The sequence below is a fragment of the Pseudomonas sp. VI4.1 genome (assembly GCF_002029345.1).
GTDB lineage: Bacteria > Pseudomonadota > Gammaproteobacteria > Pseudomonadales > Pseudomonadaceae > Aquipseudomonas.
Genome location: NZ_MULM01000182.1, coordinates 1 through 57,671 on the forward strand (window position 1 = coordinate 1; position 57,671 = coordinate 57,671).

The 57,671-nt window shown below is 59.6% G+C and carries 49 protein-coding genes and 1 pseudogene (1 of these 50 running past the window's edge); 27 read left to right on the top strand and 23 right to left on the bottom strand.

The annotated features are described in order from the left end of the window. Window positions 1-605: 605 nt before the first annotated feature. Window positions 606-1,805, bottom strand: a complete 1,200-nt coding sequence (gene tyrS, locus BZ163_RS29985) for a tyrosine--tRNA ligase (RefSeq protein WP_128873938.1) — start codon at window positions 1,803-1,805, stop codon at window positions 606-608. Between the two features lie 213 nt (window positions 1,806-2,018). Here tyrS and BZ163_RS29995 point away from each other — a divergent pair, with 213 nt between their 5' ends. Both BZ163_RS29995 and BZ163_RS30000 read left to right on the top strand, forming a co-directional pair. Continuing rightward, on the top strand, window positions 2,019-3,464 hold the full coding sequence (locus tag BZ163_RS29995; RefSeq protein ID WP_128873939.1) for a peptidoglycan DD-metalloendopeptidase family protein: 1,446 nt from the start codon (window positions 2,019-2,021) through the stop codon (window positions 3,462-3,464). 3 nt (window positions 3,465-3,467) lie between these two features. Then, the gene (locus BZ163_RS30000; protein ID WP_128873940.1) at window positions 3,468-4,559 is read left to right on the top strand and encodes an anhydro-N-acetylmuramic acid kinase; all 1,092 of its coding nucleotides are present in this window, start codon (window positions 3,468-3,470) and stop codon (window positions 4,557-4,559) included. A 70-nt stretch (window positions 4,560-4,629) separates the two neighbouring features. Here BZ163_RS30000 and erpA read toward each other — a convergent pair whose 3' ends face one another. Both erpA and argC read right to left on the bottom strand, forming a co-directional pair. Beyond that, window positions 4,630-4,980: an iron-sulfur cluster insertion protein ErpA gene (gene erpA, locus BZ163_RS30005; RefSeq protein WP_007947969.1), complete on the bottom strand. Its 351-nt coding sequence runs from the start codon at window positions 4,978-4,980 to the stop codon at window positions 4,630-4,632. 166 nt (window positions 4,981-5,146) lie between these two features. After that, window positions 5,147-6,181: an N-acetyl-gamma-glutamyl-phosphate reductase gene (gene argC, locus BZ163_RS30010; protein ID WP_128873941.1), complete on the bottom strand. Its 1,035-nt coding sequence runs from the start codon at window positions 6,179-6,181 to the stop codon at window positions 5,147-5,149. 135 nt (window positions 6,182-6,316) lie between these two features. On the opposite strand from argC, the gene hemJ reads away from it, so the two are divergent. From hemJ to coq7, 6 genes and pseudogenes are all read left to right on the top strand, one after another. Further along, the gene (gene hemJ / locus BZ163_RS30015; RefSeq protein ID WP_128873942.1) at window positions 6,317-6,745 is read left to right on the top strand and encodes a protoporphyrinogen oxidase HemJ; all 429 of its coding nucleotides are present in this window, start codon (window positions 6,317-6,319) and stop codon (window positions 6,743-6,745) included. Window positions 6,746-6,775: 30 nt separating this feature from the next. Next, window positions 6,776-7,743: pseudogene (locus BZ163_RS30020) on the top strand (NAD(P)H-dependent flavin oxidoreductase). Between the two features lie 90 nt (window positions 7,744-7,833). After that, a complete protein-coding gene (locus BZ163_RS30025; RefSeq protein ID WP_128873943.1) occupies window positions 7,834-8,808 on the top strand; it encodes a DUF805 domain-containing protein in 975 nt (324 codons plus the stop codon). 62 nt (window positions 8,809-8,870) lie between these two features. Beyond that, complete coding sequence (locus BZ163_RS30030; protein WP_128873944.1) at window positions 8,871-9,659, top strand: SDR family oxidoreductase; 789 nt, start codon at window positions 8,871-8,873, stop codon at window positions 9,657-9,659. A 79-nt stretch (window positions 9,660-9,738) separates the two neighbouring features. Then, window positions 9,739-10,077: a histidine triad nucleotide-binding protein gene (locus tag BZ163_RS30035; RefSeq protein ID WP_128873945.1), complete on the top strand. Its 339-nt coding sequence runs from the start codon at window positions 9,739-9,741 to the stop codon at window positions 10,075-10,077. A 113-nt stretch (window positions 10,078-10,190) separates the two neighbouring features. After that, window positions 10,191-10,838, top strand: coding sequence for a 2-polyprenyl-3-methyl-6-methoxy-1,4-benzoquinone monooxygenase (coq7, locus tag BZ163_RS30040; protein WP_128873946.1), 648 nt, complete (start codon window positions 10,191-10,193; stop codon window positions 10,836-10,838). A gap of 170 nt (window positions 10,839-11,008) precedes the next feature. Here the strand turns inward: coq7 and BZ163_RS30045 are convergent, their stop codons facing one another. Further along, entirely contained in the window at window positions 11,009-11,431 is a 423-nt protein-coding gene (locus tag BZ163_RS30045) for an OsmC family protein (RefSeq protein WP_060541609.1), read from the bottom strand. 246 nt (window positions 11,432-11,677) lie between these two features. On the opposite strand from BZ163_RS30045, the gene crp reads away from it, so the two are divergent. After that, entirely contained in the window at window positions 11,678-12,322 is a 645-nt protein-coding gene (gene crp, locus BZ163_RS30050; protein ID WP_128873947.1) for a cAMP-activated global transcriptional regulator CRP, read from the top strand. Window positions 12,323-12,346: 24 nt separating this feature from the next. On the opposite strand, the gene BZ163_RS30055 is transcribed toward crp, so the two are convergent. The 4 genes from BZ163_RS30055 to BZ163_RS30070 form a co-directional block, all read right to left on the bottom strand. Further along, a complete protein-coding gene (locus BZ163_RS30055; protein WP_128873948.1) occupies window positions 12,347-13,048 on the bottom strand; it encodes a lipoate--protein ligase family protein in 702 nt (233 codons plus the stop codon). A gap of 98 nt (window positions 13,049-13,146) precedes the next feature. Continuing rightward, window positions 13,147-13,983, bottom strand: coding sequence for an indole-3-glycerol phosphate synthase TrpC (gene trpC, locus BZ163_RS30060; protein ID WP_128873949.1), 837 nt, complete (start codon window positions 13,981-13,983; stop codon window positions 13,147-13,149). Further along, window positions 13,980-15,029 (bottom strand): anthranilate phosphoribosyltransferase, encoded by a 1,050-nt coding sequence (gene trpD / locus BZ163_RS30065; RefSeq protein ID WP_128873950.1) that lies wholly within the window; start codon window positions 15,027-15,029, stop codon window positions 13,980-13,982. The genes trpC and trpD overlap by 4 nt, the downstream gene beginning before the upstream one ends. A 9-nt stretch (window positions 15,030-15,038) precedes the next feature. Then, the gene (locus BZ163_RS30070) at window positions 15,039-15,632 is read right to left on the bottom strand and encodes an aminodeoxychorismate/anthranilate synthase component II (RefSeq protein WP_128873951.1); all 594 of its coding nucleotides are present in this window, start codon (window positions 15,630-15,632) and stop codon (window positions 15,039-15,041) included. Window positions 15,633-16,038: 406 nt separating this feature from the next. On the opposite strand from BZ163_RS30070, the gene estP reads away from it, so the two are divergent. Beyond that, window positions 16,039-17,946, top strand: coding sequence for an esterase EstP (estP, locus tag BZ163_RS30075; protein WP_128873952.1), 1,908 nt, complete (start codon window positions 16,039-16,041; stop codon window positions 17,944-17,946). An 82-nt stretch (window positions 17,947-18,028) separates the two neighbouring features. On the opposite strand, the gene trpE is transcribed toward estP, so the two are convergent. The 9 genes from trpE to BZ163_RS30120 all read right to left on the bottom strand — a co-directional run bounded on the left by trpE (window position 18,029) and on the right by BZ163_RS30120 (window position 29,233). Beyond that, window positions 18,029-19,510: an anthranilate synthase component I gene (trpE, locus tag BZ163_RS30080; RefSeq protein WP_128873953.1), complete on the bottom strand. Its 1,482-nt coding sequence runs from the start codon at window positions 19,508-19,510 to the stop codon at window positions 18,029-18,031. A 71-nt stretch (window positions 19,511-19,581) separates the two neighbouring features. Continuing rightward, window positions 19,582-20,400: a phosphoglycolate phosphatase gene (locus BZ163_RS30085; RefSeq protein ID WP_128873954.1), complete on the bottom strand. Its 819-nt coding sequence runs from the start codon at window positions 20,398-20,400 to the stop codon at window positions 19,582-19,584. Then, the gene (rpe, locus tag BZ163_RS30090) at window positions 20,397-21,071 is read right to left on the bottom strand and encodes a ribulose-phosphate 3-epimerase (RefSeq protein ID WP_028621492.1); all 675 of its coding nucleotides are present in this window, start codon (window positions 21,069-21,071) and stop codon (window positions 20,397-20,399) included. Before rpe ends, BZ163_RS30085 begins: the two co-directional genes overlap by 4 nt. A 260-nt stretch (window positions 21,072-21,331) precedes the next feature. Beyond that, the gene (locus BZ163_RS30095; RefSeq protein ID WP_128873955.1) at window positions 21,332-22,156 is read right to left on the bottom strand and encodes an ABC transporter permease; all 825 of its coding nucleotides are present in this window, start codon (window positions 22,154-22,156) and stop codon (window positions 21,332-21,334) included. A gap of 12 nt (window positions 22,157-22,168) precedes the next feature. Further along, window positions 22,169-23,416: an ABC transporter permease gene (locus tag BZ163_RS30100; protein ID WP_128873956.1), complete on the bottom strand. Its 1,248-nt coding sequence runs from the start codon at window positions 23,414-23,416 to the stop codon at window positions 22,169-22,171. A 193-nt stretch (window positions 23,417-23,609) separates the two neighbouring features. Next, a complete protein-coding gene (locus BZ163_RS30105) occupies window positions 23,610-24,653 on the bottom strand; it encodes an ABC transporter substrate-binding protein (protein WP_128873957.1) in 1,044 nt (347 codons plus the stop codon). 49 nt (window positions 24,654-24,702) lie between these two features. After that, a complete protein-coding gene (locus tag BZ163_RS30110; protein WP_128873958.1) occupies window positions 24,703-25,827 on the bottom strand; it encodes an ABC transporter ATP-binding protein in 1,125 nt (374 codons plus the stop codon). Between the two features lie 339 nt (window positions 25,828-26,166). Further along, a complete protein-coding gene (locus BZ163_RS30115) occupies window positions 26,167-26,808 on the bottom strand; it encodes a response regulator transcription factor (protein WP_174160275.1) in 642 nt (213 codons plus the stop codon). Between the two features lie 22 nt (window positions 26,809-26,830). Next, the gene (locus BZ163_RS30120) at window positions 26,831-29,233 is read right to left on the bottom strand and encodes a PAS domain S-box protein (RefSeq protein ID WP_128873959.1); all 2,403 of its coding nucleotides are present in this window, start codon (window positions 29,231-29,233) and stop codon (window positions 26,831-26,833) included. 72 nt (window positions 29,234-29,305) lie between these two features. Here BZ163_RS30120 and BZ163_RS30125 point away from each other — a divergent pair, with 72 nt between their 5' ends. After that, a complete protein-coding gene (locus BZ163_RS30125; protein ID WP_128873960.1) occupies window positions 29,306-30,298 on the top strand; it encodes an alpha/beta hydrolase family protein in 993 nt (330 codons plus the stop codon). A 139-nt stretch (window positions 30,299-30,437) separates the two neighbouring features. On the opposite strand, the gene BZ163_RS30130 is transcribed toward BZ163_RS30125, so the two are convergent. The 3 genes from BZ163_RS30130 to BZ163_RS30140 are packed head-to-tail and all read right to left on the bottom strand — an operon-like array spanning window position 30,438 to window position 32,894. Beyond that, window positions 30,438-31,205 (bottom strand): DnaJ domain-containing protein, encoded by a 768-nt coding sequence (locus tag BZ163_RS30130; protein WP_128873961.1) that lies wholly within the window; start codon window positions 31,203-31,205, stop codon window positions 30,438-30,440. Window position 31,206: 1 nt separating this feature from the next. Then, window positions 31,207-31,878 carry an N-acetylmuramate alpha-1-phosphate uridylyltransferase MurU gene (murU, locus tag BZ163_RS30135; protein ID WP_128873962.1) on the bottom strand — a complete coding sequence of 224 codons (672 nt, stop codon included), beginning with the start codon at window positions 31,876-31,878 and terminating at the stop codon, window positions 31,207-31,209. Continuing rightward, window positions 31,875-32,894, bottom strand: a complete 1,020-nt coding sequence (locus BZ163_RS30140; protein WP_128873963.1) for an aminoglycoside phosphotransferase family protein — start codon at window positions 32,892-32,894, stop codon at window positions 31,875-31,877. The genes murU and BZ163_RS30140 overlap by 4 nt, the downstream gene beginning before the upstream one ends. 130 nt (window positions 32,895-33,024) lie before the next feature. On the opposite strand from BZ163_RS30140, the gene BZ163_RS30145 reads away from it, so the two are divergent. From BZ163_RS30145 to BZ163_RS30195, 11 genes are all read left to right on the top strand, one after another. Then, window positions 33,025-35,823, top strand: a complete 2,799-nt coding sequence (locus tag BZ163_RS30145) for an LPS-assembly protein LptD (RefSeq protein WP_128873964.1) — start codon at window positions 33,025-33,027, stop codon at window positions 35,821-35,823. Further along, a complete protein-coding gene (gene surA, locus BZ163_RS30150; protein WP_143511039.1) occupies window positions 35,804-37,120 on the top strand; it encodes a peptidylprolyl isomerase SurA in 1,317 nt (438 codons plus the stop codon). Before BZ163_RS30145 ends, surA begins: the two co-directional genes overlap by 20 nt. After that, entirely contained in the window at window positions 37,117-38,106 is a 990-nt protein-coding gene (gene pdxA, locus BZ163_RS30155) for a 4-hydroxythreonine-4-phosphate dehydrogenase PdxA (protein ID WP_128873965.1), read from the top strand. Before surA ends, pdxA begins: the two co-directional genes overlap by 4 nt. Beyond that, a complete protein-coding gene (gene rsmA, locus BZ163_RS30160; protein WP_128873966.1) occupies window positions 38,103-38,921 on the top strand; it encodes a 16S rRNA (adenine(1518)-N(6)/adenine(1519)-N(6))-dimethyltransferase RsmA in 819 nt (272 codons plus the stop codon). Before pdxA ends, rsmA begins: the two co-directional genes overlap by 4 nt. A gap of 123 nt (window positions 38,922-39,044) precedes the next feature. After that, window positions 39,045-39,425, top strand: a complete 381-nt coding sequence (gene apaG / locus BZ163_RS30165) for a Co2+/Mg2+ efflux protein ApaG (RefSeq protein ID WP_128873967.1) — start codon at window positions 39,045-39,047, stop codon at window positions 39,423-39,425. Continuing rightward, window positions 39,425-40,309, top strand: a complete 885-nt coding sequence (locus BZ163_RS30170) for a symmetrical bis(5'-nucleosyl)-tetraphosphatase (RefSeq protein WP_128873968.1) — start codon at window positions 39,425-39,427, stop codon at window positions 40,307-40,309. Before apaG ends, BZ163_RS30170 begins: the two co-directional genes overlap by 1 nt. Window positions 40,310-40,342: 33 nt before the next feature. Further along, the gene (gene glpE, locus BZ163_RS30175) at window positions 40,343-40,672 is read left to right on the top strand and encodes a thiosulfate sulfurtransferase GlpE (RefSeq protein ID WP_128873969.1); all 330 of its coding nucleotides are present in this window, start codon (window positions 40,343-40,345) and stop codon (window positions 40,670-40,672) included. A gap of 297 nt (window positions 40,673-40,969) precedes the next feature. Beyond that, a complete protein-coding gene (locus BZ163_RS30180; protein ID WP_045059965.1) occupies window positions 40,970-42,892 on the top strand; it encodes a PrkA family serine protein kinase in 1,923 nt (640 codons plus the stop codon). A 204-nt stretch (window positions 42,893-43,096) separates the two neighbouring features. After that, window positions 43,097-44,368, top strand: a complete 1,272-nt coding sequence (locus BZ163_RS30185; protein ID WP_128873970.1) for a YeaH/YhbH family protein — start codon at window positions 43,097-43,099, stop codon at window positions 44,366-44,368. After that, the gene (locus BZ163_RS30190) at window positions 44,365-45,927 is read left to right on the top strand and encodes a SpoVR family protein (protein WP_128873971.1); all 1,563 of its coding nucleotides are present in this window, start codon (window positions 44,365-44,367) and stop codon (window positions 45,925-45,927) included. Before BZ163_RS30185 ends, BZ163_RS30190 begins: the two co-directional genes overlap by 4 nt. Window positions 45,928-45,990: 63 nt before the next feature. Continuing rightward, window positions 45,991-47,214 carry a multifunctional CCA addition/repair protein gene (locus tag BZ163_RS30195; RefSeq protein ID WP_128873972.1) on the top strand — a complete coding sequence of 408 codons (1,224 nt, stop codon included), beginning with the start codon at window positions 45,991-45,993 and terminating at the stop codon, window positions 47,212-47,214. 88 nt (window positions 47,215-47,302) lie between these two features. Here the strand turns inward: BZ163_RS30195 and folK are convergent, their stop codons facing one another. Together folK and folB are read right to left on the bottom strand one after the other, a co-directional pair. After that, window positions 47,303-47,821 (bottom strand): 2-amino-4-hydroxy-6-hydroxymethyldihydropteridine diphosphokinase, encoded by a 519-nt coding sequence (folK, locus tag BZ163_RS30200; RefSeq protein ID WP_128873973.1) that lies wholly within the window; start codon window positions 47,819-47,821, stop codon window positions 47,303-47,305. Next, entirely contained in the window at window positions 47,812-48,168 is a 357-nt protein-coding gene (gene folB / locus BZ163_RS30205; protein WP_008027044.1) for a dihydroneopterin aldolase, read from the bottom strand. The genes folK and folB overlap by 10 nt, the downstream gene beginning before the upstream one ends. Window positions 48,169-48,242: 74 nt before the next feature. On the opposite strand from folB, the gene plsY reads away from it, so the two are divergent. Further along, window positions 48,243-48,812 (top strand): glycerol-3-phosphate 1-O-acyltransferase PlsY, encoded by a 570-nt coding sequence (gene plsY / locus BZ163_RS30210; RefSeq protein WP_128873974.1) that lies wholly within the window; start codon window positions 48,243-48,245, stop codon window positions 48,810-48,812. 22 nt (window positions 48,813-48,834) lie between these two features. Here the strand turns inward: plsY and tsaD are convergent, their stop codons facing one another. Further along, window positions 48,835-49,860 carry a tRNA (adenosine(37)-N6)-threonylcarbamoyltransferase complex transferase subunit TsaD gene (gene tsaD, locus BZ163_RS30215; RefSeq protein ID WP_128873975.1) on the bottom strand — a complete coding sequence of 342 codons (1,026 nt, stop codon included), beginning with the start codon at window positions 49,858-49,860 and terminating at the stop codon, window positions 48,835-48,837. A gap of 199 nt (window positions 49,861-50,059) precedes the next feature. Here tsaD and rpsU point away from each other — a divergent pair, with 199 nt between their 5' ends. From rpsU to BZ163_RS30235, 4 genes are all read left to right on the top strand, one after another. Beyond that, window positions 50,060-50,275 (top strand): 30S ribosomal protein S21, encoded by a 216-nt coding sequence (rpsU, locus tag BZ163_RS30220; RefSeq protein WP_002551877.1) that lies wholly within the window; start codon window positions 50,060-50,062, stop codon window positions 50,273-50,275. A gap of 481 nt (window positions 50,276-50,756) precedes the next feature. After that, window positions 50,757-52,736, top strand: coding sequence for a DNA primase (dnaG, locus tag BZ163_RS30225; RefSeq protein WP_128873976.1), 1,980 nt, complete (start codon window positions 50,757-50,759; stop codon window positions 52,734-52,736). Between the two features lie 67 nt (window positions 52,737-52,803). Further along, complete coding sequence (rpoD, locus tag BZ163_RS30230) at window positions 52,804-54,654, top strand: RNA polymerase sigma factor RpoD (protein WP_128873977.1); 1,851 nt, start codon at window positions 52,804-52,806, stop codon at window positions 54,652-54,654. A gap of 150 nt (window positions 54,655-54,804) precedes the next feature. Beyond that, window positions 54,805-57,671, top strand: partial view of a bifunctional diguanylate cyclase/phosphodiesterase gene (locus BZ163_RS30235; protein ID WP_128873978.1) — the 5' portion only. It continues 853 nt past the right edge of the window; 2,867 of the gene's 3,720 nt are visible here — the first part of the coding sequence; the start codon lies at window positions 54,805-54,807; its stop codon lies beyond the right edge, outside the window.

A 57,671-nucleotide genomic window follows, 5' to 3' on the forward strand; every position in this document is an offset into this window, starting at 1 on the left:
GTTAGGCCTGCCGCCAGCGTTCAATCTGAGCCATGATCAAACTCTTCAGTTCAAACATCTTTGGGTTTTTAAGAAACCCTAAACTTGGCTCAGCAATCGTTGGTTACATCTTTGATTTCTCGCGGAGTAACTTGTGATGCTGATAATCTTGTTGACTATCAGTCTGACTCCACAAGCACCCACACGAATTGCTTGATTCAGTTGTTAAAGAGCGGTTGGTTAAGAACTTTCGTCTCAACCGAGGCGCGCATTCTACGCTTTCCTCTGTTGCTGTCAAGCGGTTATTTTCAGAAGTTTTCAAGGTTTCCCTTGCAACTTCAACCACTTGGCGCTTCCGATCTCTCGTCAGCGGGAGGCGAATTCTACAGCGTTACTCGCTGCTGTCAACACCTCTTTTACTCCGCTTTCGACCGAGAAGATCGAACCGTTGACAAGGCGACAACACACTGCCTGATCAACTCCTTCTGGGCCTCGATGAACTGAAGCAACTCACTGTCGAAAACTGCGTAACTCTTTGTTTACCAAGGAGTTTTCCGTTTCGACTGCGCCGGAAGTGGGGCGAATTATAGACTTCCAGAATCTGCCGTCAAGCCCTGATTTCAGCTTTATTCGGATTTAAGCGTAATACGCGCAAATGCCTTCTTTCCGGCCTGGCAAACATGCGTCGCACCCAGTGCATATATAAAGGTGCGATCAACCACCTCGCCATCTATACGCACACCACCAGAACCGAGCAGATCACGCGCCACGGCAGAGTTCTTCACCAGGCCTGCCTTATTAAGGACGGCAGCGATCGGCATATCTTCGGTCGCCGTCAATTCGATCTCCGGCAGATCATCCGGCAGCTCGCCTTCCTTCATACGATTGCCCGCCCCACGATGAGCAGTGGCCGCAGCCTCCTCGCCATGGAAACGCGCAACAATTTCTTCTGCCAGCTTGATCTTGATGTCTCGTGGATTGGCACCCGCCTCGACATCCGCGCGGAATGCGTTGATCTCATCCATGGAGCGGAAGCTGAGCAATTCGAAGTAACGCCACATCAGCACATCAGGGATGGACACCAGCTTGCTGTACATGACCCCCGGCGCTTCCTGAATACCGACGTAGTTGCCCAAGGACTTGGACATCTTCTTCACGCCATCCAGACCCTCGAGCAACGGCATTGTCAGAATGCACTGGGGCTCCTGACCATAACCACGCTGCAGTTCACGCCCCATCAGCAGGTTGAACTTCTGGTCGGTTCCGCCAAGCTCGACGTCCGCGCGCAGCGCGACAGAGTCGTACCCCTGCACCAGCGGATAGAGGAACTCATGAATGGCAATCGGTTGATTGGTCGTATAGCGCTTGTCGAAGTCGTCGCGCTCGAGCATGCGCGCCACGGTGTACTGCGAAGTCAGGCGAATGAAGTCAGCCGGCCCCATCTGATCCATCCAGGTGGAGTTGAACGCCACCTCGGTCCTGGCCGGGTCAAGGATCTTGAATACCTGCGTCTTGTAGGTCTCGGCATTTTCGAGAACCTGCTCGCGGGTGAGCGGAGGACGCGTCGCGCTCTTGCCGCTCGGATCACCGATCATCCCGGTGAAGTCACCTATAAGGAAGATCACCTGGTGACCCAGGTCCTGGAACTGGCGCAGCTTATTGATAAGCACGGTGTGGCCCAGGTGCAAATCCGGCGCGGTCGGATCGAAGCCCGCCTTGATACGCAGCGGCTGGCCACGCTTGAGCTTTTCGATCAGCTCGGACTCGACCAACAGTTCTTCCGCACCACGTTTGATCAGCGCTAGCTGCTCTTCAACCGACTTCATAACAGACCCGCAAGGCTCGAATTCAAAGGGGACCAACCATACAAGATCGCGCGGCAAATACAAAGTTTTGCCCGGCGCACGGACGCCAATCCACCGACAGAGCGTCCGCGGACTTGCTTCAGAGATGATTTGGTTATATTTTATACAGTTATTTCATCTTCATCATGTCATTCATCTTTTCCAATTCATCTTTTTCAAAGTCAAACATTACCTATGACCAAAGAACCGTCTAAAGCGCCACCGCTTTACCCGAAGACCCACCTGCTCGCAGCGAGTGGCATCGCCGCTCTCCTGAGCCTGGCGCTTCTGGTATTCCCTTCCAGTGATGTTGAAGCCAAAAGAACGACCCTGAGTCTTGAACTGGAAAGCCCTGCTGAACAACTGACACAAGATCAAGACGCTGCTGAAGCCGTCCAGGCCACAAACGAGCCGCAAGAGTCCCCTTTCGCGCAGATCGAAAACAGCGCCGAAGAGACCGCGCAAACCGCTGAGGCCGCGCCGGAACCTGCACCCGCGCTGGCAGCAGCAACTGCGCCTGTCATCGAAGAAAAGAAAGCTCCCAGCCACAGGGAAGTGGTCGTCGCCAAGGGTGACACGCTCTCCACTCTGTTCGAGAAAGTCGGCCTCCCCGCCGCTTCGGTGCATGAAGTGCTGGCCAGCGGCAAACAAGCCAAGCTATTCAGCCAACTCAAGCGCGGCCAGAAGCTCGAGTTCGAACTCAACCCGCAAGGCCAACTGATCAACCTGCACAGCAAGGTCAGCGACCTTGAAACCATCAGCCTGACCAGGAACGACAAGGGTTATGCCTTCAACCGCATTACCGCCCAACCGACCGTGCGCTCGGCGTACGTTCACGGTGTGATCAATAGCTCGCTGTCGCAGTCGGCCGCTCGCGCCGGTTTGTCCCATAGAATGACCATGGACATGGCCAGTGTGTTTGGTTACGACGTCGACTTTGCCCAGGACATTCGCCCGGGCGACCAGTTCGACGTGATCTACGAGCAGAAAGTCGTCAATGGCAAAGCCGTTGGCACCGGCCCAATCCTTTCCGCGCGCTTCATCAACCGCGGCAAGACCTACACCGCCGTGCGTTACACCAACAAACAAGGCAACAGCAGCTACTACACTGCTGATGGCAACAGCATGCGCAAGGCGTTCATCCGTACTCCGGTGGATTTCGCGCGCATCAGCTCGAAATTCTCCATGGGCCGCAAGCACCCGATCCTGAACAAGATCCGCGCGCATAAAGGTGTCGATTACGCGGCACCACGTGGCACGCCGATCAAGGCTGCCGGCGACGGCAAAGTATTGTTGGCCGGTCGCCGCGGCGGCTACGGCAATACCGTGATCATCCAGCACGGCAATACTTACCGCACGCTTTACGGCCACATGCAAGGTTTCGCCAAGGGCGTCAAAACCGGCGGCAGCGTCAAGCAGGGCCAGGTGATTGGTTATATCGGCACCACCGGGCTTTCCACCGGCCCGCACCTGCACTATGAGTTCCAGGTCAATGGCGTGCACGTCGACCCGCTGGGCCAGAAGGTGGCGATGGCCGATCCGATCTCCAAGGCCGAACGCGCACGCTTCCTCGCGCAGAGCCAGCCCCTGATGGCGCGCATGGACCAAGAGAAAGCCACCCTGCTGGCTTCGAAGCGCTAAGCCATGACGCTCTATATAGGTGTGATGTCCGGAACCAGCCTTGATGGACTGGACATTGCGCTGATCGAGCAAACCTCGGCGATCAGGTTGATCGCCACGCACTACATCCCGATGCCTGACTCCCTGCGCACCGAGCTGCTTGGCCTGTGCGCCAGTGGCCCGGACGAGATCGCCCGCTCCGCCATCGCCCAGCAGAACTGGGTAAAGCTGGCAGCGCAAGGTATTGCCGCCCTTCTTGATCAACAACACCTGAAACCTGCAGACATTCGCGCGATTGGCAGCCACGGCCAGACCATTCGCCATGAACCGTCGCGCGGATTCACGGTGCAGATCGGCAACCCTGCCCTGCTGACCGAGCTGACCGGCATCACCGTCGTCAGCGACTTCCGCAGCCGCGACGTCGCGGCGGGCGGGCAAGGCGCCCCCTTGGTTCCGGCCTTTCACGAAGCGTTGTTTGAAGAACAGGCCGGTAACCGCGCGGTGTTGAACATTGGCGGCTTCAGCAATCTCAGCCTGATCGAACCTGGCAAACCGGTAGCCGGTTTCGACTGTGGTCCTGGGAATGTGCTGTTGGATGCGTGGATTCACCAGCAACGCGGCGACCACTTTGACCGTAACGGCCAATGGGCTGCCAGCGGCAAGGTCGAAACTGTTCTGCTGAAAGCATTGCTCAGCGATCCGTTTTTTGTGACCAAGGGTCCGAAAAGCACCGGTCGCGAGGTATTCAACCTGCCGTGGCTGACCCGGCATCTGTCACCGTTGCCCAGCTTCGCCGCCGAAGACGTACAGGCGACACTGCTTGAGCTGACTGCACTGACCATCGTCGAGTCGTTGCAAAGTGCTCAATCGGATACCCGGCAATTGCTGGTTTGCGGCGGCGGCGCGCACAACGCCACGTTGATGGGCCGCCTGGCCAGCCTGCTGCCCAAGGCAACAGTCAGCAGCACCGCGGCTTGCGGTGTCGACCCGGACTGGGTCGAAGCCATGGCCTTTGCCTGGCTGGCCCACTGCTGCCTGGAAGGCATTGCGGCCAATCGCCCCAGCGTCACCGGCGCCCGAGGCCTGCGCGTACTGGGCGCTATCTACCCCGCCTGAACCCGAACTCCGGACAGCAAAACGCCGCAGGGCCCTGAAGCCATGCGGCGCCTGGTGACGCTCTGCGCGATCAGATCGAGAACGAAGAGCCGCAGCCACATGTGGTGGAGGCGTTCGGATTCTTGATGACGAAACGCGAACCTTCCAGACCTTCCTGATAATCCACCTCGGCACCTGCCAGGTACTGGAAGCTCATCGGATCGACGACCAGACTCACACCCTCGCGCTCGACGATGGTGTCGTCATCGGCCACTTCTTCATCGAAGGTAAAACCGTACTGAAAACCTGAACAACCGCCGCCCGTAACGAATACGCGCAGCTTCAAGCGATCATTCCCCTCTTCATCGACCAGGCTCTTCACCTTGTGCGCGGCACCGTGGGTGAATTGCAAAGCCGTGGGGGTGAAGGATTCGACGCTCATGCTGACTATCTCCCGGCGTTACGCCGCCATAATGCGTGATGACGTGCATTATCCGCTTCTCCTAGAAAATCGGTCAACTATTGTTACGGTATATCAATCAAACCCATTGCCCGTCCGGAATGCAAAAAGGCCCGTCAGACGGGCCTTTTTGTCGAGCGCAACAGACTTACGGCAGCATGCCCGCGTGGGACAGGCCCAGGCGCTCATCCAGTCCGAACAGAATGTTCAGGTTCTGCACCGCCTGACCCGACGCGCCTTTGACCAGATTATCGATCACCGACAACACCACCACCAGATCACCGTCCTGCGGCCGATGCACGGCGATCCGGCACACATTGGCACCGCGCACGCTGCGGGTTTCCGGATGACTGCCAGCAGGCATGACATCGACGAACGGTTCGTTGGCATAACGCTTTTCAAACAGCGCCTGCAAATCCACCGAGCGATCCACGACAGTGGCGTAGAGCGTGGAGTGAATGCCGCGAATCATTGGCGTCAGGTGCGGGACGAAAGTCAGACCGACGTCCTTGCCCGCTGCACGCCGCAGACCCTGGCGGATTTCCGGCAAGTGACGGTGTCCCTTGACCGCGTAGGCCTTCATGCTTTCCGATGTTTCGGCATACAGCGAACCTACGGAGGCACCACGGCCGGCACCGCTGACACCGGATTTGCAGTCTGCGATCAAGCGAGTGGTATCGGCCAGACCGGCTTCGAGCAACGGCAGGAAACCCAATTGCGTGGCCGTCGGGTAGCACCCGGGTACGGCGATCAGGCGAGCCTGCCTGATCTGCTCGCGATTGACTTCCGGCAAGCCATAGACCGCCTCTTCCAGCAATTGCGGCGCACCGTGCGGCTGACCGTACCACTTGGCCCATTCCTCGGCGTCTTGCAGACGGAAGTCGGCCGACAGGTCGATGACCTTGGTCCCGGCCGCGAGCAAATCACCGGCCAAGGCATGGGCTACACCGTGAGGCGTTGCGAAGAACACCACGTCGCAGGCGCCCAGGGTCTTGATGTCCGGAACGCTGAACGCCAGGCCATCGTAATGACCGCGCAGGTTCGGGTACATATCAGCCACGGCCAGACCGGCCTCGGATCGGGAAGTGATCACTGCCACTTCAGCTTGCGGATGCTGCGCCAACAGACGCAGCAGTTCGACACCGGTGTAACCCGTGCCGCCGACGATACCGACCTTGACCATAAACCTGCCCTCAACGAACTCACTGGAAAGCCGTCGATCATAGGGCCCGTATCGTTCTGCGACAACCGCCAAGGTGACGTGCGGAGCCTCAAGCCTCTACTATCGCGTTTACCGTGAACCTGGGAATAACTGAAAATGCTTTATCTATGGCTCAAAGCGCTGCACATCGTCAGCATGGTCTGCTGGTTTGCCGGCCTGTTCTACCTGCCGCGCCTGTTCGTCTATCACGCGCAAAGCGAAGACACCGTCAGCAAGGAACGCTTCAGCATCATGGAGCGCAAGCTGTACCGCGGCATCATGGGACCGGCGATGATCGCCACGCTGATTTTCGGCATCGCACTGATCGCCCTGAACCCCGGCATATTCAGTCAGGGCGCCTGGATTCACGCGAAGTTGACGCTGGTGGTGATACTGATCGGCTACCACCACATGTGCGGCGCCCAGGTGAAACGTTTTGCCCGTGGCGAAAACACCCGCAGCCATGTCTTTTATCGCTGGTTCAATGAAGTGCCGGTTCTGCTATTGCTGGCTATCGTAATTCTGGTCGTCGTTCGGCCGTTCTGATTTCAGGCACAACTCACCGGGGTAATTCCAATGTCGCTGCCCGCTTTGCTCGAACAACGTTTGCGCCTGCCCGTGGTGGCCGCGCCGATGTTCCTGATTTCCAACCCGCAACTGGTGCTCGCTTGCTGCCGAAATGGTGTGGTGGGCAGCTTTCCCGCGCTGAATCAACGCGAGAGCAGTGGCTTCAAGGCCTGGCTGGAGGAAATCGAAGCAGGGCTGGCGACACTGGACAACCCTGCGCCTTACGCGGTGAACCTGATCGTCCACAACAGTAACCCGCGCCTGCAAGCGGACCTGGATATCTGCATCGAGCACAAAGTGCCGATCGTGATTACCAGCCTGGGGGCCGTGAAGGAACTGGTCGATGCCGTCCACGGCTATGGCGGCCTGGTGTTCCACGACGTGACGACCCGTCGCCATGCCGAGAAAGCGGCCGAGGCCGGGGTCGCGGCTTGATCGCCGTGGCCGCAGGTGCCGGTGGACACGCCGGCACCTGGAGCCCGTTTTCACTGATTGCCGAGATCCGCCAGTTCTTCGACAAGACCCTGCTGCTGGCCGGTTGCCTGAACCACGGTCACGAGATTCTTGCCGCGCAATTGCTCGGCGCCGACCTCGCCTACTTCGGCACGCGATTCATCGGCACTACCGAAAGTCATGCACCTGACGCCTACAAGCAGATGTTGCTGACGTCCAGAGCCGCGGACATCGTCCATACTCCAGCCGTGTCGGGCGTACCGGCGAGCTTCATGCGCCAAAGCCTGGAGGCCGCCGGTTTCGACATGGCGGCATTGCAAGGCAAGGGTGAGGTCAACTTCGGCGCCAAGCTCAAGCCGTTGAGCGATGAAGCCAAGGCCTGGAAAACCGTATGGTCCGCGAGCCAGGGCGTCGGCGAAATCGATGACCTGCCGAGTGTCGATCAATTGGTTGCACGCCTGGACGATGAATACCGCCAGGCCCTGGAACAGGCGGCACAGCTGCGTGATCGTTGGCCGCGCTGACAGGACAACTCGGCCAGTTGCTCCCGGCCGGCCTACACGCCGGCTGCGCACCACTCCATTCAAATTTTTCGCGACAAGGATGCCTCGCCCATGAGCGAAAACCGTTACAAGATCGTATTCGACGGCGCTCTGCTGCCTGGTGTCGAGGCCACCACCGCCAAACTCAATCTCGCCGAGCTATTCAAATCCGATGTCGCTGCCATCGAGCGGCTGTTCAGTGGCCGGCCGGTTGCACTCAAACGCGACCTGTCACAGGCCGATGCCCAGACTTATCTGCAGGCGCTGACGAAAACCGGCATCGATGCCCGGATCGAACGTGAACCCCAGGTCGAACTGAACCTGTCTGAGGTGCACGAACACACGCCTGCCGACCCACCTCCAGCGCCAGATCCGGAATCACCCTACGCACCGCCGCGCGCGGCTGTCGGCGAAGCGCTGCCGGCGTTCGCCACGCTCAAGGCATTCAGTTTCGACGGCCGTATTGGCCGCTTGCGCTATCTGGCCTGGACGATGGTTCTGATGCTGGTGACGTTTGGCATCAGCGCCATGCTGGTTTTTTTCGGCCTCACCCTTATCAGTACGGATTCCAGCGCCGGGCTGATTCTCGGGGGGCTGTTGGCCTTTACGCTCATCGTGGTGTTCGGCTTCATCAGCATCCAGTTCAGCGTCCAGCGCCTGCATGATATCGGCTGGTCCGGCTGGCTCTGGCTGCTGACGCTCGTGCCGATCGTGGGCAGCTTCTTTCCGTTCGTGATGATGCTTATGCCGGGCAACCACACCGCCAATCGATACGGAGCACCACCACCGCCCAACAGCCCAGCGGTCAAGATCCTGTCTGCGCTATGGCTGGTATTTACCGCGATCCTGTTGATCGGCGGGCTGTCCGGCGGGCTCACTGCGATCCATAGCGAATACGAAAGCGCCACCGAGCGCCTCTATGAAAGTGACTCGGTCACCGCCGAGGGGATCGAAGATCAAACCGCTGTGGAAGCAGAGCCTGCGCCAAATTCAGCTGACGATGCAGCCGAAGAAGCCCGGCCCCCTGTAGACTCTGCGAAAGAATGAACAGCGCTTCCCGCCCGTGACACCTGCGTCGCCGGCGCGGAGCTGTTGCGATGGAGAACTGCATGACCCGTTACGCTCTGATCACTGGCGCTTCCAGCGGCATCGGCCTGGCGATGGCCGAAGCGCTGGCCCGGCGCGGCCGCAGCCTGATTCTGGTGGCCCGACAGCGTGATCAGCTGGAAAGCATTGCAATTGAACTGACTCAACGTTTTGGCGTGGAAGTGTTATTCCGGGCCTGTGACCTGGGCGAACCGTTGCGTCTGTCCGGGTTTCTGCTGGAACTGGAGGAAGGTGATCGCCAGATCGATCTGTTGGTCAACTGCGCCGGCATGGGTACCTGCGGTCCTTTTCTGGCCCAGGACTGGATGACCGAGCAGGATCTGATCGAGGTGAACATCCTCGCCCTCACCCGCCTGTGTCATGCGGTCGGCAACAGCATGGCCTTGCAGGGTGGCGGGCAGATCCTGAACGTCGCCTCGGTCGCCGCATTCCATCCGGGCCCGTGGATGAGCACTTATTACGCCAGCAAAGCCTATGTGTTGCATTTTTCCGAAGGGTTGCGCGTCGAGTTGAAGAAATGTGCGGTCAAGGTGTCGGTGCTCTGTCCTGGCCCGACTCGCACCGCATTTTTCCGCACCGCGCAACTGGACACCGGCAAACTGGTCGACAGCAAACTGCTGATGAGTCCCGAGGAAGTCGCGCTCTATACCGTGCGGGCACTGGAAAAAAATCGCGCCATCATCATTCCGGGCCGACGTAACCGCTGGCGCGCCTTTCTGCCGCGCCTGGGTTCACGCTGGCTGAACCGGACAATCGCCGGCATGGTCAACAAGGCCTATTGTCCACGCTGAATGGTCCTACGGTAAAACGCTGGGCTGGCGCATCTCCCATGGGTACACTCAGTCCAGCCCAAACAACGGAGAAACTGCTGTGGATACTCTGTTCACCAAGATCATCAACCGGGAAATCCCGGCGAAGATCATCTACGAGGACGACCAGGTACTGGCCTTCCACGATATCGCCCCACAGGCACCGGTACATTTTCTGGTGATCCCGAAAAAATCCGTGCGCACCCTGAACGACCTCACCGAGGACGACAAGGCATTGGCCGGGCATATTCTGTTCACTGCCCAGCGCCTGGCGCTGGAACTGGGCTGCGAAGAAGGTTTCCGTGTGGTCATGAACTGCAATCCACTGGGCGGGCAGACGGTCTATCACATTCATATGCATGTATTGGGTCAGCGCCAGATGCATTGGCCGCCGGGCTGATCCACCACGCCCCCTGTATCTTGTAGGAGCGCGGTGTGATCCCATGACCCAGCACAAACCTTCACCGGCCGATTGGGTTAAACTGGCCGCCGAGATTCTTCCCGGAGGTCAGCATGACTACCCAACGTCACTACTCGCCGATTGACCGTCTTCTGTTGCAAGCCGATGCCGCGATGCGAACCCTGCTGCCCTCCAGCGGCCAACCGTACCGTCCGTCGCCCGCTATCGTGCAGCCGGATGCGAAAATGAGCGACGAAGACACCCGGCACGTTGCCGGCCTGATGCGTATCAACCATACCGGCGAAGTCTGTGCCCAGGCGTTGTATCAGGGTCAAGCCCTGACCGCCAAACTGCCGCAAGTGCGGGCCGCGATGGAACACGCTGCCGAAGAAGAAATCGACCATCTGGTCTGGTGCGAGCAACGTATCCATCAGCTAGGTAGCCACACCAGCATTCTCAATCCACTGTTTTACGGCATGTCGTTCGGGATTGGCGCGGTGGCCGGGCTAATCAGCGACAAAATCAGCCTGGGTTTCGTTGCGGCTACCGAGCATCAAGTCTGCAAGCACCTGAATGAACACCTTGAGCAACTGCCGGCGGAAGATGAAAAGTCCCGGGCGATCCTCGAGCAGATGCGCATCGATGAAGAGCAGCATGCTGAAAGCGCGCTGGATGCTGGCGGTTTCCGCTTTCCGGCGCCAGTGAAATTCGGGATGGGTCTGTTGGCCAAGGTGATGACCAAGAGCACTTATCGGATCTGACGGCTGCGTTGTTTGACAGGGCCTCTTCGCAGGCAAGTCGGATCGCCGCGCCGCCGCTGCCACAGGGGTGGACTTTCAGCCAATAAAAAGGCGACTGCCGTCAGGTAGCCGCCTTTTTATTGCCTGAAGTTTATTGCCTGAAGCTTCAGGCTGCCCTGTTGCGCGGCGATTCAACCGAGCTCGACGATCTCGTAATCGTGGGTGATTGCAACACCGGCCGCGCCGAGCATGATCGACGCCGAACAATATTTCTCTGCTGACAGTTCGATGGCGCGTTTGACCTGGGCTTCTTTCAGCCCACGGCCTTTGACCACAAAGTGCATGTGGATCCTGGTAAAAACTTTCGGATCCTCGGTCGCGCGTTCGGCTTCGAGGAAAGCTTCGCAGCTTTCGACGGCCTGGCGGGACTTCTTGAGGATACTGACCACGTCGAAATTACTGCAACCGCCAACACCCAGCAGAAGCATTTCCATTGGCCGGACACCCAGGTTGCGACCGCCGGCTTCAGGCGGGCCGTCCATGACCACGACATGACCGCTGCCGGATTCGCCGAGGAACATGGCTTCGCCAGCCCATTGGATGCGTGCCTTCATCGCCAAGACTCCACTGTATAAAAAAGGGTCGCCAGCTTAGCACAGGGCCCTTGATTGGCAGCGCTCGCCTTCCAGGACATACCTTCCGCCCCCGTAGGTAAATGCTCGAATATTGCAGGAAGTGTCTGTTAAGCTGCGGCAATTAGCTGGCGCATAGCCAGCCTCGTTGCCGACAACAACGATTGCGGTCTTCGCCAGCCCCTGGAAAAAACCAACCACACCGTGCAGTCTTTTCGGGATAGAACCATGGTTGCTATTGCGCCCACGCCCAAAATCAAAAACCTCGACAAACTGTTGATGCATTGCCAGCGCCGTCGCTACCAGGCCAAGACCAATATCATCTGCGCCGGGGATCGCTCGGACACGCTGTTCTTCATCATCAAAGGCTCGGTCACCATCCTGATCGAGGACGACGATGGTCGCGAAATGATCATCGCCTACCTGAACACCGGGGACTTTTTTGGTGAACTGGGACTGTTTGAACAGGCCGGCCTGGAACAGGAACGCAGCGCTTGGGTGCGCGCGAAGGTCGAATGTGATGTCGCGGAAATCAGCTATGTGAAATTCCGCGAATTGTCCCGGCAGGATCCGGACATTCTTTACGTGCTCAGCGGGCAAATTGCCCAACGTCTGCGCAACACCACCCGCAAGGTGGGCGACTTGGCGTTTTTTGACGTGACCGGACGTGTTGCTCGCTGTCTGCTGGAACTGTGCAAACAGCCAGATGCCATGACCCACCCCGACGGCATGCAGATCAAGGTGACCCGTCAGGAAATCGGACGGATCGTAGGCTGCTCCCGTGAAATGGTCGGACGCGTGCTCAAGGATCTGGAAGAGCGTGACCTGGTGGACGTCAAAGGCAAGACCATGGTGGTCTTCGGTACGCGCTAAGCTCGAAAACTCAAGCGTTGAAACTCAAGCACCGAGCATCTCCGCCAGCAATTGGCGGTACAGCCCGTCGAGCCGTTCCAGCGCATCCGGGGCGGCGAATTTTTCATGCAGGGCGATGTGGCTCTCGGCGCGAACCCGCTGTTCAAGACCACAGGCTTCATTGAAGCGGTTGACTGCCGCGACCATCGACTCGCGCTCGTTATCCAGTAACAACGCACCGTGTACCAACCCTACCGGACGCGACCCGCCTTTGCTCTGGCGCCAGCGCTGAGCGGTGCCGACCATCTTGCGTCCATCGAGGTTGACGTTGAAACGGCCATCGCAGAATGCCCCATCCACTTCCCCCAGGGACGAGACACCGCCCAACTCATCCAGCAGCTGACAAATCGGCTCGCAGAGTCGCCGGTAGGCGGTTTCGATACGGTTCTGGTCACCTTCGCTACGCGGTGGCGCGTAGACCAGCGCGATGTTGATGGTCGATGCCGATTGCGGTACTGGCTCACCGCCGGTTTCGCGCAACAACACAGGCCAACCTGCCGCCGCGGACACCTCGCACGCGGCTTCGAACCCAGGCAGACGATTCAATCGGCGCGGCATGACCAGCGCCTTGTCACTTGGTTGCCAGAACAGCAAACCAAATTCCGAGTCACCCGTGCATACATGGGCCAACAGGTCCTGTTCGGCAAGCAGGCCGGTTTCGACGGTTAGAGAGGTTGGATGGGACATGGATGACTCCGTAAGACATGAAGTCTTTGGGGTACTTGATGGCCTCTTCGCGGGCAAGCCCGCTCCTACAGGGGATCGGGTTGCCAGCAAAGATATTGTCAGTCGAGCGTGGAGCCGCTGACAGGAACGCCGCGCTCAGGAAAAAACAGACGCTGCAGCTCGGTACCCGGATTTTCAGCGCGCATAAACGCCTCGCCGACCAGGAACGCATACACGTCGCTGATTTCCATCAGTTCGACATCGGCTCGATTGAGAATGCCGCTTTCGGTAATCACCAATCGATCACGCGGGATACGCGGCAACAGATCAAGCGTGGTTTCCAGATTGACGTCGAAGGTGTGCAGGTTGCGGTTGTTGACACCGATCAGCGGAGTATCGAGTGTTTTCAACGCCCGTTCCAGCTCATCGCCATCGTGGACTTCCACCAGCACATCGAGGCCGACGCTTTTGGCCACGGCCGCCAGCTCGGCCATTTTCACGTCATCCAATGCGGAAACGATCAACAGCACGCAGTCAGCACCCAGGGCGCGGGCTTCGACGATCTGGTACGGATCGATCATGAAGTCCTTGCGGATCACCGGCAGTTTGCACGCCGCACGCGCCTGCTGCAGGTACGCATCGGCCCCTTGGAAGTAATCGATATCGGTGAGCACCGACAGGCAGGTCGCCCCGCCCCGCTCGTAGCTGACAGCGATGTCGGCGGGAACGAAGTGCTCGCGGATCACGCCTTTGCTCGGCGAGGCTTTCTTGATTTCAGCAATGACGGCCGGCTGCTTGAGCTTGGCCTGATCGATCAATGCCTGGGCAAAACCCCGTGGTGCATCGGCCTCCTTGGCCAGGCTTTCCAGCTCGGCGAGACTGACACGAGCACTGCGCTCGGCGACTTCCTGGACTTTGCGGGCCAGAATGTTTTCCAGAACCGTCGGTACACTCATCCCTCATTCTCCACCTTGAATACCGCGGTAAACGCACCCAACTCCTCGAGTTTTTCCCGAGCGAGACCGGTGTGCAGCGCATCGTGCGCCAGGGCGACGCCCTCTTTCAACGTGCTGGCCAGGTCGGCGGCATACAGCGCGGCACCGGCATTGAGCACGATCATCTCGGCGGCTTTCTGACCGTTTTCGGTCTTACGCTTGCCCAGGGCATCGCGAATCAGTTCAAGTGACTGGGCCGGACTTTCAACCACCAGACCATACAAGCTCTGGCTCTTTATACCGAGGTCTTCCGGCTGGACCCAGTATTCTGTTATTTCGTCGTTTTTCAGTTCAGCCACATAGGTGGGTGCCGCCAGGCTGAACTCGTCCAGACCGTCCTGGGAATGCACCACCAGCACATGTTTGCTGCCCAGGCGCTGCAACACCTCGGCCAATGGCCGGCACAACGCCTGATTGAACACACCCACTACCTGATGTTTCACCCCGGCCGGATTCGTAAGCGGGCCGAGCATGTTGAACAAGGTGCGCAAGCCCAACTCCCGGCGCGGGCCGGCGGCGTGCTTCATGGCACTGTGGTGGGTCTGGGCAAACATGAAACCGATGCCGACGTTATCGATGCAGCGTGCCACTTGAACCGGTGTCAGGTTCAGGTAGATCCCTGCCGCTTCCAACAGGTCGGCACTGCCGCTTTTACCCGAGACCGCACGGTTACCGTGCTTGGCCACGGTGCAACCGGCTGCTGCGACGACAAACGAAGAAGCGGTGGACACGTTGAAAATGTTCGCCCCGTCACCGCCGGTGCCGACCACATCGACGACGCCGTCCAGCGTCTTGAGTTCGACCTTGTCCGCCAGCTCGCGCATGACCGACACCGCACCCACGATCTCATCGATGCTCTCGCTCTTCATGCGCATCGCCATCATGAACGCGCCAATCTGTGCGTCGGTGCACTGCCCGGTCATGATTTCGCGCATCACATCGCGCATTTCGTCGGTGCTGAGGTCGAGATGATCGACGATACGGCTCAGGGCTGTCTTGATGTTCATTAAAAGTCCTTAGCGCGTGCCGCCGGTTTGTTTGAGAAAGTTGGCGAACAGCTCGTGACCCTGTTCGGTCAGGATCGACTCAGGGTGGAACTGCACGCCTTCGATGTTCAATGTCTTATGGCGCAGGCCCATGATCTCGTCCACCGAGCCGTCTTCAAGCTGGGTCCAGGCGGTCAGCTCGAGGCAGTCCGGCAGGGTTTCGCGCTTGACGATCAGCGAGTGATAGCGGGTGACCGTCAGCGGATGATTCAAGCCTTCGAAAACGCCCTTGTCCTCATGGAACACCGGGCTGGTCTTGCCGTGCATGACGTGACGGGCACGGACCACATCGCCGCCAAACGCCTGGCCGATGGATTGATGGCCCAGGCAAACACCCAGAATCGGCAGTTTGCCGGCGAAATGCTTGATCGCTTCGATCGAGATACCGGCCTCGGTCGGGGTGCAAGGACCGGGTGAGACCACGATCCGCTCCGGGTTGAGGGCTTCGATCTGGGCGATGGTGAGCTCATCGTTGCGCACGACTTTGACCTGGGAACCGAGCTCACCAAGGTACTGCACAACGTTGTAGGTAAAAGAGTCGTAGTTATCGATCATCAGCAACATGGCGTTAAGAACCTCTTGAATTCACTGACTTTAATACAGCCTTCAAAGGATTTGCCCGCAGCGTCCTGCACTTTGTCAGTCGCTGGAATCGCGCAGCAAAGCGGTTTGTCTTGCGGGTAAAGAAGGCAAAGCGGTAAAGATCCGGCCGGGCCGGCAGAAGGATTCAGGCGCGCCAACGCCAACGGGCGTGTGCCTTGATGACTTGATCCAGGAGTTTGCTGACGATCAACACGGGGAAGGTCTCATTCATACGTATTGGCACAGTAACTTAGCTGGGCAGAGCGTGCAATATGGGGTGATCGAAGCGCGGTGAAACAATCGCGGGTTCGCGCCCAATGGCAACAGACTCTATAGTTTTTGGCACTGACGTTTCGTTCACTAAAATAATAAATAAACGGATTTGCTCATGATCAAACCGACGTTGGCCCTACCCCTTGCCGCCTGCTTGCTCGCCATGGCCTGTACCCAGGCGATCGCGGCGCCCAATCCTTACTCGACCTTCATCGTCTTCGGCGACAGTCTCAGCGATGCCGGGCAGTTTACCGACACCGGCGGGCCGGCCGGAGCAACCCTGCGCTTTACCAACCGTACCGGGCCGGTCTACTTCGATGGCAGCGGCGAGGTCTACTCCGCCAACTCGACACAACTATTGGGTGGCAAACTCGGATTCTCCGCGGACCAGACGGCCGCCTCGACCTCGGCCGCGCGCGTCAGCCAGGGCCTGCCTGACGGCAACAACTGGGCCGTCGGCGGTTATCGCACCGACCAGATCCTCGATTCGATTACCACTGTATCCGCCACTGGCGAGCGCACTCGTCCTGGCTACCTGGCCGCCAACAACCTGCGTGCCGACCCGAATGCGCTGTATTTCCTCTCCGGCGGCGGTAACGATTTCCTCCAGGGCCGGGTGCTCAACCCGGCTCAGGCCGGCGCGGCGGCAGATCGACTGGCAGACAGCGCCCAGGTTTTGCAGACCGCCGGCGCCCGGTACATCATGGTCTGGCTGTTGCCTGACCTGGGTTTGACGCCCGCCATCAACGGCAGTCCCCAACAGCCCGGTATCTCGCAACTGAGTGGCCTCTTCAATCAGCGCCTGGTGACGCGACTCGGGGGCATCGACGCCGAGATCATCCCGCTGAACGTTCCATTGCTGTTGCAGGAAACCGTCGCCGATCCGGCACGATTCGGACTGGCCACCGACCAGAACCTGGTGGCCACCTGTTTCAGCGGCAATGGCTGCGTTGAAAACACCGCCTATGGCATCAACAGTGCAACGCCGGACCCGAGCAAGCTGATCTACAACGATGGCGTTCACCCGACCGAAACCGGGCAGAAGCTGATTTCCGATTACGCCTATTCCCTGCTGGCCGCGCCGTGGGAACTGACGCTGCTGCCGGAGATGGCCCACGCCACGCTACGTGCGCACCAGGATGAACTGCGCAGCCAATGGCAATCGGATTGGGAGAGCTGGCAGGCAGTCGGCCAATGGCGCGCGATTGTCGCAGGCGGCGGCCAGCATCTGGATATCGATGGTCAAAGCAGCGGTGCCAGTGCCGATGGCAGCGGTTCCAACCTGAACGTCGGCGGTAGCTATCGCCTCAATGAAGCCTGGCGAGTCGGTGTGGCGGCAGGCTTTTATCGGCAGAACCTTGAAGCTGGCAGCAATGATTCGGACTACAAGCTCAACAGCTACCTGGCCACCGCCTTCGCCCAGTTCGAGCAGAATCGCTGGTGGGCCGATGCCGCGTTGACCGGTGGCAAGCTGGATTACGACAATCTCAAACGCAAATTCGACCTGGGCGCCAGCGAAAGGGCGGAAAAAAGTGATACCGACGGCCACCTTTGGGCCTTCAGCACCCGCCTCGGCTACGACATTGCGCAACCGGGCAGCGAATGGCACTTGTCGCCGTTCATCAGCGCCGATTACGCGAAAGTGGAAGTCGACGGTTACTCGGAAAACTCCAATCGCTCCACAGCGTTGACTTTTGATGACCAGAAACGCGACTCGAAACGGCTGGGCGCCGGTCTTCAGGGCAAATACCAGATCACTGCGCAGACTCAAGTGTTCGGCGAATACGCCTTCGAGCGGGAATACGAGGACGACACTCAGAAAGTGAACATCGCCCTCAATAGCCTGCCGTCCCTGGACTTTGAGCTCGACGGTTACACACCGCAAAGTCATTTGAATCGCGTGAGCCTGGGGGTCAGCCACAAATTGACGGCTGATCTGGCTTTGCGTGGTGGGTACACGTTCCGCAAGGACGATGACTTTACCCAGCAAGGGCTCAACGTTGGGATTGTGTTGGACTTCTGATCCATTTAATAGCCAGCACAAAAAACGCGGCGCCCTCACAGGCGCCGCGTTTTTTTTATGGTGGTGAGGCCCTTGTGGGAACTCAGGCGTCCGGGGTTTGCTCGGCAAGCGCCACCGCACGGAACATCGCGCGGCGTTTGTTCAGGGTTTCTTCCCATTCCAGCGCCGGCACCGAGTCGGCGACAATGCCGCCACCGGCCTGCACATGCAGCTCGCCGTTCTTGATCACCGCAGTGCGGATCGCGATGGCGGTGTCCATATTGCCGTTCCAGGCGTAATAACCGACCGCTCCGCCATACACGCCACGCTTGACCGGCTCCAGCTCGTCGATGATTTCCATCGCGCGAATCTTCGGCGCCCCGGACAAGGTACCGGCCGGCAGAATCGCCCGCAGTGCATCCATCGCCGTCAGCCCGGCCGTCAGTTGCCCGGTGACGTTGGACACGATGTGCATGACGTTGGAGTAACGCTCGATCACCATTTTTTCGGTGAGCTTCACCGAGCCGATTTCCGAAACGCGACCGGTATCGTTACGGCCCAGATCAATCAGCATCAAGTGCTCGGCGATTTCCTTGGCGTCGGACAGCAGGTCTTTTTCCAGCGCAACATCGGCCTCTTCGTTGGCGCCCCGCGGACGGGTGCCGGCGATCGGACGTACGGTGATCAGGTTGTCTTCCACCCGCACCAGCACTTCCGGCGAACTGCCGACGACGTGGAAGTCGCCGAAGTTGAAGAAGTACATGTAGGGCGTCGGGTTGAAGCAGCGCAGCGCTCGGTACAGATCGATCGGTGCAGCCTTGAAGTCGATCGACATGCGCTGGGACGGTACGACCTGCATGCAGTCACCCGCCAGGATGTATTCCTTGATGGTGTCGACGGCTTTTTCGTAATCGTCCTGGGTGAAGCTTGAGCGGAATACCGGATCGGCAGACTGCTGCTTGCTGAAATCCAGGCCTCGGCGCGGTGCGATCGGCTGACGGAGTTTTTCCAGCAGCGCTTCAAGACGTGCCTGTCCGAGCTCAAAAGCATCGGCCTGCGACGGATCGGCCAGGACAATCGCGTGCATCTTGCCGGCGAGGTTGTCGAACACCACCACCGCGTCGGAGACCATCAACAGGATGTCCGGCACGCCCAGTGGATCCGGATTCGGGCATTTGCCCAGGCGCTTCTCCACATAACGTACGCAGTCGTACCCGAAGTACCCCACCAGGCCGCCATTGAACCGCGGCAGGCCGGGGATGGTCGGCACGTTGTAACGAGCCTTGAATTCTTCGACGAAGGTCAGCGGGTCTTCAGCCTCATGACTTTCAATCTCGACGCCGTCGTGGGTCACGCTGATGTGATGATCGTGAACCCGCAGCACGGTGCGGCATGGCAAACCAATGATCGAATAACGGCCCCACTTTTCGCCGCCCTGCACCGATTCGAGCAGGTAGGAGTTCGGCTCATCGGCCAGTTTCAGGTAGATCGACAGCGGGGTGTCGAAGTCGGCCAGGGTTTCGCAGGCAAGCGGGATGCGGTTGTAGCCGGCAGCGGCCAAACGCAGGAATTCTTCGCGGATCATGGGGTAGCCTCGTGGCTTGAGGGTCTAACAGTCAGGTATGCAAACGTACCGGGATGCCGGCCAGGAACAAGTCAGGCGCGCCAACGCCAGCGGGCCAGGGCCTTGATGACTTTCATCCAGAGTTTGCGAGTGACCACCACGATGGCGTTTCCAGAAGGGGGTTGAACAGCGTCGGCCAACGTTATCTCAGCGGCCGGATCCAGGCAACCGCGAATTAGCTTGCGCAGATCGTCGATCACCAGCGCCGGCGACTCTTCGGCAATCGGCCGGCCATGGTTATAGCCATAACTGAGCGCCACGCATTTGACCCCCGCCGCTTTCGCCGCCTGTACATCGCTGCGCGAGTCGCCGACGAACAACGATTGGGATGCCGGAATATTGGCCATTTTCATGACGAAAAACAGTGCGGCCGGGTCCGGTTTCTTCTGTGGCAAGGTGTCGCCACCGATGATCCATTTGAAGTAACGACCGATTTTCATCTGATCCAGCAGCGGTGCGACGAAGCGCTCCGGCTTGTTGGTGATCAGGGCCATTTCCACGCCTTGCTTGTTCAGCCACTTGAGGGTGTCACGCACGCCAGGGTAAACCACCGTCAGTTCGTGACCGTCCTCATAAAAGCCGTTGAACAACTCCAGGGCATGCTCGGCCTCGACCTCATCGACACCCTCGGCGTCGATGTGGTTGGCCAGTGCCCGGCGCACCAGCATGTGCACACCGTTGCCGACCCAATCACGCACCGACTCGATCCCGGCAGGCGCGCGGCCGAGTTTGAGCAGCATGTTATCCACAGCCGCCGCGAGGTCGGGGACCGAATCGACCAGCGTGCCATCCAGATCGAACATCACCAGCCGCGGCAGAGCGCCCGGGAATAGCTGCTCAAAACCACTCATGGGCGGGTCAGCGCCAGTTCGGAACGCATCTTTTCAATCACCTCTTGGTAGTTCGGTGCATTGAAGATCGCCGAGCCGGCGACGAAGGTATCGGCGCCAGCGGCGGCGATTTCGCGAATATTGTTCACGTTCACGCCACCGTCGATTTCCAGGCGGATATCCCGACCGGAGGCATCGATCAGTGCCCGCGCTTCACGCAGCTTGTCGAGGGTGCCAGGAATGAACTTCTGCCCGCCGAAGCCCGGGTTGACGCTCATCAGCAAGATCATGTCGACCTTGTCCATCACGTACTTGAGCACGTCCAGCGGCGTCGCCGGATTGAACACCAGGCCCGACTTGCAGCCGCCTTCGCGGATCAATTGCAGGGAGCGGTCGACGTGCTGCGTGGCTTCCGGGTGGAAGGTGATATAAGTCGCGCCGGCCTCGATGAAGTCGCCGACAATGCGGTCCACCGGGCTGACCATCAGGTGCGCGTCGATCGGCGCTGTCACGCCGTACTTGCGCAGCGCGGCGCAGACCATCGGGCCGATGGTCAGGTTCGGCACGTAATGGTTGTCCATGACATCGAAGTGAACGAAGTCGGCGCCGGCGGCCAGGACGTTGTCCACTTCCTCGCCCAGGCGGGCGAAATCGGCGGAGAGAATCGACGGAGCAATGACGAAGGGCTGCATGACGCACCTTTTTTGAGCAGAATCTCGATGGCGCGCATTGTATACCGCATGCTTTGACGCGCGCGACGTGACCGCGATGATCAGTACGCCGCTCGGGAGATCTTTTCGATATCGACGGTGCTCGATTTGCGCATTGTCCCCTGTAGGAGCCGGCTTGCTGGCGAAGGGCATAACGCCGTGTGTCGGGCGAACCGCGTTGACGCCTTCGCCAGCAAGCCGGCTCCTACAGGGGGGATCGGCATCAAATATAACGACCGTTGTCAGACCTGGGCGGTACGCAGTTTTTCGCTGCGGCCACGCAGCCATTCCAGGGTCAGCAGCAGGATCACCGAGAAGGCAATCAGCAGCGTCGCTGCGGCAGCAATGGTCGGGCTAAGGTTTTCGCGGATGCCGCTGAACATCTGCCGCGGCAAGGTCGCTTGCTCGGGACCGGCGAGGAACAGGGTCACCACCACTTCATCGAACGAGGTGGCGAACGCGAACAGCGCACCGGAAATCACTCCGGGAGCGATCAACGGCAAGGTCACCCGACGGAACGCTGTCAATGGCGAAGCCCCCAGGCTTGCAGCGGCCCGCACCAGGTTTTGATTAAACCCCTGCAACGTCGCCGACACCGTAATGATCACAAACGGCACACCCAACACCGCATGCACCACGATCAGCGAGAAGAAGCTGTTGCCCAGCCCCAGCGGGGCGAAGAACAGATAGCTGGCCACACCGATGATCACCACCGGTACCACCATCGGCGAAATCACCAGCGCCATCACCAGCGGCTTGCCCCGGAAGTCGCCTCGGGTCAGACCAATCGCCGCCAGCGTACCGAAGATCATCGCCAGCACCGTGGCCGCCGGAGCGACGATGATGCTGTTCTTCAACGCCCGCATCCATTCCGCCGAAGCGAAGAAGTCGTGATACCACTGCAGCGAGAAGCCTTGCAGCGGGTACACCAGGAAACTCCCGGAGTTGAACGACAGCGGAATGATCACCAGCACCGGCAGAATCAGGAACAACAGGATCAAGCCGCAGAGAATCCGCAAGCTGTAGAACCACGCCCGCTCGATGGGTGACATATAAGGACTCAGCATTTCGTTCTCCCCTTAGCTCAGGCGCAGGCGACTGGCGCCCACCAGCCAGTTGTAAATCAGATACAGCACCACGGTCGCCAGCAGCAGCAACCCACCGAGCGCGGTCGCCATGCCCCAGTTGATGCTGGTGTTGGTGTAGAAGGCGACGAAGTAACTGACCATCTGATCGTTCGGGCTGCCCAGCAAGGCCGGGGTGATGTAGTAACCGATGGCGAGGATGAACACCAACAGGCAACCGGCACCGACACCGGCATAGGTCTGCGGGAAGTACACCCGCCAGAAGCTGGCGAACGGGTGACAGCCGAGGGAAATAGCCGCACGCATGTAAGTCGGCGAGATGCCTTTCATCACGCTGTAGATCGGCAGGATCATGAACGGCAGCAGGATGTGCACCATCGAGATGTAGACCCCGGTGCGGTTGAACACCAGTTCCAGCGGCTTATCGATGATGCCCATGGCCATCAGGCCACTGTTGATCAGGCCGCCCGATTGCAGCAGTACGATCCACGCGGCGACCCGCACCAGAATCGAGGTCCAGAACGGCAGCAGCACCAGAATCATCAGCAGGTTGCTTTGCCTCGATGGCAGGTTCGCCAGCAGATAGGCCAATGGATACGCCAGCACCAGGCAGATCACGGTGATGACCAGGCCCATCCAGAAGGTACGGGCGAAGATATCGAGGTAGATGGCCTGATCGGGGGTGGCGGGGGCGATTTCGCCGAGGTCGTCGATCCGGTGGTCCACTGCCGCCAGCAGGTAGTACGGCGTAATGCTGCTGGTGTTGCGGCGTACGGCTTGCCAGTAGGCCGGGTCGCCCCAGCGCTCGTCGAGACTTTCCAGCGCTTCTTTATAAGAGGCCGGTTCGGTGGCGAACGGCAAGGCGCGTGCGGTTTTGGTCAGCAGGCTGCGATAGCCGGCCAACTCCATGTTCAAGCGCTTGGACAGGTCGCCCAGGGTCTGGTTCTTGCGGGCTTCTGCCAGGTCTTCACTGGCCGCCTTGTAAACCGGTTCAGCAGGCAGGCCGCGGCCGTCCCAGCTGGCGATGGCTGCCACGGTGCGCGGCATGCCGCCGACCACTTCCGGGTTACCGACGCTTTTGTAGAGCAGCGCCACGATCGGCACCAGGAACACCAGCAGCAGAAACAGCACCAGCGGCGCGATCAAGGCCTGGGCCTTCCAGCGGTTGATCCGCTCGGCATGCTTGAGCCGCTGCTTCAAGGTGGGGTCTGTGCCCGCGTTCAGGGGAATGGCGGTGGCCATGGCGTACTCCGGAAATCTTTGATCGTTACAAAGGAAGGCAAGCCACCTCTGTTCTTGATAACTACACATCACCCCTGTAGGAGCGAAGCTTGCCCGCGAAGACGGTGTGCCAGTCAACATCGATGTTGAATGTACCGACGCCTTCGCGGGCAAGCCTCGCTCCTACAGGAGTGGATAAGCCCACGGGGTGGTCTTATTTTGCAGCCCAGGAATTGAAACGCTGCTCGAGCTGCTCGCCGTTGTCAGCCCAGAAGCTGACGTCGATCTGCACCTGGTTGGCGATGTTTTCCGGGGTGGTCGGCATGTCCTTCAGGACATCCTTGGCCAACAGCGGTACGGCTTGTACGTTGGCTGGGCCGTAAGCGATGTTTTCCGAATAGGTCTTCTGCTGTTGCGGCTGCACCGAGAACGCGATGAATTTCTTCGCCGCTTCAGCACGTGCCTTGTCCAGACCTTTTGGAATGGCCCAGGCGTCGAAGTCGTAGATGCCGCCGTTCCACACCACTTTCAGGTTGCTTTCTTTCTGCACCGCAGCGATCCGGCCGTTGTAGGCCGAGCTCATGACCACGTCACCGGAAGCGAGGTATTGCGGCGGCTGTGCGCCGGCTTCCCACCACTGGATGCTTGGCTTGAGCTCATCGAGCTTCTTGAACGCGCGATCCTGGCCATCCTTGCCGGCCAGCACCTTGTAGACGTCTTTCGGCGCAACGCCGTCGGCCATCAGTGCGAATTCCAGGGTGTACTTGGCGCCTTTACGCAGGCCGCGTTTACCCGGGAATTTCTTGGTGTCCCAGAAATCCACCCAACTGGTCGGTGCGGTTTTCAGCTTGTCGGCGTTGTAGGCCAGCACGGTCGACCACACGAAGAAGCCCACGCCGCAAGGCTGGATAGCGCCTTTGACGTAGTCTTCACTCTTACCGAACAGCGCGGGATCGAGTTGCTCGAACATGTCTTCGTCGCAACCACGGGACAGTTCCGGCGATTCAACTTCCACCAGGTCCCAGGACACGCTCTTGGTGTCGACCATGGCCTTGACCTTGGCCATCTCGCCGTTGTACTCGCCCGCCACGATCTTGCCATTGCCTGCCGCTTCCCACGGTGCGTAGAAGGCTTTGACCTGCGCCGCCTTGTTCGCCCCGCCAAAGGACACCACGGTCAGGTCCGGGCCCGCCGCCATCGCGTGTGTCGCACCGATCATGCCCATGACCAAAGCGGTGAATTTCAGGGATCTCAACATTTATTGTTCTCTCCACGTGCAGGGTTGGTGTTGTTGAAGCAGGGGGCGATCAATGCGCCTCTAGAAGCGGGTCGAGCGCGCGAACGTGTTCGACCTGCCAGCCAAGCGGTACCACGTCGCCAACCGCCAGCTCGGGATCGAGCTCGGCAATCGGTTGTTTCACGAAGAAGTCGGTCTTGCCGCAGACTTCCAGGCGAACCCGGACGTGGTCGCCCAAATAGATGAATTCCTCCACCCTCCCCGAGAAGCGGTTAACGCAGGATTCGCTCGAACCATTGAGGCTCACGCGTTCCGGGCGAATCGACAGCGTGACGGGCTCGCCGGTCTTGCCGACATTGACCGCCAGGGCTTCAACCTTTTCACCGCGACCCAGTTCGACGACGCAACGGTCGCCTGTGTGGCTGTGCAAGCGGCCATTGAGACGGTTGTTCTCGCCGATGAAGTTGGCGACGAAGGTGTTTTTCGGTTCTTCATAGAGGGAACGCGGCGCAGCGATCTGCTGGATTTCGCCCTGATGGAATACCGCCACACGGTCGGACATGGTCAGGGCTTCGCCCTGGTCGTGGGTCACGTAGACCACCGTTACGCCCAGACGCTGGTGCAGATGCTTGATCTCCATCTGCATGTGTTCGCGCAGTTGTTTGTCCAGCGCGCCGAGGGGTTCGTCCATCAGCACCAGTTGCGGTTCGAACACCAAGGCACGGGCCAGAGCCACACGCTGTTGCTGACCACCGGACAACTGCGCCGGGTAACGCTGGGCGAACGCATCGAGCTGGACCATGCTCAGGACTTTTTTGACCTTGTCGCTGACATCGTTCTTGTTCAAACCGCGCACGGTCAACGGGAACGCCAGGTTCTCGGCTACCGTCATGTGCGGGAATAACGCGTAGTTCTGGAACACCATGCCGATGTCGCGCTTGTGCGGCGGCACGTTGTTGATGGAACGCCCGGCCAGCAGGATTTCGCCGGCGGTCGGGGTCTCAAAACCGGCGAGCATCATCAGGCTGGTGGTCTTGCCGGAGCCGGACGGCCCGAGCAAGGTGAGGAATTCGCCTTTGCGAATGTCCAGGTTGAGGTCTTTGACGATCAGGTTCTCGCCGTCGTAGCTCTTCTGCACTCCACGAAAGCTGACCAGAATGTCGCTGGCCCCTGCGCTTGAATCGACCTGGCTCATACCCACACCTTTGTTGTTGATGACTGCTGTGGACTAAGCCTAGTGGACACCGGTGACCACGCAAATCGGGGCGCAGGAGAGAATGGCCTCAGCCGGATGGAAGGTTGGGGGTAGGGATTGCCCTACAAGGATGGCGGGGATGGGCATGTCGATGAGAGATAGCGCCAAGCGATGCGCTGCAAGCCGCACGGGCAGGCATAACCGATGTGTCGTAAATAGATATGCCGACGCAGGCCCGCGTAGGAGCTGGCTTGCAGCGAAGGCGTCTTCGAACCTTGCGCCAATCTCAAGGACGCCTTCGCTGGCAAGCCAACTCCTACAGGGGGACCGCGTACACATTCAGAGGAGCTTGTGCTCCATGGCGTACTTCACCAGCTCCGCCAGGGAGGTGATGTTGAGCTTCTGCATCAGTCGCGCCTTGTGGGTGCTGATGGTCTTGCTGCTCAAGGCCAGTTGCTGGGCGATGTCGTTGACGTTGGCGCCTTGTGCCAGGCGTTCGAACACCGAGAATTCACGCTCCGAGAGCAACGAGTGCAACGGCCGCGAGTCGGTAAGCCCGACTTCGAAGACCATGCGATCGGCCAGGTCCGGATCAATATAACGCCCGCCCGCGGCGACTTTGCGGATCGCCGTCAGCAACAAGGCCGGATCGCTGTCCTTGGTGGCGTAACCCGCGGCGCCGACCTTCAATGCACGGGCGGCCATTTGTGCTTCGTCGTGCATCGACAACACCAGAATCGCCGGTGGATTGTTCAGTGCGCGAATCCGCGGAATGGCTTCCAGACCATTGACCCCGGGCATGGAGATATCCAGCAACACCACTTCGCAGGGAACATGACGCAAGGTTTCGAGCAACTGCTCGCCATTGCTCGCCTCCCCTACCACCAGAAGGTCCTTGGCCAGGCCGATCAACTGCTTGATGCCTTCGCGGACGATGGTGTGGTCTTCGGCTACCAGTACACGGATCACATTCTTCTCCATTCTTCTTATGTCAGAGCCAAGATCATTCGCGAGCTTCACCCACCGGCACTCGCACACTCAAGGTCGTGCCTTCCCCCGGCTCACTTTCAAGCGACAGCCGACCGCCCATGATCAACACCCGCTCGCGCATGCCGACCACTCCAAAGGAGGTCGACCTGCCGGTAGCGGGGACGAATCCTACGCCATCATCACTGACCGTCAGGCACAACTCGTCGCCTTCCAGCGCCAATGTCAGTTCGACAGTATGCGCCCGGGCATGGCGCATGACATTGGTCAGCGCTTCCTGAAGGATCCGGAACAAGCCAATCGCCTTGGCATCACTGAGCACTGGCAGATTGTCCGGCACCTGCACCAGACACGGAATCTGCGTACGCGCCTCGAAACGGCGGGCCTGCCATTCGATGGCCGATGCAATCCCGGCATCGAGAATCGGTGGGCGCAGCGCCGTCGCCACGTCGCGCACCTGTTGGAACAACTGAGCGATCAAGCGCTTCATGCTGTTCAAACGATCGTGCAGACCGGGGTCGAGCTGGGCGTAGGCCAGTTCGCACATGGACGTTTCCAGCTTCAACACGGTCAACATCTGACCCAGCTCGTCATGAACTTCCCGGGCGATGTGGGCCTTTTCCTCCTCCCGCACACTCTCCAAGTGAGCGGACAACTCACGCAATTGCCCCCGGGAGCTCGCCAGTTCGAGTTCGACGCGCTTGCTCTCGCTGATGTCCCAGACAATGCCGTCCCAGACATAGGCACCGTCTTCGAGCCGGCGGGTAATGGCCTTGATCTCCGCCCAGCGTTGCTCGCCCGAACGAGTGAGAATCCGCCCTTGCCAAGACCAGTCGCTGTCGGTGTCCAGCGCATGGTCCTGAGTCTGGTGATAGCTGGCCTTGTCGTCCGGATGCACCAGGCTGCGCAGGCCTTTGTCGCGATGAGCCAGGGTGGCCGGCGAGTAACCTACCAGGCTCTCGCTGCCTTCGCTGATGTAGGCAAAGTCGATCTGCCCGGTGACCGGCGCACGTTCCAGCCGGAAGACCAGTCCCGGAACATTGGCGGCGATCCCTTGCAGTCGCGCTTCGCTTTCCTGCAACGCAGCCAGGGCGCGGCGACGTTCGGTGACATCATTGAGGTAAACCACCAGGTATTCGCCATCACGAAAACGCAGGAAGCTCAACGAAACATCTGTCGGCAGAATGCTGCCATCGGCGCGCACACAGTGGGTCTCGTAACTTTGCGGGCCGTCTTCACTGGCCCGGGCGCGCTTCCACAGGTTCAGCCAGCGGTCCATGTGCAGACCCGGCTCAATATCGATCAACGGTCTGTCGAGGATCCCGCCTGGCGGATAGCCCAACATGGTTTCGGCCGCGCAGTTGGCGTAGCGCACATGGCTGTCCCAGTTGACCCAGAGAATACCGACGGTGCTCTGGTCGATGGAAAACTGCGTGAGGCGCAAGGCTTCTTCGCTGGCGGCACGCAGGGCAATGTCTTCCCGCGCCGCCGATAACCGTTGCTCCAGACTGTGCTGCTGCCGACGTTGCCAGAACACGATGGCCATGCTGCTCAGCATCAGCACTGTCAACAACAGAGACAGGTTTTGCCAGAAGCCCGGTGATTCGGTCAGCCGCGGGTATTTGGGTTGCAGCCATTGACTGTGCAACTGCTCCAGGTCCTTGGCCGGGATCGCCCGCAATGCGCTTTCGACGATGCCGGCCAGCTCCGGCCAGTCCCGGCGGGTGGCCACCCGCAGCAGTTGCGGCAGGCCGATGTCACCGACCACGACCAGCGCGGCGAACTCCGGCTCGACAGACAAGCGTCCCAGCTGGGCTTCATCGACCACGGCGTAACTGGCTTGCTGACTCGTCAACAGTTGCAGTGCCTGGCGCTCGATCGGTACGCCCTGAAGGTTCAAATGCGGGTAATTGCCGCGCAGGTAATCGGCCGTGGCGCTGGGCATGCGCACGGCGACGCGGGTCTGACTGTCGAGTTTTTCCAGCTCCACTGTGCCGGTGGTTTTCTGGTCACTGACCACCAGCTGCGGTACCCGCATGTACGGATCGGAAAACTGCCACAGACGCAGACCGGCGGGAGTCTGGCTCAGCCCGGGAGCGATATCGATCGCACCTTCACGCGCAGCGGCTTCCAGCTGCGCAAGGTCGGGAAAGTGACGCCAGCTCAGCTCGACCTTGAGGGACTTGGCCAGCCGTTGCATCAGCTCGACGTTAACGCCCGACAAACGCTGCAAGCGGCGATCGTATTGGGCATAGGGCACCTGCAGCACCAGTCCGACCCGCAACTCGCGATGCTGGGCCAGCCATTGCTGCTGGTCCGCGGACAATGACGTGACATGCGCTGGTGGCGCGGACGCCGCCCAGCTCATCGAGGCGAACCACAAACAGCCGATAACCCAAAGGTAGCGAAAACGCATCATTGAAGTCCCACACACTGACAAATACTGACCAACCCATTAGGCTGCGAAATCACTTCTGGCCTGGACTATCCGATGCTCCCTGTCTACCGCCTGGCACTGCCAGCATTGTGCCTGTCGCTGATCCTGCCTTGCGCCTTTTCCGTCGAGGCGGCCGACCCGGCTGCCAGCGCCGCGGGGAACACCGCAGAAAAACCGCTTGAGCGCCCGCCGTTGCCAGAGCGAAGCCAGGAAGACGCGAGCGCCCTTGAGCGACAGGTCCCGGCCCAGGAACAGCAACAACTGCAAGCCGGCGCCGATACCTTTCTGGCCCTGTGGAAACCGGCCAATACCGCCAGCCCCAAAGGCGCGGTGATTATCATCCCGGGCGCGGGCGAAAGCGTTGACTGGCCGCAAGCAATCGCTCCATTGCGGCGCAACTTGCCGGATGCCGAGTGGAGCAGCCTGAGTATCACCTTGCCGGACCCGCAAAGCGATGCCATTGCGCCACGCATTGCTGAAATGCCGCCAACGCTTAAAGCGCCCGAGACCGGCAGCAAGGATGCCACCACCTCCGCGCCCATCGAGCAGGCCGTCAGCGGCGAAGCGGAGATCGCGGACAAGGCGGTCGTCGAGACCCGCGAGGAACAGGTCGGGGCCGACGCCGAACGAATTTTCGCCCGCATCGACGCGGCCATTGCCTACGCCGAACAGCAAAGCGCCCGCAGCATTGTCGTGTTGGGACATGGCACGGGGGCTTACTGGGCCGCGCGTTACCTGAGCGAAAGACAGCCCCCTCAGGTCGAAAAACTGTTAATGGTCGCCGCACGGACGCCGGTTAGCGCGAAACCCGGACTGGCTGAACTCACACCCACATTGAAGCTGCCGACTGCAGACATTTTCTATAGGGATAAGCCGGCGGATCGCAACGCGGCGCTGGAACGCTTGCAGGCGAGCAAACGCTTGAAGGCTTCGGGTTTCAGCCAGGTTTCGCTCAAGGCCTTGCCGGGTGACAGCAAGGCTGAGCAAGAGCAGCTGGTTCGTCGGGTTCGGGGGTGGTTGAATCCTCAGCCTAAGGAAGTCCGATAGACCGAGTCGCCCCCTTCGCGAGCAAGCCCGCTCCCACATTTGATCTTCAGTGGACATAAAGTTTCTATACAACCGGGATCAAATGTGGGAGCGGGCTTGCTCGCGAAGGCGGCATCAGAGACAACACAACTCTGTTGCCCTACCGAAAATCCCGCCGCTCACGAATCAACGTATAGGCCGTATGCAGTTCACGGGTTTTGTCAGTCGCCTCACGCACCTGCATCGCCGTCGCACCACTGCCGGCGATTTTATCCGGATGATGGCGGCTGAGCAGGCGTCGATACGCGCGCTTGATCTGCGCCGGCTCGCTGGTGGCGGACACGCCCAATAGCCGCAAAGCCTCCTGATAGGTCACGGCACTGCTGACCAGCGGACGTTTCTGCGGTTCATAGTCGTTGGCCAGCGCTTGCACCTGTTGCCGGGTCCAGCCCAGCCAGTGACCCCACTGGGCTACCAGCTCAAGCTCACCCGCACCGGCGCGGCCATCGGCCCAGATCATCCGCCAACACGCACGCAGGACGCCTTCGGCGGCATGGGGTTGAGCGCTCAAGCGGCGCATATGACCGCGCAACCGGACATGCCCCGACTTGCCGCGATTGAACGCCGCAATGGCACGGCGCTGTGCCGATTCGGTCATGTCCAGCGCGCGCATCTCCTGGCGCGCCTGCTGGATGTGGCCATCCACCACCCGCCCATCGCACTTGGCCAGCCGTCCCAGCAACACGAACAACAGTTCATCGTTGCGCAGCGTCGGCCGGCCGCCTAACTTTTCTCGCACATCCGCCCAGCTTTGCAGTTGCAGGCGCCGATCCAGCGCCTGCCCCAGCAAGGCGCCGAGCATGGCCCCCGGAATGCTGGCAATGGCATAGCCCGCTCCGGCTCCGATCAGAGTCCCTGGCCACAGCATCTCAGCGTCTCGCTTCTATCAGAGAGTCCACTTCGGCCAGACGCTCGTGTGTGCCGACATCTACCCAGGCTCCGTTCAGGTGCTCGCCGGTCACTTGCCCGTCTGCCATCGCGGTGCGCAGCAGCGGCGCAAGCTTGAAAGCCCCTGCCACGCAACCGGCGAACAGCTGCGGGTGAAGCACCGCAACGCCGCTGTAGGTCAGAGTGGCCGCGCCCGGCAGACCGTCACGCACCTGTCCGTCGGTCAGATTGAAGTCCCCGGTCGGGTGATGGGCCGGGTTATCGGCCAGCACCAGATGAGCCAGCCCGGCAATGGGCCGATGCAACAGGCTGAAGTCGTAATCAGTCCAGATGTCACCGTTGACCACTAAAAAAGCTTCATTTCCCAGCAATGGCAACGCGCGGAAGATCCCGCCGCCGGTCTCGAGCGGCTCACCTTCCGGCGAGTATTGAATACTCACGCCATACTGCGAGCCGTCGCCCAGGTAGTCTTCGATCTGCTGGCCGAGCCAGGCGTGATTGATCACGATCTCGGTAAAACCCGCGGCGGCCAGCGCGCGCAGGTGATACTCGATCAGCGGCACCCCGCCGGCGCGAACCAGTGGCTTTGGCGTGGTCAGGGTCAACGGGCGCATGCGCTCGCCTTTGCCTGCCGCCAGAATCATCGCCTTCATGCATTCGCTCCCGCGCGCAGACTGGCCAGCAATACGCCCAGCCCAGCCAGTTCGGGACGGCGGGCGACCACGGCCTCTATGTACGCAAAGAAGCGCGGCACATCCTCCAGGTAACGCGGCTTGCCGTCGCGGTGGCAAATCCGGGCGAAGATGCCGATCACTTTCAAGTGACGCTGCACGCCCATCAGGTCGCTGGCGCGCAGGAAATCCTCGAAGTCAGGCTGAACCGGGATCCCGAGATCGCCCGCCTGCCGCCAGTAATCTTCCAGCCAGCCGCGAACACGCTCCTCGGGCCAGCTGAGGAACGCATCCTTGAACAGGCAGGTCACGTCGTAAGTCACCGGACCATAGACCGCATCCTGAAAATCCAGCACACCCGGATTCGGCTCGCTGAGCATCAGGTTGCGCGGCATGTAATCGCGATGCACCAGGACCTTGGGCTGGGCCAGGGCGCTATCGATCAATAATTCGCTGACCTGCTGCCAGAGCACTTGCTGAGCCGGGTCGAACTCGATGCCCAGTTCGCACTTCACGTACCATTCGGGAAACAGTTCCAGCTCGCGGCGCAACAAGGCCACGTCATAACTGGGCAGCGGTGCGACCATCGGCAACTGCTGAAAAGCCAACAGCGCTTGCACCGCGTCCTTGAACAAGTTGTCGGCATTTTCGCTGTCAATCACGTCCAGATAAGTCTTGTTGCCCAAGTCATTGAGCAACAGAAATCCACGTTCGAGGTCTTCGGCGTAGATTTTCGGCACATTTATTCCGGATTTCGCCAGCAGAAAAGCAATATCCACGAAGGGTTTGCAGTTTTCCCGGGGCGGTGGAGCGTCCATCACCACAAAGCTCCTGTCCCCGCCTTCCCAGCGAAAGTAGCGCCGGAAACTCGCGTCGCTACTGGCTGCGGTCAACGTGGCCGGGGGGACGGCGCCCCAGCCTTGTTCTGCAAAGAGAATCGGCAGCTGCTCATCGAGCCAAACTTTCAGGTGTTGCAAACGTACATCTTGGTCAGGCATTGCAAGGGTCTCCGACGGCGCTAGCCGTCAAGCGGGTCATGCTTTATTATCCAGCATCTTTTTCAGACCATCGAGAGGCGTGCGGCCCACACCGCGGGCAGATGGCACGCAGGAAGCCCGGACTAATAAGATGGCATTGAAATCCCCCGCGTTTCGTAAAAAATTTCCGTTGTTGGTAACCGGCAGTCTGCTGGCCCTGCAACCATTAGCCACTTCGTTCGCGGTCGCCGCGGAGCAGTATGACTGCTCAGTCTCTGCTTCGGGTGCCTGGAACTGTGCGCCGAAATCTCCAGCAGCTGCCTTGCCACCGCGCCCCGCCCATGAGGGCAGCGCTGTCAGCACTGGCGGCGAGACGCCGGCTGACGGCAGTGTCAGTCAAGACACCGGTGCCAAGCCAGTACTGGTGACCGAAGCCAAGGGCCGCGGCCTGAAGTCGCGTAGTGCAGACTACAGTCACCTCGACTGGGTTCCACGTGAGAACCTCACGGCCGCGCAACTGGCTGAAACCGGTCCTTACTGCGCCGGTTCCTATGTCGAACCGATTCGTCCTGGCATGAACGACAAGACGAATAAAAGTGACGCGCCAACCTTTATCGGCGCCAAAGCCTCTCGCTACAAGCAGGAGGAGCAGGTCGCTACACTGGCCGGCGACGTGGTCATGCGTCAGGGCAGCATGCAGGTCGAAGCCGACGAAGCGAATCTCTACCAGGCCGAGAGCCGCGGCGAACTGAGCGGTAACGTGCGCGTTCGCGACAACGGCGCACTGATCGTCGGCGACCACGCCGATGTTCAACTCGACACCGGTGAAGCCAAGGTCGACAACGCCGAATACGTGATGCACAAATCGCGCATTCGCGGCAGCGCGCTGTACGCCAGGCGCGCCGAGAACGCGATCATCCGCCTCAAGGATGGTACGTACACCACCTGCGAACCGAACAGCAATGCCTGGCAGCTCAAGGGCAACAACATCACCCTGAACCCGGCCACCGGCTTCGGCACCGCGACCAACGTGACGCTGCGGGTCAAGGACATTCCGGTCCTGTACACGCCATATATCTATTTCCCGATCGATGACCGTCGCCAGTCGGGCTTCCTGCCCCCGACCATCGGTACCGGCACCGATACCGGCTTCCTGCTGGTCACCCCGTATTACTTCAACCTGGCACCGAACTACGATGCCACGTTGTACCCGCGCTACATGAGCAAGCGCGGTTTGTTGATGGAAGGTGAGTTCCGTTACCTGACTCCGTCCAGCGAAGGTCAGTTCGGCGCCGCGTACCTCAACGACGAGAATGACGATCGCAAGCTGCAGACCGACTACGAAAAAACCCGCTACATGTACAACTGGCAACACAAGGGTGGCCTCGACTCGCGCGTCTTCTCCCAGGTCGACTACACCAAGATCAGCGATCCGTATTACTTCCAGGATCTGCAGACTGACCAGATTGGCGTGAAAAGCTCTGATTACGTGAACCAGCAGGGTTCCGTCAGCTATCGCGGCGACAGCTACACCGCTCGCGTCAACGCCCAGGCTTATCAGCTGGCGACCGTGTCGAATATCACACCGTACGATCGTTTGCCGCAGATCACCTTCGATGGTGCGCTGCCCTACCATCCGGGCGGCCTGGACTTCTCGTACAACACTGAACTCGTCAGGTTTGACCGGGATCTGAAAACCGGCAACTTCTCGGACGAAAACGGCAATTTGAGCCCGCGCCTGGACACTAACGTCCAAGGCCTGGCACGCGCCACTGGCGACCGTCTCAACCTGGCGCCAGCCGTGAGCCTGCCGCTGGACTGGACGTATGGCTTCATCAAACCAACGCTCAAGTATCAGTACACGCAATATCAGCTGGACCTGGACGGCACAGGTAAATCCCAGATTGCCGCGCAAACCGCGGAACAGAACAGACTCAACGGTACGTTCGACAGCAACCAGAACCGTGGCGTGCCGATTGCCAGCATCGACAGCGGCCTGTACTTCGACCGCAACACCCAATGGTTCGGCAAAAACTACCGCCAGACCCTTGAACCGCGCCTGTTCTACCTCTACGTTCCGGAAACGGACCAGGAAGACATTCCAGTCTTCGACACCAGCGAGTACACCTTCAATTACGCGTCGCTGTTCCGCGACAACCGCTTCTCCGGCACCGACCGTGTCGGCGACGAAAACAAACTGTCGCTGGGCATCACCAACCGCTGGATCGAAGAAAACGGCTTCGAGCGTCAACGCATCAGCGTCGGCCAGGCCGTCTACTTCCAGGATCGCAAGGTTCAGTTGCCAGGCATCGATGCCAGGACCCGCAAGGATTCACAGGCGGACGTTTCGCCGTACGCGCTGGAATACGAATACCGTTGGAACCGTGATTGGCGCACCACTGCCGATTACAATTGGGACCCGGACAGCCGCAGCCCGCGCTCGGGCAGCGCAATGTTCCACTACCAGCCTGAAGACAACCCGAACAAGATCATCAATGCCGGTTATCGCTATCGCAATGACCAGATCCGTTACGACCAGAACACCGGTCAATGGTCGGTGGGCGGTGGTGACTACGGCACTCCGGGTCAACCTGGCTACGTGAAGGACTATTACAAGATCCAGCAGCACGACTTCTCGGTCATGTGGCCGATCGTGCCGCAATGGAACCTGATCAGCCGCTGGCAGTATGACTACAACCAAAACCGTACCCTGGAAGCCTTCGGTGGCTTCGAGTACGACAACTGCTGCTGGAAACTGCGCCTGATCAACCGTTACTGGGTCGACTATGACGAAACCAGTCAAGACGCTCCGGAAAACGAAAAAGGCGACCATGGCGTCTTCCTCCAAATCGTTCTGAAAGGTCTCGGCGGCCTCACCGGCTCCAAAGTAGAGAGCTTCCTCGACAAAGGCATCCAAGGTTATCGTGAACGTGAAGACCAAGCTTTCTGATTGTCTGCGCCCGCTAATGCTGGGCGCGCTGTTCCTGGGTACTGCGGCTAACGCCTCGGTACAGTCCATCGATAAAGTGGTGGCCATCGTCGACAACGACGTGGTCATGCAGAGCCAGCTGGACCAACGGGTCCATGAAGTTCAGCAAACCATCGCCAAGCGCGGTGCCGCGGTACCGCCGGCCAACGTGCTGGATCAGCAGGTGCTCGAGCGTCTGATCGTCGAGAACCTGCAACTGCAGATCGGCGAACGTTCGGGTATCCGCATTACCGATGAAGAGCTGAACCAGGCTGTCGGCACCATTGCTCAGCGCAATAACATGTCCGTGGATCAGTTCCGCGCCGCCCTGACTCGCGACGGCCTGTCTTACGACGAAGCCCGTGACCAGATTCGCCGCGAAATGATCATCAGCCGTGTGCGTCAGCGTCGTGTGGCGGAGCGCATCCAGGTGTCCGAACAGGAGGTGAAGAACTTCCTCGCTTCCGATCTCGGCAAGATGCAGTTGTCCGAAGAGTTCCGCTTGGCCAACATCCTGATTCCTACGCCGGAAAGCGCCAACTCCGACGCGATTCAGAATGCCGCCAAACAGGCCGACGCGGTCTACCAGCAGCTCAAGCAAGGCGCTGACTTCGGTCAACTGGCAATCGCCAAATCCGCCAGCGAAACCGCACTGGAAGGCGGGGACATGGGCTGGCGTAAAGCCGCTCAATTGCCACCTCCGTTCGATCGCCTGCTCAGCACCATGGCGGTCGGCGACATTACCCAACCGATGCGTACGCCGGGCGGCTTCATCATCCTGAAGATCCTCGACAAGCGTGGCGGCGAGACCCAGGTGCGTGACGAAGTGCATGTGCGTCATATCCTGGTCAAACCTAGCCCGATCCGCGACGAAGAAAAAACCAGGGCCCTGGCCCAGTCGCTCTACAGCCGGATCGAATCGGGTGAAGATTTCGGCGAACTGGCGAAAAACTTCTCGGAAGACCCGGGTTCCGCCCTTAACGGTGGCGACCTGAACTGGATCGACCCGAACGCACTGGTCCCTGAATTCCGCGAAGTGATGGCCAAGACCCCGCAAGGTCAGCTGTCCAAGCCATTCCAGACCCAATATGGCTGGCACGTCCTGGAAGTCCTGGGCCGCCGCGCCACCGACAGCACCAGTCAGGCCCGTGAACAGCAAGCGATGACCGTATTGCGTAACCGCAAATATGACGAAGAGCTGCAAACCTGGCTGCGTCAGATCCGTGACGAAGCGTACGTAGAGATCAAACTCCCTGGTGCAGACCAGGCAACGCAGTGAAACCCAAACGTTTCGCGCTGACACCCGGCGAACCGGCCGGCATAGGTCCTGACCTGTGCCTGCTGCTCGCGTCGCACGCCCAGCCTCATCCCCTGATTGCCATTACCAGCCGCGACCTGCTCCTTGAGCGGGCCGCGCAGCTGGGCGTGGTGGTCGATCTGCTGCCGGTTGGGCCGGACAACTGGCCGGATGTACCTGCGCCGGCCAATAGCCTGTACGTCTGGGATACCCCGCTCAATGCCAGGGTCACGGCCGGGCAACTGGACAAGGCCAATGCGGCGTTCGTTCTGGAAACCCTCACCCGCGCAGGCCAGGGCTGCCTGGATGGGCATTTTGCCGGCATGATCACCGCCCCCGTACACAAGGGCGTGATCAACGAATCCGGCATCGCTTTTTCCGGGCACACGGAGTTTCTCGCTGACCTGACCCACACCGCGCAAGTGGTGATGATGCTCGCCACTCGCGGATTGCGTGTCGCGCTGGTCACCACTCACCTGCCCCTGCGCGAGATTGCCGACGCCATCACGCCGGAGCGCCTGGAACGGGTCACGCGAATCCTGCATGCCGATCTGCAAGAAAAATTCGGCATCGCCCGGCCACGCATCCTGGTCTGTGGGCTCAACCCCCACGCCGGCGAAGGCGGACACCTGGGCCATGAAGAAATCGACATCATCGAACCCACATTAGAGCGCCTGCGCGGCGAGGGCATGGACCTTCGCGGTCCCCTCCCCGCCGACACTCTGTTTACCCCAAAATATCTGGAGCACTGCGATGCGGTGCTGGCGATGTACCACGACCAGGGCCTGCCCGTGCTGAAATACAAAGGTTTCGGCGCGGCAGTCAACGTGACCCTCGGCCTGCCGATCATCCGCACCTCGGTCGACCACGGCACCGCCCTGGATCTGGCCGGCAGCGGCAAGATTGACACCGGCAGCCTGCAAGTCGCCCTGGAAACCGCCTACCAGATGGCCGAGACCCGTTTATGACCGAGCATTACCAACACCGGGCGCGCAAGCGTTTCGGCCAGAACTTCCTGCATGATGCTGGCGTTATCGACCGCATCCTGCGCTCCATCCACGCCAAACCCGAAGACCGCCTGCTGGAAATCGGTCCGGGCCAGGGCGCGCTGACTCAAGGCCTGCTCGGCAGCGGTGCCCAGCTCGACGTGGTGGAACTGGATAAGGATCTGATCCCGATCCTCAACCAGCAATTTGCCGGCAAGAGCAACTTCAACCTGCACCAGGGCGACGCACTGAAGTTCGACTTCAACAGCCTTGGCGCCGCACCGAACAGCCTGCGAGTGGTCGGCAACCTGCCGTACAACATCTCGACGCCGCTGATTTTTCACCTGCTGCACAACGCCAGCCTGATCCGCGACATGCACTTCATGCTGCAAAAGGAAGTGGTCGAGCGCATGGCCGCAGGCCCCGGTGGTGGTGATTGGGGTCGGCTGTCGATCATGGTTCAGTACCACTGCCGGGTCGAACACCTGTTCAACGTTGGCCCGGGGGCGTTCAATCCGCCGCCGAAAGTCGACTCGGCCATCGTGCGCCTGGTGCCTCACGCGGTGCTGCCGCACCCGGCCAAGGATCACAAGCTGCTGGAACGCGTCGTGCGTGAAGCCTTCAACCAACGACGCAAGACCCTGCGCAACACCCTCAAACTGCTGCTGAGCAATGCCGAGATCGAAGCTTCCGGTGTCGATGGCAGCCTGCGCCCCGAGCAGCTCGACCTCGCCGCCTTCGTGCGCCTGGCCGACACGCTGAGCGAACAAGTCCTGGACAAGCCCAGCGCCGACTGACAGGCGATGAGCGTTATCGGGTAGGACACCAGCCTTCATGTCTGGTTTACTACCCGATACTTGGCCTAGACTGAGTTCCATCAGCTACGCCCCGCGTCCCGCTTCGTTTTTAAGGCCTCTTGCATGTCCGATCCCCGTTATCAGGTCGACGTCAGCGTCGTCACTCGCTATCTGGCAGAACAATCGCAACCCGAGCACTCACGCTTTGCCTTTGCGTACACCATCACCGTGCACAATAACGGCGAGTTACCGGCCAAGCTGCTGTCGCGGCATTGGGTAATCACCGATGGCGACGGGCATGTCGAAGAAGTTCGCGGGGCCGGCGTGGTTGGCCAGCAGCCGTTGATCGAGGTGGGCGAAAGCCATACCTACAGTAGCGGCACCGTCATGACCTCCAAGGTCGGTACGATGCAAGGCACTTATGAGATGGTCGCCACAGACGGCAAACACTTCGACGCCATCATCGCGCCATTCCGCCTGGCGGTGCCCGGAGCCCTGCACTGATGGCGACGTATGCCGTCGGCGACCTCCAGGGCTGCCTTGAAGCCCTGCAATGCCTGCTCAAGCAGGTTGCCTTCGACCCGACGAAGGATCGCCTGTGGCTGGTGGGCGACCTGGTCAACCGCGGCCCTCAGTCGCTCGAGACCCTGCGTTTTCTCTATGGCATCCGCGAGTCGCTGGTGTGCGTACTCGGCAACCACGACCTGCATTTGCTGGCCGCCGGGCAGAACATCGAACGCCTGAAGAAAGCCGACACCCTGCGCGAGATCATCGAAGCACCTGATTGCGCCGAGCTGCTGTACTGGTTACGCCAGCAAAAACTCATGCACTACGACGAACAACGAAATGTTGCGCTGGTGCATGCCGGCGTTCCGCCGCAATGGTCACTGCGCAAAGCCCTCAAGTGCGCGGCCGAGGTCGAAACCGCCCTGCGCGACGACAACCTGTTTCCAGCCTACCTCGATGGCATGTACGGCAACGATCCGGCGAAATGGGACAACGACCTCAAGGGCATCGCGCGCCTGCGAGTGATCACCAACTATTTCACCCGGATGCGCTTTTGCACCGCCGATGGCAAGCTTGACCTCAAGAGCAAGGAAGGTCTCGACACTGCACCGGCAGGGTACAAACCCTGGTTCCAGCACAAGGAACGCAAGACCAAGGGCTTGAAGATCATTTTCGGCCATTGGGCAGCACTCGAGGGCCAATGCAACGAGCCAGGGATTTCGGCCCTCGACACCGGCTGTGTCTGGGGCGGTGCCTTGACGCTCATGAATGTCGACAGCGGCGAACGCCTGTCTTGCAAATGCGACGCGCAAGGGCATGCCGCCGTGCCGCCAGTCGCCCCACGAATGACCGAACCCTCGCCAGCCAGCGCCCCGCGCTAGACTGCACTTTCAGCCGAGCCACAGGAGCCCGCCATGAGCGAATTCAAACGTATCCCCCCGGAACAGGCCCAGGCCCTGCGCGAACAAGGCGCAGTAGTGGTCGACGTTCGCGACCCTGCGACCTTTGCCGCCCTGCACATCAGCGGCTCGAAGCACCTGGACAACCATTCGCTGCATGCCTTCATTCAGGGCGCCGACCTGGATGCGCCGACCGTAGTCGTCTGCTATCACGGCAATTCCAGCCAGGGCGCTGCCGCCTACCTGATCAGCCAGGGCTTTTCCGACGTCTACAGCATGGATGGCGGATTCGAATTGTGGCGGTCGACTTATCCTGCGGAAACAGCGCAAGGCACCACCGAATAATTTTTTTGTAATGCGCAAGGCCCCGGCCCCCGCGGCTTAGCGCGGTGGCAGACGAACGGTCTGCCACAACTAATTACGTATCTCGCCTTTACCTCCCAAATAAGCAACTATCCTTAAGCGCAGGCCATCCAAAACAGGGGAGAGCCGGTACACCGGCGCGCGGGTCATCGGGAGTAGCTTTCGGGGTGCTAAGCCTTGAAAGGGTTCTGGGGGGTAAACAGCAACTGCATATCCGGTTGCTGCCAGCATCGACTGAATGATCCGGCGTCGGCTCCACGTATCGAGCGAGGTGACGTCATGAGTATCTTTAGCCACTTCCAACAACGCTTCGAGTCCACACGCCAGGAAGAACTCTCGCTGCAAGAGTATCTTGAACTGTGCAAACAGGACCGCAGTGCCTACGTTTCCGCAGCCGAGCGTCTGTTGCTGGCCATCGGTGAACCGGAGCTGCTCGACACCTCGACCAACTCGAGACTGTCGCGAATCTTTTCCAACAAGGTGATCCGCCGCTATCCGGCCTTTGAAGACTTCCACGGGATGGAAGAATGCATTGACCAGATCGTGTCGTATTTCCGCCATGCCGCTCAAGGCCTGGAAGAAAAGAAACAAATCCTCTACCTGCTCGGCCCCGTCGGTGGCGGTAAATCGTCCCTGGCCGAGAAGCTCAAACAGCTGATCGAGAAAGTGCCCTTCTACGCGATCAAGGGTTCGCCGGTATTCGAATCGCCCCTGGGTCTGTTCAACGCCACTGAAGATGGCGCGATCCTTGAGGAAGACTTCGGCATTCCGCGGCGCTACCTCAATACCATCATGTCGCCATGGGCTACCAAGCGCCTGGCCGAATTCGGCGGAGACATCAGCCAGTTCCGCGTGGTGAAACTCTATCCGTCGATCCTGAACCAGATCGCGGTTGCCAAAACCGAACCGGGCGACGAGAACAACCAGGACATCTCGGCGCTGGTAGGCAAGGTCGATATCCGCAAGCTGGAGGAATTCCCGCAGAACGATGCGGACGCCTACAGCTACTCGGGCGCATTGTGCCGGGCCAACCAGGGCCTGATGGAATTCGTCGAAATGTTCAAGGCGCCAATCAAGGTGCTGCACCCATTGCTGACCGCCACACAGGAAGGCAACTACAACAGTACCGAAGGTCTCGGCGCGATTCCGTTCACCGGGATCCTGCTGGCCCACTCCAACGAATCGGAATGGCACACCTTCCGCAACAACAAGAACAACGAAGCCTTCATCGACCGGATCTACATCGTCAAAGTGCCGTACTGCCTGCGGGTCAGCGACGAAGTGAAGATCTACGACAAACTCCTGTTCAACAGTTCGCTGGCCAAGGCTCACTGCGCGCCCGACACCCTGAAGATGCTTGCCCAGTTCACCGTGCTCTCGCGCCTCAAGGAGCCGGAAAACTCCAACATCTACTCCAAGATGCGGGTGTATGACGGCGAGAACCTCAAGGACACCGATCCAAAGGCCAAGTCGATCCAGGAATACCGCGACAACGCCGGCGTCGACGAAGGCATGAACGGCCTGTCGACCCGCTTCGCCTTCAAGATCCTGTCGAAGGTGTTCAACTTCGATCCGCACGAAATTGCCGCCAACCCGGTGCATTTGCTCTACGTACTGGAACAACAGATCGAACAGGAACAGTTCCAGGCGGAAACCCGCGAACGCTACCTGCGCTTCCTCAAGGAGTACCTGGCACCGCGCTATATCGAATTCATCGGCAAGGAAATCCAGACGGCCTATCTCGAGTCTTACAGCGAGTACGGCCAGAACATCTTCGATCGTTATGTGCTGTACGCCGACTTCTGGATCCAGGACCAGGAATACCGCGACCCGGAAACCGGCGAAATCCTCAACCGCGTGGCGCTGAACGAAGAACTGGAGAAAATCGAAAAACCGGCCGGCATCAGCAATCCGAAGGATTTCCGCAACGAAATCGTCAACTTCGTACTGCGCGCCCGGGCCAACAACAATGGCAAGAATCCGACTTGGCTCAGCTACGAAAAACTGCGGGTGGTCATCGAGAAGAAAATGTTCTCCAACACCGAGGACCTCCTGCCAGTCATCAGCTTCAACGCCAAGGCCAGTAAAGAGGACCAGCAGAAGCACAACGACTTCGTCACACGGATGGTCGAGCGGGGCTACACCGACAAACAGGTACGACTGCTGTCCGAGTGGTACCTGCGGGTCAGAAAATCACAATAACCCGCTGCCGGTCAGACCGGTTGTCGTCAGCCAGAGACCTGTGGGCGCTTTTTCTGTTACACAGGCCTCTGGAAGGTGTTCGAAAGTCGGTAGCGAGTTCAGGCAGCATCCAAAGCGCTTGGGGGAGCGTTCAACATCCCTCGGCTCTCGGTTCGATGCTGTATCACCGCTCGCCCCTTTCAGGACAGCTTCTAAGGAGCAGTCATGAGCTATGTGATCGACCGACGTCTCAATGGCAAGAACAAGAGCACGGTGAACCGCCAGCGGTTTCTGCGGCGTTACCGTGATCACATCAAAAAGGCTGTCGAAGAGGCGGTCAGCCGGCGCTCCATTACCGATATGGAACACGGCGAACAAATCAGCATTCCCGGTCGAGACATCGACGAGCCGGTGCTTCATCACGGCCGCGGTGGCAAGCAAACGGTCGTGCACCCGGGCAACAAGGAATTCACCAGCGGCGAACACATCGCCCGGCCACCGGGAGGCGGTGGTGGCCGAGGTCCCGGCAAGGCCGGCAACTCGGGTGAAGGGATGGACGAGTTCGTCTTCCAGATCACCCAGGAGGAATTCCTCGAATTCATGTTCGAGGACCTCGAGCTGCCGAACCTCGTCAAGCGCAACCTGACCGGAACCGATACTTTCAAGACGGTTCGTGCCGGTATCAGTAATGAAGGCAATCCCTCGCGGATCAACATCATCCGCACACTACGCTCGGCCCATGCGCGCAGAATCGCCCTGTCCGGCAGCAGTCGAGCGAAATTGCGTGAAGCCAAGGAAGAACTTCTTCGACTACAACGGGATGAACCGGACAACTTCGGCGATATTCAGGAAATCGAAGCGGAAATCGAAAAACTCAGTGCGCGCATCCACCGCATTCCGTTTCTCGACACCTTCGACCTGAAGTACAACCTGCTGATCAAACAACCCAATCCGAGCTCCAAGGCGGTCATGTTCTGCCTGATGGACGTATCCGGTTCCATGACCCAGGCGACCAAGGACATCGCCAAGCGATTCTTTATCCTGTTGTACCTGTTTCTCAAGCGCAACTACGACAAGATCGACGTCGTGTTCATCCGCCACCACACCAGCGCCAGGGAAGTGGATGAGGAGGAGTTTTTCTACTCCCGCGAAACCGGTGGCACCATCGTTTCCAGCGCCTTGAAACTGATGCAGGAGATCATGGCTGAACGCTATCCGAGCAACGAATGGAACATCTATGCCGCCCAGGCTTCCGATGGCGACAACTGGAACGACGACTCACCGATCTGCCGCGATATCCTGATCAACCAGATCATGCCGTTCGTGCAGTACTACACTTACGTTGAGATCACCCCGCGCGAACACCAGGCCCTGTGGTTCGAATACGAACGCATCGCCGAAGCCTTCTCTGACACCTTTGCCCAGCAACAACTGGTCTCGGCCGGGGATATCTATCCGGTCTTCCGTGAACTCTTCCAGCGCAGGTTAGTGACATGACCGCCAAAGAGCAGAAGCGCCAACCCATATCCACCGGTTCGGAATGGACGTTCGAGCTGATCCAGGCCTACGACAAGGAAATCAGTCGCCTGGCGGCTCGTTATGCCCTGGATACGTACCCCAACCAGATCGAAGTGATCACCGCCGAGCAGATGATGGACGCCTACGCCTCCGTCGGCATGCCGCTGGGCTATCACCATTGGTCCTACGGCAAACACTTCCTCAGCACCGAGAAATCCTACAGTCGCGGCCAGATGGGGCTGGCCTACGAGATCGTGATCAACTCGGATCCGTGCATCGCCTATCTGATGGAAGAAAACACCATCTGCATGCAGGCACTGGTCGTCGCTCATGCCTGCTATGGGCATAACAGCTTCTTCAAGGGCAATTACCTGTTCCGCACCTGGACCGATGCCAGCTCGATCATCGATTACCTGGTGTTCGCCAAGCAGTACATCATGCAGTGCGAAGAGCGCCACGGCATCGACGCAGTGGAGGACTTGCTCGATTCCTGCCATGCCCTGATGAATTACGGCGTTGACCGCTACAAGCGCCCCTATCCGATTTCGGCTGAGGAAGAACGTCGCCGACAAAAGGATCGGGAAGAACATCTGCAGAAGCAGATCAACGACCTGTGGCGCACGATCCCCAAAGGTGCGGACAAGTACAGCGACAAGGACAATGCACGCTTCCCCGCCGAACCTCAGGAAAACATCCTCTACTTCATCGAAAAACACGCACCATTGCTAGAGCCCTGGCAGCGGGAAATCGTCCGGATCGTGCGCAAGATCGCGCAATATTTCTATCCACAACGCCAGACCCAGGTGATGAACGAAGGGTGGGCCACCTTCTGGCATTACACCTTGATGAACGACCTGTACGACGAAGGCCTGGTGACCGACGGTTTCATGATGGAGTTTCTGACGTCCCACACCAGCGTGGTCTATCAGCCCGGTTTCGATAGCCCCTACTACAACGGCATCAACCCCTACACCCTGGGCTTTGCCATGTACCGGGACATCCGGCGCATGTGTGAAAACCCTACCGAGGAGGATTACCGCTGGTTCCCGGAAATTGCCGGCACCGACTGGCTGTCGAGCATCAAGTTCGCCATGAGCAGCTTCAAGGATGAGAGTTTCATTCTGCAGTACCTGTCACCCAAGGTGATCCGCGACCTCAAGCTGTTCAGCATTCTCGATGACGACCAGAAAGAAGACCTGCTGGTCCCGGCGATTCACGACGAAGGAGGTTACCGCATCATCCGGGAAACCCTGGCGGCGCAGTACAACCTGGGCAATCGCGAACCCAACGTGCAGATCTACAGCATCGACCGGCGAGGCGACCGCTCCCTGACCCTGCGTCACCAGCAACACGACCGAAAACCGCTGGGCGAGTCCACAGAGGAAGTCCTCAAGCACCTGCATCGCCTCTGGGGCTTCGACATTCACCTGGAGACATTGCAAGGCGACCAAGTGATGAAAACCCACCATGTACCGCCCAGGGGCGAGCACAGCGAAGGAGATTACGGCCGGCTGGATCTGGCGGTCATCCATCTTTGATCCCGTTTCTGCCTCCGGAAGTTCGACGCAAAGGTTATTCTGTCGAGCTAACGGAGGTTTTTTATGCAGATTTATAAAGTCGGTGGCGCCGTTCGCGATCGCCTGCTGGGCAAACCTGTCACCGATATCGATTGGGTCGTGGTCGGCGCCACCACCGAAGAAATGCTCGCCAAGGGCTTTCGCCCGGTGGGCGCGGACTTCCCGGTGTTTCTTCATCCGAAAAGCGGTGAGGAATATGCCCTCGCCCGGACCGAACGCAAAAGCGGGCGCGGTTACGGCGGCTTCACCTTTCACGCCAGCCCTGAAGTCACCCTTGAAGAAGACTTGATCCGTCGCGATCTGACGATCAATGCCATGGCGGAAGACGATCAACAGCAGTTGACCGATCCCTACCAAGGCCAAAAGGATCTTGATGCGCGAATTTTACGCCACGTTTCCCCCTCATTCGCCGAAGATCCGCTCAGGGTTTTGCGTGTTGCCCGTTTTGCAGCGCGTTACGCCGACTTGGGTTTCACCGTGGCACCCGAAACACTGGAACTGATGCGCCAACTCAGTGAGTCGGGCGAACTGCAAGCCTTGACCGCGGAGCGGAGCTGGAAGGAAATTTCTCGCGCACTGCTGGAGAATCAGCCGCAGGTGTTCATTGAGGTGCTGCGCGAGTGCGGCGCGCTCAAGGTGCTGATGCCGGAAGTCGACGCATTGTTCGGCGTACCGCAACCGCAAGCCCATCATCCGGAAATCGACACGGGCGTGCACACCCTGAGCGTGCTCGAGCAAGCGGCGCTGCACAAGCAACCGCTGACGGTGCGCTGGGCTTGCCTCCTGCATGACCTGGGCAAAGGATTGACGCCCGAAGAAGAATGGCCCCGCCACATTGCCCATGAGCACAAGGGCCTGAAGCTGATCAAGGCGGTCAACGAACGCTTCAAGGCGCCGAGGGATTGCCAGGAACTGGCGCTGCTGGTGGGTGAATATCATACCCATGGCCACCGCGCCCTGGAGCTGAAAGCGTCGACCTTGCTGGAGTTGCTGCAGCGTTTCGACGTGTACCGTCGGCCCCAGCGGTTCGAGGAATTTATCGCGGCGTGCGAGATGGACGCCCGTGGCCGCAAAGGGCTGGAGCAACGAAGTTATCCACAGGCCGATTATTTGCGCGGGGCGGCGATCGCGGCGCGCAGCGTTGCGGTTCAGCCGTTGCTGGAGAAGGGATTCAAGGGCCCGGAGCTGGGCGAGGCGATCAAGCGTGAACGCCTCAAGGCGCTAAAGGCTTACAAAGAACACGCATAAGCAAGATCAAAAGATCGCAGCCTTCGGCAGCTCCTACAGATGTACGCAATCCTCTGTAGGAGCTGCCGAAGGCTGCGATCTTTTTGCCTCACAACAAATTCGAAGGCGTCAGCTGCTGACCACGCCACTCAAACGCCACCGGCGCTAACACCTGATCAATCCGCGCCTCACTCCACAACGTCGCAAAGCTCTTGCCGACGCCCGGATGCACGCGATCCGGCGCTATCAGCGACAACGGCCACAGCACAAAGGCATTTTTCAGAATCTCCGCTCGCGGCAGCATCAAGCCATCGAAGTTGCCCACCAGATCACCAAACAGCAACACGTCGATGTCCAGCGGCAAACCCTTGCGGTCCGGTGCGTAACGGCCGTTGTCCGCCTCGATGAATTTCAACCGACGGTCCAGCTCCATCAGCGGGAGATCGGTGTAGGCCGAGACCACGAAATTGAAAAACGGTCCGCTTTTGATCCCCACCGGCTGGCTTTCGAATACCGCCGAGCAGCGTATATCCACCAGGAAACCTGCCAAGGCTTCCAGGCCAGCCTGCAAATGGGATTCGCGCTCGATATTGCTGCCGAGCCCGAGATACACCTGAGTCAGCGACATCCGCGCTCGATCTCCACGCCCACTCCACCCGTGGCAGCCGGGACAGCACCTGGCTTGGTCAGCTTCAGGCGCATCCAGGTGATGTTGAACTCACTCATCAGGACTTCAACCAGGCGCTCGGCAAACGTCTCGACCAGCTGGAACTGCGCCTGCTCGGCAAATGCCTGGATGCGCGACGAAACGCTCGCGTAATCGAGCGCCAGGGTCAGGTCGTCACCGGCAGCGGCCGGGCGATTATCCCAGGCGAAGCTCAGATCAAGTCGCAAGCACTGTCGGATGCCTCGCTCCCAGTCGTAGGCACCGATCACGGTGTCGACTTCCAGGCCCTCGATAAACACTCTGTCCAAGCACTTTTCTCCGCTGCACGACAAGGGCGCATTGCGCCGTTAGAATCAGGGCGTCCTCGCCCGGAATAGTTAGCATGTTTTGGTTACTGGCGACCCTCGCCTACCTGCTCGGCTCTCTGTCCTTTGCCATTTTGCTCAGCCGCCTGACCGGTAACCCCGATCCGCGAATGAGTGGCTCGGGCAATGCCGGTGCCACCAACATGCTGCGCCTGGCCGGCAAAAAGCTCGCCACCCTGACTTTGCTCGGCGACCTCTGCAAGGGCCTGCTGCCCGTGCTGATCGCAGGTGTTGCGGGTCTTTCGCTGCAGGACCAGGCCTGGATCGGCATCTGTGCCGTCATCGGCCACCTGTTCCCGCTGTACTTCCGCTTTCGCGGCGGCAAGGGTGTCGCCACCGCTGCCGGAATGTTACTGGGCCTCTATCCGCCTGCAGCACTGCTGGCGGTCTGCGCCTGGCTGCTGACGTTCTACCTGACCCGTACCAGCTCGCTCGCCGCATTGATCGCCACACCGCTGACCCTGCCATTGCTGGCCTGGCAAGAGCCGGCAGCCCTGCTGCCCATGAGCGCGCTCACAGGGCTGATCGTCTGGCGTCATCGCGGCAATCTACGCGACCTGTTTGCCGGGCGCGAACGGCATTTTTAATACCGCACGTGAATACCGCTCATCACAGCGCCGACAATTGCTCCATTGGCCAGCGCGCCTGAACGCTTATCGCCAGGCTTTCGTGCTGACCCGCCTGCAAGCGCTGGCAACCGGCAAACGCGATCATCGCGCCATTATCCGTACAGAACTCCGGACGGGCATAAAACACATCGCCGCGCATGTCGCCGAGCATTTTCTCCAGGGAAGCGCGCAAAGCCTTGTTGGCGCTGACGCCCCCAGCGATCACCAGGCGCTTCATACCTGCCTGCTTGAGGGCTCGCTTGCACTTGATGGTCAAAGTCTCCACCACGGCCTGCTGGAACGCCAGAGAGATGTCGCAACGGGCTTGCTCACTGTCGTCCCCGGCGCTGACGCATTGCTGCCAGGTGTTCAGGGCAGAGGTTTTCAAGCCGCTGAAGCTGAACGCCAGGCCGGGACGGTCACACATCGGACGCGGAAAAGTGAATCGCCCAGCAACCCCTTGCTCCGCCAGACGCGCGATTTCCGGGCCGCCTGGATAATTGAGGCCCATCATCTTCGCGGTCTTGTCGAACGCTTCGCCGGCAGCATCGTCGAGGGTCTCGCCCAACAACGTGTATTGGCCGATGCCATCGACCTGAACCAGCTGCGTATGACCGCCCGACACCAACAAAGCGACGAACGGAAACTCCGGCGGTTGCGACTCCAGCATCGGCGCCAGCAAATGGCCTTCCATGTGGTGCACGCCCAAGGCCGGAATGCCCCAGGCAAAGGCCAGCGCCTGGGCGCAGGAAGCGCCCACCAAGAGCGCGCCGACCAGCCCGGGACCCGCGGTATAAGCGATCGCATCGATCTCGGTCGGCACGCAGTCAGCTTCAGCCAACACCTGACGAATCAAGGGCAGCATGCGTTTGACGTGGTCACGCGAAGCCAGCTCCGGCACCACACCGCCATAGGCTCGGTGCAGGTCGATCTGGCTGAATAGCGCGTCGGCCAGCAGGCCGCGTTCACTGTCGTAAAGTGCGACACCGGTTTCGTCGCAGGAGGTTTCTAATCCCAGTACTAGCATGGGTTTGCGCCTTGTTTAGGCTGAATTCGAAGGCGCGCATAATAGTCGCCACGTGAGGCCCCGACCAGCGGTTTTCGATCAGAGGCTTTGCATTCCGAGCGATGAGGGGTTAACATCCGCAACCCTTAAAAACCGACGTCTTCAAGTGCTCTTTTGCCACGAGGATGTTGACCCCGGTAATGAATGAAGGTAGCTCTGGATGCCAGCCGTCAAAGTAAAAGAGAACGAACCCTTCGACGTAGCTCTGCGTCGTTTCAAGCGCTCCTGCGAAAAAGCCGGTGTACTGGCTGAAGTTCGTAGCCGCGAATTCTACGAGAAGCCTACTTCTGAGCGTAAACGTAAAGCAGCAGCCGCTGTTAAGCGTCACGCCAAGAAAGTTCAGCGCGAACAGCGCCGCGCCGTTCGTCTGTACTAATACACAGACGTTCGTAGCAAGCTTCTGCCAAGCCCGGCCCTCAGCCGGGCTAATGGCATTTGCGGAAAACGCTTGATGCTTCACCGTCAAAGCCGCAGACGCGACCGAGACAAACCTGCTTCGCAGCGTCAGACCTGGCTTTTTTGCCAGCGGTGCACGTCTTTTCTGACGAGCCTTTCAAGGCTACTGACGAGCACACCCACTGATTCCTCTCACGACGATCAGCCCAAGGCACCTTCTTGCGTGCCCGCTTATGAGCGATCCGGGGCCATTGACTGGCCGCAGCGGATTTCAGCGCAATATTTTCAAATAGTCGAATACTGATTGGCACTAACGTCAGTGGATTTTCGGCGGATACACTTCCCGACAGCGATTACGCAGACGACACTGGTCGAGCCGTATATTTTGCGCGCCTCAAAAACGACCCGCATTCGGCTGTCCTTTGCTTCGGGTCCATTACAGCGCAGATGACGAGAACGCCATGGCCGGGCTAATTCCCCAGAGCTTCATTGACGACCTTCTGAACCGCACCGACATCGTCGATGTGGTCAGCTCGCGCCTGCAAATGAAAAAGGCCGGCAAGAACTACACCGCCTGCTGCCCTTTTCACAAGGAAAAAACCCCGTCCTTCAGCGTCAGCCCCGACAAACAGTTCTATTACTGCTTCGGCTGCGGCGCTGGCGGCAACGCCCTCGGCTTCATGATGGACCACGACAACCTGGATTTCGTCCAGGCTGTCGAAGAACTGGCCAAAGCCGCCGGCATGGAAATCCCCCGCGAAGAAAGCGGCCGCCCGCACAAACCGCGGCAGCCGACCGATTCGCCGCTGTACCCGCTGCTCACGGCCGCCGCCGACTTTTACCGTCAGGCCCTGAAAAGCCATCCAATGCGCAAAGCCGCGGTGGATTACTTGAAAGGTCGCGGGCTGACCGGCGAAATCGCCCGGGACTTCGGCCTCGGCTTCGCCCCGCCCGGCTGGGACAACCTGTTCAAGCACTTGAGCAGCGACACCCTGCAACAAAAAGCCATGGTCGATGCCGGCTTGCTGATCGAAAACGCCGAAACCGGCAAACGCTATGACCGCTTTCGCGATCGCGTAATGTTTCCGATCCGCGACAGCCGTGGGCGCATCATTGCTTTCGGCGGCCGGGTACTGGGCGACGACAAGCCCAAATACCTGAACTCACCGGAAACCCCGGTATTCCATAAGGGCCAGGAACTCTACGGCCTCTATGAAGCACGCAAGAACAACCGCAATCTCGACGAAATCATCGTCGTCGAAGGCTACATGGACGTTATCGCTCTGGCCCAGCAAGGCTTGCGCAATGCCGTAGCCACCCTGGGCACCGCCACCAGCGAAGAGCATTTGAAGCGACTGTTTCGCGTCGTGCCCAACGTGCTGTTCTGCTTCGACGGCGACCAGGCTGGCCGTAACGCCGCGTGGCGGGCGTTGGAGGCCACCCTTCCCTGCCTGCAAGACGGGCGTCGGGCGCGCTTCCTGTTCCTGCCAGAGGGCGAAGACCCGGACACCCTGGTCCGCTCCGAAGGCACCGACGCTTTCCGTGCGCGAATCAACCAGCATGCCCAGCCATTGGCGGATTATTTCTTCCAGCAGCTGATCGAGGAATCGGACCCGCGCTCACTCGAAGGCAAGGCCCACATGGCCACCCTCGCCGCGCCGCTGATCGACAAAGTCCCGGGCGCCAACCTACGCATCCTGATGCGTCAGCGGCTGAGCGAAATCACCGGCCTTAGCGGTGAAGCGGTGAGCCAGCTGGTACAAAGCGCCCCCCAGGAAGCGCCACCGGCGTACGACCCGGGCATCGATTACGACGCCATGCCGGATTACAGCGACTACCATCAGCCGCAGGCACAGGCACAGGCACAGGAGATGTATGCGCCGCAGCAGGAGTGGACGCCGAAGAAACCCGGCGCCGGCGGTAAAAAATGGGACAAGAAACCCTGGGACAAGAATGGCAAGCGCGGCGCTGATCGCGATCAACCGCGCGCCCCACGGGTGCCGGCCGCTGTAGAGCCGCCGACCCTGGCTGCGCTGCGAACACTGCTGCATCACCCGCAACTGGCAGAAAAAGTCGAGGGCGCCGGGCACTTTGCCGCCGAAGATCACACCAATACACAATTGTTGGTGGCACTGCTCGAAGCCGTACAGAAGAATCCCAAGCTAAACTCATTTCAGTTGATCGCACGCTGGCACGGTACCGAGCAAGGACGTTTGCTCAAGGCGCTGGCGGAAAAGGAATGGCTGATTGACGGAGATAACCTTGAACAACAGTTTTTCGACACCATTAATAGCTTGTCCGCCCGCCAACGCGAGCGAAACCTGGAACAACTGCTCAGGAAAGCACGTCAAAGTGAACTGACAGCCGAAGAGAAAAATCAACTGCGCGACCTTTTAAGTCGCAATGTTTCCGCATCAAGCCCGACCTCAACTGGCGCGTGAGGTCATAGCTCAGGTATAATCCTCGGCTTGTTTTTTGCCCGCCAAGACCTTCAGTGGATAGGGTGTTATGTCCGGAAAAGCGCAACAGCAGTCTCGTATCAAAGAGTTGATCACACTTGGTCGTGAGCAGGGCTACCTGACTTACGCGGAGGTCAACGACCACCTGCCGGAGGATATTTCAGATCCGGAACAGGTGGAAGACATCATCCGCATGATCAATGACATGGGGATCAACGTATTCGAGGTTGCGCCAGATAAGGATTCCCTTATGCTGGCCGACGCCGATACCGACGAAGCCGCGGCCGAAGAGGCAGCAGCAGCGTTGGCAGCGGTCGAGACCGACATTGGTCGCACCACCGACCCGGTGCGCATGTACATGCGTGAAATGGGTACGGTAGAGCTCCTCACACGTGAAGGCGAAATTGAAATCGCCAAGCGTATTGAAGAGGGCATCCGCGAAGTGATGGGCGCAATTGCGCACTTCCCTGGCACGGTTGACCATATTCTCTCCGAATACACTCGCGTCACCACCGAAGGTGGCCGCCTGTCCGACGTCCTGAGCGGTTATATCGACCCGGACGACGGCATTGCGCCGCCTGCAGCCGAAGTGCCACCGCCTGTCGATCCGAAAGCCGTGAAAGCGGATGACGACACCGACGACGATGACGCCGAAGCAACGACTGACGACGAGGAAGAAGCCGAAAGCGGTCCGGATCCGGTTATCGCGGCACAGCGTTTTGGCGCTGTCTCCGATCAGATGGAAATCACCCGCAAGGCGCTGAAAAAGCACGGTCGTGGCAACAAGCTGGCAATCGCCGAGCTGGTGCTGCTGGCTGAGCTGTTCATGCCGATCAAACTGGTGCCGAAGCAATTCGAAGGCCTGGTCGAGCGTGTTCGCAGTGCCCTGGATCGCCTGCGTCAGCAAGAGCGCGCAATCATGCAACTGTGCGTTCGAGATGCACGCATGCCGCGTGCCGATTTCCTGCGCCAGTTCCCGGGCAATGAAGTCGACGAAAGCTGGTCCGACGGCTTGGCCAAAGGCAAAGGCAAATACGCCGAAGCCATTGGTCGCCTGCAACCGGACATCATTCGTTGCCAGCAGAAGCTGATCGCGCTGCAAACCGAAACCGGTTTGACGATCGCCGAGATCAAGGACATCAACCGTCGCATGTCGATCGGTGAGGCCAAGGCCCGCCGCGCGAAGAAAGAGATGGTCGAAGCTAACTTGCGTCTGGTGATCTCCATCGCCAAGAAGTACACCAACCGTGGCCTGCAATTCCTCGATCTGATCCAGGAAGGCAACATCGGTTTGATGAAAGCGGTAGACAAGTTCGAATACCGCCGCGGCTACAAATTCTCGACTTATGCCACCTGGTGGATCCGTCAGGCGATCACTCGCTCGATCGCCGACCAGGCCCGCACCATCCGTATTCCGGTGCACATGATCGAGACGATCAACAAGCTCAACCGCATTTCCCGGCAGATGTTGCAGGAAATGGGTCGCGAACCGACCCCGGAAGAGCTGGGCGAACGCATGGAAATGCCTGAGGACAAGATCCGCAAGGTATTGAAGATCGCTAAAGAGCCGATCTCCATGGAAACCCCGATCGGTGATGACGAAGACTCCCATCTGGGTGACTTCATCGAAGACTCGACCATGCAGTCGCCTATCGATGTCGCCACCGTTGAGAGCCTTAAAGAAGCGACTCGCGAAGTACTGTCCGGCCTCACTGCCCGTGAAGCCAAGGTACTGCGCATGCGCTTCGGTATCGACATGAATACCGACCACACCCTTGAGGAGGTTGGTAAGCAGTTCGACGTGACCCGTGAACGGATTCGTCAGATCGAAGCCAAGGCGCTGCGCAAGCTGCGCCACCCGACGAGAAGCGAGCATCTGCGCTCCTTCCTCGACGAGTGATCACAAAACCCCCGGCCCAGGCCGGGGGTTTTGCTTTATGCAGATAAAGTTTCCCACGCTTCACTCCCGCCTGATTGCCCGTCTACACTCGACACATTCCCCCGTGCCGCAACGAGATCGTTATGCCCAGACTGCCGACCGTGTTTTTTTTTGCTGTCGCTGATAACCTGGACCACAACGGCTGGCGCGCTGACTCTGACCGACGAAGAACGTAGCTGGCTGGCGGCTCACCCAGACTTGCGCCTGGGCGTCGATGCGTCCTGGCCGCCCTTTGAGTTTCGCGACGATCAAGGCCGCTACCAGGGCCTTGCAGCGGACTACATCAACATGATTCGGCAACGCCTGGCCATCAAGCTCACGCCCATCGAGCCGGTCAGCTGGACGGTTGTCCTCGAACAGGCCAAACAAGCGAAGCTGGACCTGCTGCCGGGCATCATGTCGACCCCAGAGCGCCAGAGTTACCTGTCGTTCACCCGTCCCTACCTGGACTTTCCGATTGTCATTCTTGCCCATGTCGGAGGTCCCCAGCCGCGCAAACTGGCAGACCTGTACGGCCTGAAAATCGCCGTGGTGGAAAATTACGCCCCCCATGAGCTACTGCGCACGCACCACCCTGACCTGAACCTGGTGGCAATGCCCAATGTCAGCTCAGCCTTGCAGGCACTGGCCACCGATGAGGTGGACGCCGTGGTCGGCGATCTCGCCTCCAGCATCTGGAGCCTGCGCCAGCTCAAGCTCGACGGGCTTTATGTCAGCGGCGAGACACCCTATCGCTATCAACTGGCCATGGGCGTGCCCAAGGACAACAAGGTGTTGGTGGGCATCCTGGACAAGGTCCTGGCCGATATGACCCCGGAGGAAATCAGCGCGATCCAGGAGCATTGGGTCGGCAACGTCCTCGATCATCGAACGTTCTGGTCCGATTTGCTGCTTTATGGCCTACCTGGATTACTGCTGTTGGTCGGCGTGCTGGCAACGGTGATCCGGATCAACCGCCGGCTGAGTTCGGAAATCGCCCGCCGGGTCGATCTGGAACAGGAACTGCGCAGCAGCGAATACCACTACCGCGGATTGGTAGAGAGCCTTTCGGCCATCGCCTGGGAAGCCAGGATCACCGACTTCACCTACAGCTACGTATCGCCCCATGCGGAGGACCTGCTCGGTTACCCCTTGTCGCACTGGCTGATTCCAGGCTTCTGGCGCAACATCATCCACCCCGCCGACCTAACCCGGGCCCAGACCTACTGCGACCAGGAAGTCCTGGCCAGGCGCGATCACACCCTCGATTACCGCGTGATCACCGCCGACGGCCGCTGCCTGTGGGTGCGAGACATCGTCAGCCTGATCGAGCACGGCCATGAACCGGTGATGCGCGGGCTGATGATCGATATCAGCGATGCCAAGCGCACCGAAGAAGCGTTGCGCCTGTCGGAACAGAAGTTCGCCTCGGTATTCCAGCAATGCCCGGACATTCTGGTCATCGCGCGGCTTTCTGACGGCTGTTTGCTGGAAGTAAACAAAGCGTTCGAAGAACAGATCGGCATCATGGCTGAAGACGTCATCGGCCAGACCGCCTCCGACCTCAACATCTGGGGCATCCCCGGCGTCGGGCCTGGCTTGTTGCAGCGGTTGCAGGCCGGCAGCATTCGTAACCTGGAGATGCCCTTTCGTCGCAACAATGGCCAGGTGTTTACCGGCCTGATTTCCGCCGAACCGTTCGACCTCGACACCACCCCTGCGCTGGTGGTCGTCGTGCGCGATATCAGCCAGCTCAAGGAAACCCAGCAACAGCTGCAAACCTCCGAAGAGAAATTCGCCAAGGCTTTCCATGCCTCCCCGGACGGTTTGCTGCTGTCCCGGCAAAGCGATGGCTTGCTGCTGGAGGTCAACGAAGGGTTTAGCCGCATTACCGGCTTCAATAGCGCGATGTCCGTGGATCGCTCGGCGCTCGAACTGGGAATCTGGGTCAACCTCAACGAACGCAAACAGATGCTCGACCTGCTGCACCGTGACGGTTTCGTCCGCGACTTCAGCTGCCACATCCGCCGCAGCGACGGCCAGATCCGCCTCTGCGAGGTGTCCAGCCGTCCGCTGCCGATCGGCGACGAAGATTGCATGTTGACCATCGCTCGAGACATCACCGAGCGGCACTTGATGCAGGAAAAGCTGCAACAGGCCGCCACCGTGTTCGAAAGCACCGCCGAAGGGGTGTTGATCACCGACACTCAACAACACATCAGTGCGGTCAACCGCGCGTTTACCGAAATCACCGGCTACAGCGAAAGCGAAGCATTGGGCCACACCCCTCGCCTCCTCGCCTCGGGCCTGCACGACAGCGCGTTCTATGCAGCCATGTGGCATCAACTGACCGCCGAAGGGCATTGGCAGGGCGAGATATCCAATCGACGCAAGAACGGCGAGCTCTACCCGAGCTGGCTGACCATCAGTGCGGTGCGCAACCGGGACAAATTCATCACCCACTTTGTGGCCGTGTTCGCAGACATTTCCAGCCTCAAGCACGCCCAGGCCAAGCTCGACTACCAGGCGCACCACGACCCGCTGACCGGCCTGCCGAACCGTACCCTGTTCGAGAGCCGGCTGCTGACCGCGCTCAACAACCAACAGGAAAACGGCGGCCAGGGCGCCGTGCTGTTCCTCGACCTGGACCGCTTCAAACACATCAACGACAGCCTCGGGCACCCGGTCGGCGACCTGTTGCTAAAAGGCATCGCGGTGCGCCTCAAGGAACAGTTGCGCGACATCGATACCGTGGCGCGCCTGGGTGGCGACGAATTCATCATCCTGCTCCCCGGCCTGCAGCAATCCAGTGACGCCGACAACATCGCGACCAAGCTGCTCAATTGCTTCAGCGCCCCCTTCCAGGCCGGTGTGCACGAGTTTTTCATCAGTGCCAGCATTGGCACCAGCCTCTATCCCAAAGACGGCTGTGACGTTGCCACCCTGGTCAAGAACGCCGACGCGGCGATGTATCGCTCCAAAGCCAAGGGGCGCAATCG

Coding starts and splice junctions, on each gene's coding strand:
- BZ163_RS29995 (WP_128873939.1), top strand. CDS start 2,019: ATGACCAAAGAACCGTCTAAAGCGCCACCGCTTTACCCGAAGACCCAC.
- BZ163_RS30025 (WP_128873943.1), top strand. CDS start 7,834: ATGAGCGAAAACCGTTACAAGATCGTATTCGACGGCGCTCTGCTGCCT.
- rpe (WP_028621492.1), bottom strand. CDS start 21,071: ATGCAGCCCTTCGTCATTGCTCCGTCGATTCTCTCCGCCGATTTCGCC.
- apaG (WP_128873967.1), top strand. CDS start 39,045: ATGTCCGATCCCCGTTATCAGGTCGACGTCAGCGTCGTCACTCGCTAT.
- BZ163_RS30115 (WP_174160275.1), bottom strand. CDS start 26,808: ATGGAGAAGAATGTGATCCGTGTACTGGTAGCCGAAGACCACACCATC.
- BZ163_RS30130 (WP_128873961.1), bottom strand. CDS start 31,205: ATGCTGTGGCCAGGGACTCTGATCGGAGCCGGAGCGGGCTATGCCATT.
- trpE (WP_128873953.1), bottom strand. CDS start 19,510: ATGATCCGCGAAGAATTCCTGCGTTTGGCCGCTGCCGGCTACAACCGC.
- erpA (WP_007947969.1), bottom strand. CDS start 4,980: ATGAGCGTCGAATCCTTCACCCCCACGGCTTTGCAATTCACCCACGGT.
- argC (WP_128873941.1), bottom strand. CDS start 6,181: ATGGTCAAGGTCGGTATCGTCGGCGGCACGGGTTACACCGGTGTCGAA.
- glpE (WP_128873969.1), top strand. CDS start 40,343: ATGAGCGAATTCAAACGTATCCCCCCGGAACAGGCCCAGGCCCTGCGC.
- murU (WP_128873962.1), bottom strand. CDS start 31,878: ATGAAGGCGATGATTCTGGCGGCAGGCAAAGGCGAGCGCATGCGCCCG.
- rsmA (WP_128873966.1), top strand. CDS start 38,103: ATGACCGAGCATTACCAACACCGGGCGCGCAAGCGTTTCGGCCAGAAC.
- BZ163_RS30180 (WP_045059965.1), top strand. CDS start 40,970: ATGAGTATCTTTAGCCACTTCCAACAACGCTTCGAGTCCACACGCCAG.
- BZ163_RS30145 (WP_128873964.1), top strand. CDS start 33,025: ATGGCATTGAAATCCCCCGCGTTTCGTAAAAAATTTCCGTTGTTGGTA.
- rpoD (WP_128873977.1), top strand. CDS start 52,804: ATGTCCGGAAAAGCGCAACAGCAGTCTCGTATCAAAGAGTTGATCACA.
- BZ163_RS30070 (WP_128873951.1), bottom strand. CDS start 15,632: ATGTTGCTGATGATCGATAACTACGACTCTTTTACCTACAACGTTGTG.
- plsY (WP_128873974.1), top strand. CDS start 48,243: ATGTTTTGGTTACTGGCGACCCTCGCCTACCTGCTCGGCTCTCTGTCC.
- coq7 (WP_128873946.1), top strand. CDS start 10,191: ATGACTACCCAACGTCACTACTCGCCGATTGACCGTCTTCTGTTGCAA.
- BZ163_RS30045 (WP_060541609.1), bottom strand. CDS start 11,431: ATGAAGGCACGCATCCAATGGGCTGGCGAAGCCATGTTCCTCGGCGAA.
- rpsU (WP_002551877.1), top strand. CDS start 50,060: ATGCCAGCCGTCAAAGTAAAAGAGAACGAACCCTTCGACGTAGCTCTG.
- folK (WP_128873973.1), bottom strand. CDS start 47,821: ATGTCGCTGACTCAGGTGTATCTCGGGCTCGGCAGCAATATCGAGCGC.
- BZ163_RS30085 (WP_128873954.1), bottom strand. CDS start 20,400: ATGAGTGGTTTTGAGCAGCTATTCCCGGGCGCTCTGCCGCGGCTGGTG.
- dnaG (WP_128873976.1), top strand. CDS start 50,757: ATGGCCGGGCTAATTCCCCAGAGCTTCATTGACGACCTTCTGAACCGC.
- BZ163_RS30100 (WP_128873956.1), bottom strand. CDS start 23,416: ATGGCCACCGCCATTCCCCTGAACGCGGGCACAGACCCCACCTTGAAG.
- trpD (WP_128873950.1), bottom strand. CDS start 15,029: ATGAACATCAAGACAGCCCTGAGCCGTATCGTCGATCATCTCGACCTC.
- BZ163_RS30000 (WP_128873940.1), top strand. CDS start 3,468: ATGACGCTCTATATAGGTGTGATGTCCGGAACCAGCCTTGATGGACTG.
- BZ163_RS30195 (WP_128873972.1), top strand. CDS start 45,991: ATGCAGATTTATAAAGTCGGTGGCGCCGTTCGCGATCGCCTGCTGGGC.
- hemJ (WP_128873942.1), top strand. CDS start 6,317: ATGCTTTATCTATGGCTCAAAGCGCTGCACATCGTCAGCATGGTCTGC.
- BZ163_RS30095 (WP_128873955.1), bottom strand. CDS start 22,156: ATGCTGAGTCCTTATATGTCACCCATCGAGCGGGCGTGGTTCTACAGC.
- BZ163_RS30140 (WP_128873963.1), bottom strand. CDS start 32,894: ATGCCTGACCAAGATGTACGTTTGCAACACCTGAAAGTTTGGCTCGAT.
- BZ163_RS30030 (WP_128873944.1), top strand. CDS start 8,871: ATGACCCGTTACGCTCTGATCACTGGCGCTTCCAGCGGCATCGGCCTG.
- BZ163_RS30170 (WP_128873968.1), top strand. CDS start 39,425: ATGGCGACGTATGCCGTCGGCGACCTCCAGGGCTGCCTTGAAGCCCTG.
- trpC (WP_128873949.1), bottom strand. CDS start 13,983: ATGAGTGTACCGACGGTTCTGGAAAACATTCTGGCCCGCAAAGTCCAG.
- BZ163_RS30185 (WP_128873970.1), top strand. CDS start 43,097: ATGAGCTATGTGATCGACCGACGTCTCAATGGCAAGAACAAGAGCACG.
- BZ163_RS30120 (WP_128873959.1), bottom strand. CDS start 29,233: ATGATGCGTTTTCGCTACCTTTGGGTTATCGGCTGTTTGTGGTTCGCC.
- estP (WP_128873952.1), top strand. CDS start 16,039: ATGATCAAACCGACGTTGGCCCTACCCCTTGCCGCCTGCTTGCTCGCC.
- tyrS (WP_128873938.1), bottom strand. CDS start 1,805: ATGAAGTCGGTTGAAGAGCAGCTAGCGCTGATCAAACGTGGTGCGGAA.
- tsaD (WP_128873975.1), bottom strand. CDS start 49,860: ATGCTAGTACTGGGATTAGAAACCTCCTGCGACGAAACCGGTGTCGCA.
- BZ163_RS30055 (WP_128873948.1), bottom strand. CDS start 13,048: ATGTCCCATCCAACCTCTCTAACCGTCGAAACCGGCCTGCTTGCCGAA.
- BZ163_RS30105 (WP_128873957.1), bottom strand. CDS start 24,653: ATGTTGAGATCCCTGAAATTCACCGCTTTGGTCATGGGCATGATCGGT.
- BZ163_RS30125 (WP_128873960.1), top strand. CDS start 29,306: ATGCTCCCTGTCTACCGCCTGGCACTGCCAGCATTGTGCCTGTCGCTG.
- BZ163_RS30190 (WP_128873971.1), top strand. CDS start 44,365: ATGACCGCCAAAGAGCAGAAGCGCCAACCCATATCCACCGGTTCGGAA.
- BZ163_RS30110 (WP_128873958.1), bottom strand. CDS start 25,827: ATGAGCCAGGTCGATTCAAGCGCAGGGGCCAGCGACATTCTGGTCAGC.
- crp (WP_128873947.1), top strand. CDS start 11,678: ATGGTTGCTATTGCGCCCACGCCCAAAATCAAAAACCTCGACAAACTG.